Raw genomic sequence first — 56,023 nt, 5'->3', positions numbered from 1 at the left:
CCTGACCTCCCTGCTCGGCCTGCTGTCCGCCGCGCCCGCCCGGGCCGCCGACAACGGCAGCTGGTCCGTCTACCCCGTCTCCTCGGCCGTCGCCGCACGGCCGTACTTCTACGTGTCCGCCGACCCCGGGCAGACGATCGAGGACAAGGTCGTCGTCGCCAACAAGACGGCCCGGCCCCTGTCGTTCCGGCTGTACGCGGCCGACGCCTACAACACGGCGCGCGACGGCGGGTTCGCCGTGAAGTCGCTGGGCGAGCGGATGCGGGGCGTGGGCGCGTGGGCGAAGCTCCCGCGGGACCGGGTCACCGTCCCCGGCGGCGAAACCGTCACCGTGCCGTTCACCGTCGAGGTGCCCGAGGGCGCCGAACCCGGCGACCACCCGGGAGCGATCGTCGCCCTCGACGAACGGGTCGACGACGGCGGCGGCTCCCTGGCGCTCGGCGTGCAGCGCGCGGTCGGCGCCCGGGTCTACCTCCAGGTCGGCGGGCCCGCCCTGCCGGCCCTGGCCGTCGAGAACGTGCGGGTCGACCACCACCAGCCGGTGATCCCCGGCACCGGCGACAGCACGGCGACGATCTCCTACACGCTGCACAACACCGGGAACGTCACCCTGGAACCCGCGGTGCGGCTGACGGCGAGCGGCCTGTTCGGCCGCACCCTGCTCACCCGGGACCTGAAGAAGGTCCCCTCCCAGCTGCTCCCGGGCCAGCGCGTGCGCCTCACCGAACGCTGGACCGGCGCCCCCCAGCTCGACCGGGCGCACGTCACGCTGACGGCGAGCGCCACCAGGACGACGGAGTCGGCGACGGCGTCCTTCCTCGCGGTGCCGTGGGCGGCGCTGGGGACGGTGGCGGCGCTGCTCGCGGCAGCGGTGTGGCTCCTGGTCAGACGCCGGCGAGGCCGCCCCGAGGGGACGCGGGGAACCGCGCGTCCGGCCCCCGCGAGCCCGCGGCCGAACCTCAGCCGGACCGGCGGGGGCTAGAGCGCGTCCGGCCCGCGCTCGCCCGTGCGCACCCGCACGACCGTCTCGACCGGCACGGCCCACACCTTGCCGTCGCCGATCTTGCCGGTGTGCGCGGCGCGCACGATCGCGTCGATCACGGTCTCGGAGTCGGCGTCCTCGACGACCACCTCGATACGGACCTTGGGCACGAGGTCGACCCGGTACTCGGCCCCCCGGTACACCTCGGTGTGGCCGCGCTGGCGGCCGTAGCCGCTGGCCTCGGTCACGGTCAGGCCGTGCACGCCGAGCTCCTGCAGGGCCGTCTTGACCTCGTCGAGGCGGTAGGGCTTGACGATCGCGGTGATGAGCTTCATTCCTGTGGCTTGACCTTCTGGGCGGAGAGGAGGGAGTGCGCGGAGACCGGGGCGCCGTGGCCCAGGACGCCGTGATCGTATGCCGTCTCGGCGTGCACCGTAAGGTCCAGCCCGGTGTGCTCGTGGTCCTCGTCCGCCCGCAGTCCGATCACCGCGTCGAGCGCCTTGCCGATGCCGAACGTCACGGTGAAGGCGTATGTCCCGACGACGGCCACGGCGACCAGCTGCCTGCCGAGCTGGGCGAGGCCGCCGCCGTACAGCAGGCCGTGCGTGCCGCCGGTCATGGTGTCCACCGCGAAGACGCCGATGAGGAGCGTGCCGATGACGCCGCCCACCAGGTGCACGCCGACCACGTCGAGGGAGTCGTCGTAGTTCAGCTTGAACTTCCAGCTCACGGCGTACGAGCAGACGACGCCGGCGGCCAGGCCCACCGCCAGCGCGCCGAGCAGGGAGACCGAGCCGCACGAGGGCGTGATCGCCACCAGGCCCGCGACCGCGCCCGAGGCCGCGCCCAGCGTCGTCGGGTGGCCGTCGCGCTTCTGCTCGACGAACAGCCAGCCCAGCAGGCCGGTGCAGCCCGCGGCGAGGGTGTTGAGGAAGGCGGCCGCCGCCAGGCCGTTCGCGCCCAGGGCGGAGCCCGCGTTGAACCCGAACCAGCCGAACCAGAGCAGGCCCGCGCCCAGCATCACCATGGGCAGGTTGTGCGGCCGCATCGCGTCCTTCTTGAAGCCCAGGCGCGGGCCCAGGACCAGGCACAACGCCAGACCGGAGGCGCCCGAGGCGATCTCGACCGGAAGGCCGCCGGCGAAGTCCAGCGCGCCGAGCCGGTCCAGGATCCAGCCACCGGGGCCCCAGACCCAGTGCGCGACGGGAACGTATACGAGGAGCGTCCAGACCGGCACGAAGACCAGCCACGCCCCGAACTTCGCCCGGTCCGCGATCGCGCCGCTGATCAGCGCGGCCGTGACGATCGCGAAGGTGAGCTGGAAGGTGGCGAACAGGAGGGTGGGGACGGTGCCCTGGACGCTGTCCGGACCCAGCCCCGCCATGCCGGCGTGGTCCAGGCCGCCGATAAGTCCGCCCGCCACGTCGCCGCCGAAGGCGAGGGAGTAGCCGGCCGCCAGCCACACCACGGTGACGAGCGCGATCGACACGAAGCTCATCATGAGCATGTTGAGGACGCTCTTCGTGCGGACCATGCCGCCGTAGAAGAGCGCCAGACCCGGGGTCATCAGCAGGACGAGGGCGGTGGCGGCGAGCAGCCAGGCGGTGTCACCGGTGTTCGCGTGGGCGGCGGCCAGAGTCACGGGGTCTCCAACGGTGCGGGGGCTCGTCAGAGGTTCACCGCCCCGCGTTTCCGGCTGTGCACGGACATGTTTCCGTGACGTTTCGTTGCGTGGAGGTTTCCGGGAGCTCACCGGCGAGGGCCGTGCCGCTCGTGTGTACGGCGGGGCTTCGTGAATCAGGGAGAATGGGGGCCATGAGCGTTCGCAACCTGTCATCCGAGCAGTCGGCCGAGTCCGCCCACCGTGCCGGCTTCGCCTGCTTCGTGGGCCGCCCCAACGCCGGCAAGTCCACCCTCACGAACGCTCTGGTCGGGAAGAAGGTGGCGATCACCTCCAACCGTCCGCAGACCACCCGGCACACGGTCCGGGGCATCGTGCACCGCCCCGAGGCCCAGCTGATCCTGGTGGACACCCCGGGGCTGCACAAGCCGCGCACACTGCTGGGCGAGCGGCTGAACGACGTCGTGCGCACCACCTGGGCCGAGGTCGACGTCATCGGCTTCTGCCTGCCGGCCAACGAGAAGCTGGGCCCCGGCGACCGGTTCATCGCCAAGGAGCTCGCCGGGATCAAGCGCACCCCGAAGATCGCCGTCGTCACCAAGACCGACCTCGTGGACTCCAAGGCCCTCGCCGAGCAGCTCATCGCCATCGACCAGCTCGGCAAGGAGCTGGGCATCGAGTGGGCGCAGATCGTGCCGGTCTCGGCGGTCGCCGGGGCGCAGGTCGAACTGCTGGCCGACCTGCTCATCCCGATGCTGCCGGACAGCCCGCCGCTGTACCCCGAGGGCGACCTGACGGACGAGCCCGAGCAGGTGATGGTCGCCGAGCTGATCCGCGAGGCGGCCCTGGAGGGCGTCCGCGACGAGCTGCCGCACTCCATCGCGGTCGTCGTCGAGGAGATGCTCCCGCGCGAGGACCGGCCCGCCGACAAGCCGCTCCTCGACATCCACGCCAACATCTACATCGAGCGCCCCAGCCAGAAGGGCATCATCATCGGCCCCAAGGGCAAGCGCCTGAAGGACGTCGGCATCAAGTCCCGCAAGCAGATCGAGGCCCTCCTCGGCACGCCCGTCTTCCTGGACCTGCACGTGAAGGTCGCCAAGGACTGGCAGCGCGACCCGAAGCAGTTGCGCAAGCTGGGCTTCTAGACGCCCTGCGGGGACATGTCCTGGAGGCCCACCACGCGCAGCAGAGCGAGCCGCGCGTGGGCCTCGGTGCCCGGGCGGGCCGTGTGGATCACCAGGAGCTGGTGGTGCTCGTGGCTGAGCAGGACCTCGCAGTCCAGCTCCAGCAGGCCCACCACGGGATGCAGGAAGCGTTTCGTCGCCCGGTGGCGCAGGGACACCTCGTGCTCGTCCCACAGCCGGGCGAACTCCTCGCTCCCGGCGCGGAGTTCGGCCACCAGCGCGGCCGGTTCCGGGTCGCCGGGGCGCGCGGCGGTCACCGCGCGCAGGTTGGCCACATGGACGCGGGCGTGCTCCTCCCGGTCCTCCGGCGGGAACAGACCGCGGGCCTCGCGGTCCAGGAAGTAGCGGCGGAGCAGGTTGCGCTCGCGCCGGGGGCGGGACATCACGTCCAAGGTCAGCGCCCGGGCCATCGCGTTCTGCGCCAGGACCTCGCCGCAGTCGGTCACCACCTGCGCGGGTGTGTCGTCCAGCCGGTCCAGGATCAGCAGCAGCCCCGGCGCCACGTGCCGCGACGACCTCCCGTGGCGCGGCGGCTCCTCGCCGGCCAGGTGGAACAGGTGGTCGCGTTCGACGTCGGTGAGGCGCAGAGCGCGGGCCAGCGCCGCCAGCATCTGCCGCGACGGCCGCGGACCCCGGCACTGCTCCAGCCGCGTGTAGTAGTCCACCGACATGCCGGCCAGCTGCGCCACCTCCTCGCGCCGCAGCCCCGGCGTGCGGCGGCGGGCGCCCGGCACGAGACCCACGTCCGAGGGGGCCAGACGGGCGCGTTCGCGGCGCAGGAAGTCGGCGAGTTCGGTTCGGTTCACCTCTCCAGGCTGCGCCAGGCCGCCCCTGTTATCCAGGGACTGCCGGTCCCCTGATCGACGGGTCTCTCCCGGCCCGGCCCGCTCCGTCCGAGGCTGGGCGCACCGGACAAGAGGAGTGGACGACGATGCTGACACTGGTGACGGGCACGACGGGACAGGTCGGCCGGAGGTTCGTGCCGAGGCTGCTGGCGCAGGCACGGCCGGGGGAGCGGGTGCGGGTGCTGGTGCGGGACGCCGCCCGCGCGGAGCGCTTCGCCGAGCTCGGCGCCGAGATCGTCACCGGCGATCTGCGGGACGCGGAGGCGCTCGGCCGGGCGGTGGCCGGGGCGGACGCGGTGGTGAACGTCGCGGCGGCGTTCCGAGGCGTCCCCGACGACGAGGCGCGGGCCGTCAACCTGGACGCGGCCGTCGCACTCGGCCGCGCCGCGCTCGCCGGTGGCGTCCGGCGCTTCGTCCAGGTCAGCACGGGACTGGTGTACGGCCTGGGCCGGGGCCGCCCGCTGACCGAGGAGGACGAGACGCGGCCCGGCGGCGCGTGGTGGGGCGCCTACCCGGAGTCGAAGGCGCAGGCCGAGCGGCAGCTGCTCGCCATGGAGGGCCTGGACGTGCGCGTCGCCCGGCTCCCCTTCGTCTACGGCGAGGGGGACCCGCATCTCGCCCAGGCGCTGACCTGGGCCGGGCGGTGGGCGGCGGCCCAGCGGCTGCACATGGGCCACCACGCCGACGTGGCCCAGGGCCTGCTGCGCCTCCTGCACGCGCCGGGCATCGCCGGCCGGATCTACAACGTCGCCGACGACGCCCCCGTCACCGCGGTGGAACTGCACCGGCTGAACGGGGCCGCCGTCCCGGCCGAGCTGCACGAGCGCACCGACCCCGACCCGTTCTTCCAGGTGATGTCGACCGAGCGCATACGCCGTGAGCTCGGCTACCGCCCGCTCTATCCGAGCGTGTACGCGGCCCGCGCGGCCGGAGCCCTCTGACCGCCCGGGCCCGGGCGACCGCCCGCCGGACCCCGGGTCCCGGCGGGCGGGCACCCGCTAGTCCACGCCCCGGATCCGCCCCACCAGCACCGCGCCCGCGAGGCCGACGACGGCGGCCACCAGGTACAGCATCCGGTAGCCGCCCAGATAGGTGACGATGGGCGCGGCGAGGGCGGGAGCGGCGACCTGGGGGAGCGAGTTGGCCACGTTGATGATGCCGAGGTCCTTGCCGCGGTCCCCGGCCGCGGGCAGCACGTCCGTCATCAGCGCGAAGTCGACCGAGGTGAACACGCCGAAGCCGATGCCCAGCACCGCCGCCGCGACGATCGCGCCCGGCCAGGTCTGCCAGGCCGCCAGCGCGGCCGTCGCCACCGCCATCAGCACGCCGGACCAGATCACGAACGGCTTGCGCCGTCCCACCCGGTCCGACCAGACGCCGCCGACGACGACCGTGGCCAGCAGCGTCAGCCCGTTCACCGCCGTCAGGATCAGCACGCCCTGCTCGGGGTCGGCGTGGTGCAGGCGGTCGCGCAGGTAGTACAGGAGGTACAGCAGCACCAGCGCGTTGCTCAGGTTCATCAGGAAGCGGGTCAGCCAGGCCCACCCGAGGTCGGGGTGGCGGCGCGGGCTCAGCCAGAAGCCGGCCGCGAAACCCCGCCAGGACCAGGCCGGCCGGTCCGTGTGCGACAGCCGCAGGTCCTCGTACCGCACGACGTAGGGCAGGACGCCGGCCAGCGTGAACACCGCGCACGCCGCGTACCCCGCCCCGACGCCGCCGGCGACCGTCGCGAGCCCGGTGCCGCCGACCACGCCCAGGATCTGCGCGGCGCCCAGCCAGCCGCCCACCGCACCCCGCTGGAGCCGGGGCACCTGGTCGGGGACGGCCGCCGTCACCGCGGCGAAGGCCGCGTTCAGGGTCAGCTGGACCAGACACCAGCCCAGCGCCATCGTCCACAGGCCGTCCGCGCCCGCGAGCAGCAGCAGGGACAGCGCGCCGCCCGCCGTTCCGGCCATGATCCACGGCGTGCGCCGGCCCCGCCGCGACGTCGTCCGGTCCGACAGGGCGCCGAAGAGCGGGTTGGCGGCCAGCGAGACGACCGCGCCGATCCCCGTCACCCAGGCGAGCATCGTCTCCTTCGACATGCCCGACCCGGGTGCGAAGTCCTCGGCCTGGGAGGCCAGCAGGATCTGAAGCGGGCCGTACCAGCCCACCCAGATCGCCCCGTTGGCCAGGGACAGGGCCGACGTCCAGCCCCGGCCGACCCGTTCGACGGGCTCGGCCAGCGCGGCCGCCGGGACGCTGTCCGCCGTCGTCATCCCCGGGTCCGCGTTCTCTGCGCGCCCAGCACGTCCCGCAGCCAGGCGTACGACGCCTTCGGGGTCCGCTCCTGCGTCGCGAAGTCGACGTGGACCAGGCCGAAGCGGCGGGCGTACCCCTCCGCCCACTCGAAGTTGTCCAGGAGCGACCACACGAAGTAGCCGCGCACGTCGACGCCCGCCTCCAGCGCCCGGTGCAGGGCGCGCAGGTGGCCGTCCAGGTAGGCGATGCGGGCCTGGTCGTCGAGGCCCTCGTAGGAGCAGCCGTTCTCGGTGATGACGACCGGCGGAAGGCGGTCGCCGTAGCGGTCCCGGAAGGTCGTCAGCAGCTCGGTGAGGCCCTCGGGGACCACCGGCCAGCCGAAGTCCGTCACCGGCACGCCCTCGATCTCCTGGACGGAGAAGGGCAGTTCGGCCGGCATGGTGATCCCGCCGAACTCGATCTCCGTGCCCTGCGGCGCGCCCACCCGGGTGGGCGCGTAGTAGTTGATCCCGTACCAGTCGAGCGGTTCGGAGATCACCTTCAGGTCGGCCGCCACGTCGCCCGGCATCAGGTCGCCGAGCCCCTCGGGGTACTCGCCCAGCAGCAGCGGTTCGGCGAACAGGCGGTTCAGCAGCACGTCGTAGAACGCCGCCGCCTCCAGGTCGGCCGGCTCCTGGGACGCGGGCCAGGTCGGGCCGTGGGAGTTGGCGATGCCGATGTCGCCGGCGCCGGCCGCGCGCAGCGCCTGCACGGCCAGCCCGTGGGCCAGGAGCTGGTGGTGGGCGACCGGCAGCGCGTCGAAGAGCAGCTGTTTGCCGGGGGCGTGGGTGCCGAGCGCGTGGCCGAGCAGGGTGTGCTCGGCGGGCTCGTTGAGGGTGATCCACTTCTGGACGCGGTCGCCCAGGCGGCCCACGACCGTTGAGGAGTACTCCGCGAACCGGGACGCCGTGTCCCGTTCCAGCCAGTCCAGGTCCACCGGCAGGTCCCAGTGGAAGAGGGTGGGGACCGGGCGCACGCCCGCTGCCAGCAGCTCGTCGACCAGACGGTCGTAGAAGTCCAGCCCGCCGGGGGAGTTCACCCGCGGCCAGGAGACCGAGAAGCGGTACGCGTCCACGCCGAGCCCGGCCAGGAGCGCCACGTCCTCGGTGTGACGGTGGTAGTGGTCGCACGCCACGGCGGCCGTCGAGCCGTCCTTGACCCGCCCCGGCTCGGCGGTGAAGGCGTCCCAGACGGACGGCTCGCGCGCGTCGGCCGCGCCCTCGATCTGATGGGCGGAGGTGGACACGCCCCACAGGAAGCCTGCCGGGAACGGGGGGATCGGGTGGGCCGCGGCACGCGGATCGTTCGCCATGGCGGGATCATCCTTACCGCTGGGTAAGGAAGTCAACGCCCCAGCGTGAACCGGTAGTTCGGACGGCGCGTCAGGGGCCGCTCACGCCCCTTCCTTCAGTACGCGCGCGATCAGCGTCCGCTGCTCCGCGGTGAGCCGGGGATCGGCCGCGTAGACCCGCTCGCCGTCCACGGTGATCTCGTAGCTGAAGCCGTCCGGAACCACCGGCGGGGGTGCGCCCCGGCCGCCGGCCACCGCCTGCTCGGCCAGGGCGTGCCACTCGCCGGCGTCGGGCCGCCCCGCCGTGTCCACCTCGGCCCTGCGCTCGATGCCCGCGAACCCGCCCGTGCGCCTCACCTGAATACGCATGGGTCCCTGTGTAGTACGGAACTACAGGATCCGCACCCCGACCTGCTCCCAGGCCTTCTTCACGGCCTGCGACTCGTCGCCGCCGTCGCCGAAGCGCTCGCGCGCGGCCTTCACGGTGAGTCCCGCGAAGTCGGTGAAGAAGGCCTTCTCCTCGAGCTCGCCGCCGGTCAGCACGTCGTACCAGATCTGACCCGCCTTCTCCCAGGCGTGGCCGCCCAGGGCGGTGGCGACGAGGTAGAACGCGTGGTTGGGGATGCCGGAGTTGATGTGGACGCCGCCGTTGTCGCGGCCGGTGCGGACGTAGTCGTCCATCGTCGCGGGCTGCGGGTCCTTGCCGAGGACGTCGTCGTCGTACGCGGTCCCCGGGGCCTTCATCGAGCGCAGGGCGGCGCCGGTGACGCCCGGGGCGAGCAGGCCCGCGCCGATCAGCCAGTCGGCCTCGGCGGCGGTCTGGCCGAGCGAGTACTGCTTGATGAGCGAGCCGAACACGTCGGACATCGACTCGTTGAGCGCGCCCGGCTGGCCGTAGTAGGTCAGGTTCGCCGTGTACTGCGTGACGCCGTGGGTGAGCTCGTGCCCGATCACGTCGACGGAGTTGGTGAAGTCGACGAAGATCTCGCCGTCACCGTCGCCGAACACCATCTGCTCGCCGTTCCAGAAGGCGTTGTTGTAGCCCTCGTCGTAGTGGACGCTGGCGTCCAGGGGCAGGCCGTCGCCGTCGATGGAGTGGCGTCGGTAGGCCTTGAGGTAGAGGTCGAAGGTGGCGCCGAGACCGGAGTAGGCGCGGTTGACGGTCGCGTCGCGGCCCGGTTCCTGGCCCTCGGAGCGGACCTTGCCGCCGGGCAGGTCGGTGCCGTGCGCGCAGTCGTAGATCGTCCGCAGCGGCTGGTCCGACGGCGCTTTCGCCGCGGGCGCGGCGGCCAGGCGGAACTCGGTGGTCACCCGGCGGCGGGCGCGCAGCTCGCTGTCGCGCAGCAGGGTGCGCCGGGCGGGACCGGAGAGTGCGGGGTCGTCGTTGCGCGCCAGCCGGTCGAGGACGTGCGGCGGTACGACGGTGCAGAAGACGGGCTCGGAGCCCCCGTGAGTCGTCATGTCCCGCACCCTTGCACTGTGTTATCTCCCTGTCACTACAGGCAACCATGATCGGTGAAAAACGGTGACAAACGCGGCAGATCACCGACCGCGAGTGGTATGGCACACGTTTTGTCCCCTTTTCCATGATTTCCCTGTCTCTGTTCCCGCCGGTCCCGCATACTGATACGGACCCGCGCGACCTCGGCGGCTCGGCTAAAGTGCGGAGCACTATGCGTTTCGGGCTGCTTCTCCTTAGCTGCCGCGGCGAGGGCCTGTAGTCGAGGCCGACCCCCTCCCCGCGGTGCTTGGTGTTGCGCGTCGGCCGTCTTCCGTCCGGAGACACTCCGGTCACCACGAGGAGCCAACGCCCCATGGCGAACCGCCAGCAGCCCAGCCAGATGCCGGTCCACAAGTACGGCCGGTACGACCAGGTCGACATCCCCGACCGCACCTGGCCGAACAACCGGATCACCGCCGCCCCCCGCTGGCTCTCCACCGACCTGCGCGACGGCAACCAGGCCCTGATCGACCCCATGTCGCCCGAGCGCAAGCGCCGGATGTTCGACCAGCTGGTCAAGATGGGCTACAAGGAGATCGAGGTCGGCTTTCCCGCCTCGGGTCAGACCGACTTCGACTTCGTGCGCTCGATCATCGAGGAAGAGGGCGCGATCCCGGACGACGTCACGATCTCCGTACTGACCCAGGCCCGTGAGGACCTGATCGAGCGGACCGTGGAGTCCCTGAAGGGCGCCCGGCGCGCGACCGTCCACCTGTACAACGCCACGGCCCCCGTCTTCCGCCGTGTGGTCTTCCGCGGCTCCAAGGACGACATCAAGCAGATCGCCGTCGACGGCACCCGCCTGGTCGTCGAGTACGCCGAGAAACTGCTGGGCCCCGAGACCGAGTTCGGCTACCAGTACAGCCCCGAGATCTTCACCGACACCGAGCTGGACTTCGCCCTGGAGGTCTGCGAGGCGGTGATGGACGTCTACCAGCCCGGCCCGGGCCGCGAGATCATCCTGAACCTGCCGGCCACCGTCGAGCGCTCGACGCCCTCCACCCACGCCGACCGCTTCGAGTGGATGAGCCGCAACCTCTCCCGCCGCGAGCACGTCTGCGTCTCGGTCCACCCGCACAACGACCGCGGCACCGCCGTCGCCGCCGCCGAGCTGGCGCTGATGGCCGGCGCCGACCGCGTCGAGGGCTGCCTGTTCGGACAGGGCGAGCGCACCGGCAACGTCGACCTGGTCACCCTGGGCATGAACCTGTTCTCCCAGGGCGTCGACCCGCAGATCGACTTCTCCGACATCGACGAGATCCGTCGCACGTGGGAGTACTGCAACCAGATGGAGGTCCACCCGCGCCACCCGTACGTGGGCGACCTGGTCTACACGTCCTTCTCCGGCTCCCACCAGGACGCCATCAAGAAGGGCTTCGACGCCATGGAGGCCGACGCGGCCGCGAAGGGCGTCACCGTCGACGACATCGAGTGGGCGGTCCCGTACCTGCCGATCGACCCGAAGGACGTCGGCCGGTCCTACGAGGCCGTCATCCGCGTCAACTCGCAGTCCGGCAAGGGCGGCATCGCCTACGTCCTGAAGAACGACCACAAGCTGGACCTGCCGCGCCGGATGCAGATCGAGTTCTCGAAGATCATCCAGGCCAAGACGGACGCCGAGGGCGGCGAGGTCACCGGCGGCGCCATCTGGTCGGTCTTCCAGGACGAGTACCTGCCGAACCCCGAGAACCCCTGGGGCCGCATCCAGGTCAGGAACGGCCAGTCGACCACCGACACCGACGGCGTGGACACCCTCAAGGTCGAGGCCACCGTCGACGGCGAGGACACCGTGCTGACCGGCTCCGGCAATGGTCCGATCTCGGCCTTCTTCGACGCCCTGCAGTCCGTCGGCATCGACGTACGGCTGCTGGACTACCAGGAGCACACGATGAGCGAGGGCGCCTCCGCGCAGGCCGCCTCGTACATCGAGTGCGCGATCGGCGACAAGGTCCTGTGGGGCATCGGCATCGACGCGAACACGACACGTGCGTCGCTGAAGGCGGTCGTCTCGGCCGTCAACCGCGCGACGCGCTGACCACCCTGACCGGCGGTTTGCGGACCCCGCTCGTCGACACCGACGAGCGGGGTCCCGCCTTTTTCGGCCACCGCCGCGTGGAGGTCACGGAAAGGTCTCGTCCTGGGTGCTGACTACACCTCTCCCCTGTGGCTAACATCACGCAGACGTGGCGATGTTGCCACGGGGTTACGGAGGTGCGACGTGCTGCCAGAACGGGGACGAGACGGCCGTGTCACCAGGCTTGCCCACATCCTGGGCACCCGCACCGCGTGGACGCCCGTCGGCGACGGCGAGTTCTTCTGCCCGGGCTGCGGCGGAGACCGCAACTACCTGCGGCTGACCGGACAGCGCCGCTTCACCGTCCTCGGCGTGCCGCTCGTGCCGCGCGGCGAGACCGGCCCGGTCGTCGAGTGCGCCGCCTGCCGGGACCACTACGGCACCGACGTCCTCGACCACCCCACCACCGTGCGCTTCTCGGCGATGCTGCGCGACGCCGTCCACACCGTCGCCCTCGCGGTCCTGTCCGCCGGCGGCGCCTGTTCCCGCACGTCCCTGGAGACCGCGGCGGGCGCGGTGCGTGCGGCCGGCTTCACCGACTGCACCGAGGAACAGCTCTCCGCGCTCGTCGACGCCCTCGCCTCCGACACCGGACGCAACTACGGCGAGTCCTACGGTCCCGGTCTCGCCATAGAGCTCCACGAGGCCCTCGACCCGCTCGCCGCCCACCTCGCGCCGGCCGGCCGCGAATCGATCCTGCTGCAGGGCGCCCGCATCGCCCTGGCCGACGGCCCGTACACCCCGGCCGAACGGGAGGTCCTCACCACGGTCGGCGCGGCCCTGACGATCTGCGCGGACGACGTGAGCCGCCTGCTCGCCGCCGCGGGAACCCCGTCCTGACCCGCCCGCGGCGCGCTCGCACGGGCGGCGGGCGCCGCGGACCCCGCCAGGGCCGGAGCGCTCCCGGAGTGCCGTAGCGCTCCCAGGCCGCCGCAGGGGCTCAGGGGCTCAGGGGCGTAGGAGACCGCCCTACGGCAGGGTCCGCTGGTAGGTGCTGTCCGTGTCGGAGTCGTAGACGAGCTTGCCCGCCGCGTCGTAGCCCTTGATGTGCGGGGCCAGCGTGACCTGCCGGTTCAGCATGCCCGCGGCGACGAACCACGGCCCGTCCAGGACGGCCGTCGCGCGGCTGCCCCCGTAGGAGACGGTCACCTTGGCGACCGACGGCTCCACCGTGCCGATGACCCCCCAGCGGAAGGGCAGCTTCCAGTGCCCCTTGTCGATGAACGACTGCTGGTAGAGCTTGCCCCCGTTGACGTCGGGCAGCACCGGACCCGCGTCCGGCGGACCGGCGTCGCTCGAGCTGACGCTGATGCCGGAGGCCTCCCCGCCCTCCAGGGTGCACACCACCCGGAAGCCGGCCGGCTTCTCCTTCACCGCGACGACGTTGATGCCGTCGCCCGCGCTGTTGGAGTCCCCGGTCTTCTTGAGCGCCAGGACGATCCGGTAGTCCTTGGCCTTGCCCAGACCACGGGCGCTGCCGGGGGGCGCGCTCTCGGCGCGCAGACATGCCTTCAGCCCCTGCGCCGCCTGCTCGAAGGTGATGCCGTCGAGCAACTGCCCCTTCGTGGCGGGCCGCGCCGGGTCGTCCGGCGCCGAGGACGGCTTCGCCGCAGGGGCGTGCGGGGCGCTCACCGACGGGTTCGGCGCGGCGGTGTCGGCGCCCCGGCCCCCGCCCCCGCCGTTCACCGCGTAGGCGCCCACCGGCACCGCGGCCAGCGCCGCCAGCACCGCCCCGGTCACCGCCACGCGCCGCCGCCGCTCGGCCAGTCCCCGCCGCCGGATCGCCGGATAGGGCGCCGACGAGGGGTGAATCGTGTACGCGTCCTTCGCGAGGATCTCACGCATCCATTCCTCCAACTCTCCTTGTTCGTACGACTCGTTCATCCACGGACTCCTAGCGGCTGCGACTGCGGCTGCGACGGCGGCGACGGCGGCGGCTGGGTCCGGGGTCGCGGCCCCGGCCGCGCCCCGCCGTCGGGCGTCGCGCGGCCTGCGGCCAGCCCCGGATACGAGCGCAGCTTCGCCAGCCCCTTCGACGCCTGGCTCTTGACCGTGCCCTGCGAGCAGCCCAGCACCTCGGCCACCTCCGCCTCCGACAGGTCCTCCCAGTACCGCAGCACCACCACCGCCCTTTGCTTCGGCGGGAGTTGGGCCAGCCCGGCCATCAGGGAGCCCCGCTCCTCGATCCGCCCCGCGCCCTCGTCCCGGCCCGCGCGCTCGGGCGGCGCCGCGGTCAGCGCCTCGACGACCCTCCGCTTGCGGAACCGGTCGCTGTTGCAGCTGACGAGCATCCGCCGGACGTAGGCCTCCGGGTTGTCGCTGCGCGATATCCGCCGCCACGACCGGTACGCCTTCGCCAGCGCGGTCTGCGTCAGGTCCTCCGCGTGATGGACGTCGCCCGTGAGCAGATAGGCGGTCCGCACGAGCCGGGACCAACGGGCTCTGACGAACTCCTGGAACCGGTCCTCTTGTTCGGCCTGCATCAAGCACCCTCCTCGCCCTCCAGACCACCGGTCGGGCGGAATCGGTTGCCCGGCATCCGTCACGGGGTTCGAATGGAGTGATGGAGAACGATGCGTGGGCCTGGTGCGCCACCGACCCCGGAGTGCTGCGACTGCCGTCCGGCCGCCTGGTCCGCGGCCGCGGCCTGCGCCACCCCCTGGACCCCGCGGCGCCGTCCCCGGCCTACGGCCTCTACCTCCTCGGCGCGCGCCCCGAGCGGCCCGCCTGGGAGTCCCGCTGGGTCCGCTGGCCCGACTTCCGCCTCCCCGCCGACCGCCGGGACGCCCGCGCCGCCCTCACCGACGCGTGGCGCCGCGCGGCCGACGAACGCGTCGAGATCGCCTGCCACGGAGGCCGCGGCCGCACCGGCACGGCCCTGGCCTGCCTGGCGGTCCTGGACGGCGTGCCCCCCGAGAAGGCGGTGCGCTACGTCCGCGACCACTACCACCCACGCGCGGTGGAGACGCCTTGGCAGCGGGGGTATGTGCGGGGGTTCACAGCTCCAGGGTCATGAGGACGCGGTCCTCGCCGTTGCCGTAGTAGTCCTTGCGGGAAGCGCCGTCGTCCTGCACGAAGCCCAGGGACTTGTAGAGCGCGATCGCCCGGTGGTTGTCCGGCTTGACCGCCAGCCGGGCGGTACGCGCCCCCTCCGCCCTGAGTTTCCCCAGGGCTTCCTTCATCAGTTGCCGGGCCAGCCCCTGCCGGCGCACCCCGGGGGCGACGCCGAGGGTCAGGATCCAGCCCTGGCCCCCGGCCGGCGGAGTCGCCAGCACGTACCCGCACAGCCGCTCGTCGTCGTGGACCACGAACAGGTGGTCGGCGAGCGCGTCGAGGAACTGTCGCAGGACGAAGTGCGGATAGGGGAGGCCCGGGAACACCTCCTTGTCCAGGAGGGTGATGTCGTACATGTCCGTCTCGAGGGCGGTGCGTACCCGTAGGGACGGGCGAGTGGCTGGCATCGAACCAGAATTGCCCAGCGGTTCGGGCCGTTCAAGTACCGGCAGCGACGCTGTCGGACCGAGTGCTGCCGTGCGCCCCCGGTGCCTCTTCCGTCCGGCCGCAATCGGAATCGGCGCAGACCGGGGATCGAGCCTATTGATACCGTGGGGCATGTCTTTGGGATCATCGGGTAAACCAGGGCAGTTGAACGCAGAGGCACGATGGGACGCCTTCGACCCCGTGGCCTACGTCCGGAAGAACTACCGCACCCTGCTACCGGTCGACTCGGAGATCATGTCGATCGTCCGCGCCCACTTCAGTGATCATTTCCGTCGATCGCCGGGTGGTCGCCTGCGGGGCATCGACGTGGGCGCGGGGGCCAATCTCTATCCCACCTTCACGATGCTCCCGTGGTGCGACGAGATCACCTTGCTGGACCGGGCGACGCCGAACCTGCATTACCTGAAGCAGCAGTTCGACCGCCACGACCACGGCTGGGACGCCTTCTGGCGGGTGCTGTGCCAGGAAGACGCCTATGCCCAGATGGCGGACGGGCCCTGGAAGCGGTTCGGCGAAGTGGCCCAGGTCGAGCAGGGCGACATCTTCGCGCTGGTGGACCGGCCCGAGCAGTGGCAGATCGGAACCATGTTCTTCGTCGCCGAATCCCTTTCCACCTCCTACGAGGAGTTCCAGGAAGGCGTGGAGTGCTTTTTGCGCTCCCTCACTCCTGGCGCGCCCTTCGCGGCGGCGTTCATGGAACATTCCGAGGGCTACTGGGTGGGCGAAACCCCGTTCCCCGCCTGTGACGTGAGTGAATCCGACATCCGCGACAGCATCGACGGATATGCCGAGCGCCTGCGGATCTACCGCGTGGGCGAGCCGGGAGAGGTGCGCCCGGGATACACCTCCATGATCCTTGCTTGCGGATTCCGCCGAACGGGTAACTCCTGAACGGCCCTGCCGGCGGGGGCGAAGCGATCTGTGAGGGGACACAGAATGCAGATCAAGCCGCGTCAGCACCTGCTGGACATGTGGCAGGCCTTCGCCCGGCATTCCTTCGACGGCGGCGCATGGTCCTGGGGCGATCACGGCGGACACAGCAGCGTGGCGGACGCGGAGCGACTCCTCTGCCTCCTGTACCCCGCCACGGAGATCCCCGCGCTCCGGCTGGACGCCCCGGACACCACGGAGCCGGACGTCCTCAGGGCGCTCAGGAACGTGGGCGACTCCGGCGACATCCCCCTGCGGCTCCTGGAGATCCTCGGCGACTTCATGGACAGGCACCGGAGCGAGGACGGCCCCGGTTTCGCGGGCGGGGACTACTTCGCCCCGGAGGATCCCGACCGGGAACTGTCGCCCGAACAAAGAGGAGTCGACGTCGTCGACTCCTACTCCATGTCGGTGAGCCTGTGCCTGGCGACGCTCCACTTCTGCCGGGTGTTCAGGGGCAGAACCCGCCGGGCTTCCACCCTGGCCCGCATCGAGCGGCTCGTACAGGACGCGGGCGCCCGACTCACCGCGGCGATGGTGGGCCTGCTGCGCTCCTTCACCGTCGACGTCGTCGACATCTCCTCGGACCAGGGCCAGGCGCTCGCCCGGCTCCTGGGCCGGGGCAGACTGTCCGACCGTCAGGTCCTGCAACGCTTCCAGCGCCGGTTCACGTCACTGCGCGCACTGATCACCGAGAGCATCAGACTCGGCCTGGACGCCGACGTCCGGGACCAGTTGCGGGACGAGAACCGCCTGTTCGAGTGCGGATGGGCGTGGACCGTGGTGAAGGGCGCGCCCGAGATCGAACTGGATCCGGAGACCGCCGCTGCCGTCGGCGCACAGCCCCGGGGCCTCGCCCACCCCACCCCCTACCTCCATTTCACCGTCGTCGCCCTCGACGGCATCATCGACCTCTTCTCCGAGCGCACACTCGTCCTCGGACTGCTCACCGCCGAACAGCAGAAACTGAGCGACGCGCTGCGGCTGCGCTGGGAACTCACCCAGCAGTACTGGTCCGGCATCGCCCTCTTCGACGACGGCGTCTGGCCACTGGAGGACATCCCCTGGCGCACGACGCTCCAGCGGCTGGAGTCGGAGTACTTCTCCCTCACCGTCGTCTCCGTTCTCGTCCACGACCGGATGCGCCGTCCCTTCACCGACCACGACCTCCCTCGCGTCATCGGCGTCGTGGAACGCCTCGCCGAGCGCGGCGGGATCACCGGGGGCGCCGGTCGCGATCCGGCGCACAGCCTGCACAAGCCCGGCGTCACCATGCCGCTGCTCGGCAGCGAGGCCCTGGGACCGGCCATGACGTGGACGATGAACGACTTCTCCACGCAGCTGCTCAAGCGCACCGTTCAACTCTGCTGTCTCTCCCGGGACATCACCTCGACGGACCGGCTGCTCAGACTCGCCGAGGGCATCCTCGACCACGTGTGGGGGCGCCGCATCACGGAGGGGGAGGGCGTCGGACTCTGGGACCACGTGCCGCTCGCCCGGACCTCCCGCCCCGTCGGCCGGGGGCCGCTGTCCTGGGGCATCACCGAGCGCGTCGCCGAGTGCATGGTGGCCGCGCACCACCTGTACTCCCGGCTCCCGATCCCGAGTCCCAGACTCTCCGAGCAGGCACGGGACCTGATCAGCGAGGCGAGGCACCTCCTCGGCCGAGAGCAGGAGGGACATCCCCCGCCGGCCCCCAAGAGCCCCCAGGACGAGGAGATCAAGCGCATCGAGGCCGACCTGCGCCGCGCCCGGAACCTGGTCGAGGCCCAGCCGGGCACCGCCTGCGCACTGGCCGCGAGGGTCATGGAACGGCTCGACGCCCTCGCCCGAGCCCGGGGGGTGTGAGTCGTGCTCGTGTTCGCCGCCTCCGACAAGGGAGGCACCGGCCGCTCCGTCACCAGCGCCAACCTCGCCTACCACCGCGCACTGGACGGGGACGACGTCTGCTTCCTGGACTTCGACTTCGGATCCCCCACCGCCGCCGCCGTGTTCGACGTGCCCGACGCCTTCTCCGAGGCCGAGGGGCACGGCCTGCACACGTATCTGCGGGGCGGCGTCGGCGAACCGTCGCGGGTCGACGTCTGGAGCCGCACGGAACACCCCGACCTGCGCGACCGGTTCGGCCCAGTCGGCCGGCTCGTCCTCATCCCCGGCGACCGCACGGGCGGGGAATTCGTCACCGACGAGGAGAACCTCCACCGCTGCGTCGATCTCGTCCTGCGTCTCCAGCGCGAGTTCGACGTCATCGTCGTGGACCTGAGCGCAGGGCGCAGTTACGCCATGGAGCTGGTACTCGCCGCCACCTCGCCCCGCGGCGGTCTCGGCGGCCTGAGACACCGCTGGCTCGTCTACCACCGCTGGACCCGCCAGCACGTGAGGGCGGCAGCCGAACTGGTCCACGGGAGACAGGGCCTGGCGGCGGCCGGCACGGCGATGGGCCACGGATCCGACACGCTCACCGGCTCGATCCGTTTCGTCCGGGCGGCCGTGCCCGACCTGGATGCCCCCATGTGGTCGCAGGTCTCGCCCGCGCAGTACGCGTGGATGCGGCAGTGCGACAGGAGCCTTGAGGAACTGGCCGCGGCCTGCGGGGTCGGCCGGAGCAGGATGCTCGCGTCGATCCCGCTGGAGCCCGTCCTGCAGTGGCAGGAGCGGCTCATCACCGACGAGGACGTCCACGACCGCAGGATCGCGACCGTCGAGACCTGGCAGGCCATGGCACACCTCGCGCGGAAGGTGACCGACGACAGGTGCTGGGAGCCGTCGTGAACCGTGACCCCGTCTTCCGGGAGACCAGCGCCGACCCGCGTACGGAGTCCGTGCCCTACTCCCACCTCTCCCTCGAACTGGGCCACCTGTACATGGAGGACTTCGCCGAAGGAGGCCACCGGCTCCGCCGCCACTTCGAGACCGTGCGGCCCTGGGCGGACGCCGCCCGGGCCGGCGTCGGCCGGCTGTCCGGGGCCCGACAGCCCCGCGTCAGCACCTGCTTCCTGATCGACGACTACTTCTCCCGGCGCTCCACCCCCGCCGAGCTGATCCCACCCCTGCTGGAGGCGGCGGACGACGCGGGGCTGACCATCGACTACCTGGCCCGTGAGTCCGGCTGCGCCGCAGCAGCCCCCGGGCGAGGGGACGGCGCCGGACCCGCGGAATCCGTCCTGCACCGGCTGGTGGAGTCCCCGCCGCCCGGCAGCAACGGCTTCCGGCCGCCCGTCAGCCGCACCGGCTGGCTCGCCAACGGCCGGCGCGCCCCCGCGCGGCGCACCTCCGCCGCGCTCGACCCCGCCGGAGCCGTCTGGCAGCCGCCCGGCGAGACCGGCGCACGCGGTCACTCCGTCTTCGTGGACGTCGAACTGTGGAACGGCCACGAGGACGAACGCACCTGGTCCTGCGCCTTCCTCGCCTCGGTCTGGCAACTGGTCCGCCTGGGACTGCTGCGCGACCGGGGAAGGGCGGTGCTCACCCCCGCCCCCTGGGACGGCGAGGGGTTCCCCGCCGAGTGGGACGCGCTGCCGCCCGTCCTGCGCCTCGAGCCGCATGCCGCGCCCTTCGCGGCGTACGTCACCTGCAGCGTGCTCCCCGTGCGCTTCCTGCCCGTCGAGCACGCCGTGCGCGTGGTCCTCGACCAGGTCCATGTGGAGGCCGACGTGCTCGGGCAGGTCGCCGAGCGGTCCGCGCAGGAGGGCTTCGCCGTTCCCGAGGAAGTGGTGGAACGCGCCTCCTACGTCTTCCCGCCGGGGCTGTGACGTGGACGGCCTGGGCGATCCCGCCGGCCCGGTCCTCGTCTGCGGCGAGGTGCGCACCTGTCTGCTGTCCACCCGCGACGCGGTGGACGAGCGGGTCGCGGTGGCCCTGTTGCGGCTGCGCGCCGACGACAGCGTCCGGGTCTCGCGGCACCCCAACCGCCATACCGTCTCCCCGGACGTCCTCACCGGCGTCGACTGCCGGCTGCCCACCGCCACCGGCGTCCGCACCCGTGCCGTGGGCACCGTGACGGCCCGCGCGACGCTCACCGAGGGCCGCGTCCTGCAGTCCACGGCGTACTTCGGCGCGCCCGCCGCCGGTCCCGACCGCCGTCGGCCGTGGGGCTACTACCTCGTCCGGCCCGGGTCCGTCCTGCCGGTCGGGTCCTTGCCCGGGAAGGCGGCCGAAGGCTTCCTCGCGGGCGTCCGGCCCGGCGAGCTGGACGTCGGCGCCGTCGCCGGGGGACTGCTGGCGAGGATCTCCCGGAACCACCGGTTCCTCGACCACGACCCTCCGCTCACCACCGCCGACACCGTTCTGCGTTGGACGGCGGAGGCCGCCGACGGGCAGCGGACGGCCCTGCGGTTCACCAAGGCCGAGGCGGGCCTGCGCGTCGTCGAACTGCGGCTGCCCCGCGGTACGGCCCCCTCAGCGGCGGCCGGGCTGTGCGAGGACCTCGCCCTGCACGACTGGCTGCTGACGACCGTGGCCGACAAGCTCGACGGCCTGCGCGCCGGTTCGCAGGACGAGCGGACCCTGCTGAGGACCCTGCGTCCGCTCGTGGACCATCTGCTGCACCTGTGGATGCCGCGGGCCCGCACCGAGCGCGCCCTGCACCCGGTCTGGGAGGAACTGGACGAGAACTCCGGCTACAGCAGGCAGTGGAACGCACTGGCGCAACGCGTCCGCGACCAACTCGCCCTCAGGGCAATTGTGTTGCGGATTCAGGTGCCGGGGCCGCCGTGACCGGGAACCATCTACGCACACCTGGCGGGGAGGGGCGGGCATGGACGGAGAACCGGGCACACCGGGGCCGGGCACGAGGACCGGCGTGCAGATAGCGCCCGTGGTGCTCAAGACGCTGGTCACCGTGGTCGTGGGCACGGTCGCCTACATCGTCACCAACCTGATCGACCAGTCGCAGGACGAACTGTGGAAGCTCGCGATGTCCATCGTCATCGGGGGCTCGGCGCTGATCGTGCAGTACATGGTCGACTTCGAGAAGCGCCTGGGCGCGGTGGAGGCGGGCCAGCGCACCCAGACGCGAGAGCTGCACGACCACTACACCCGGCTCAGTGACGCCGCCGGGCTCCTCCAGGAGCTCGACGAGGTCGGCATGAGCACCGACGACGTCAAGCGGCTGGTCAAGGGCGCGACCCAGGTGGGCCTGCACGGCACGGACCTCGTGAAGGACTTCGCCCGCGCCGAGATCAAGAGCCTCGCCTCGGTCGTCACGGACCTCACCGGAAGGACCGCCCACTGGCAGCGGGACAACAACGAGTGGCTCATCGGCCTCACCAAGATCGCCCGACACACGATCGACGCCACGAGCAGCTCCGTCGACCGGCCGTTCTGGGACACCGACCCCGCGGGGCCCTACCTGGACGCGCAGATCGAGGCGATGCGACGCCGTCAGGTCACCATCCGCCGCCTCTTCATGATCAGGGCGTCCGAGGAGCGCGACGAACAGTTCATGGAGCGGTTCAGGGACCTCTGTCAGGAACAGCGGGACCTGGACATCAACGTGCGCTTCATGGTCCTCCCCGAGCAGCGGCGGCGCACGGGACCGGCGACGAGAGACGTCGTGATCTTCGACCACGCCCTCTGTCTCGAATACACCACGGACAACCAGGGCGGAAACGTCCGGACCCGGCTCGACGCGATCACGGACAGCGTGGGTGACGAGGTCAGTCGCTTCGACACGCTGTGGGCGGCGGCCAGGGAGCCGAGCCCCAGCCCCGCCCCGCCGGCGCCCCGACCGCACTGACCGCTCAGCCCAGCACCTCCGCCACCACCCCCGCCGTCTCGACGATCAGGGCGTGGTCGTAGGGGGCCGCCCGGTCGGGCTTGGTGAGTTGGACGGCCAGGACGACGGGGGCGCCGTCCGGGGTCCAGGCGATGCCGGCGTCGTTGTTCGCGCCGTAGGAGCCGCCGCCGGTCTTGTCGGCGATCGTCCAGGTCGGGGGCAGGCCGGCGCGGAAGCGGTTGGCGCTGGTGACCGTGCCGAGCATCCAGTCGGTCAGGCGGCGCCGGTCGGGGGCGCACAGGGCGTCGCCGAGGACCAGTCGGCCGTAGGTGCGCGCGATCGCGTACGGGCTCGTGGTGTCCGTCACCCGCCCGGGCTCGGCCGAGTTGAGGTCCGGCTCCCAGCGGTCGAGGCGGGTGACGCGGTCGCCGACGGAACGCGCGAAGCGGGTGACCGCCGCGGGGCCGCCCAGCTCACGCAGCAGCAGGTTGCCGGCCGTGTTGTCGCTGTGCTGGATGGCCGCGGCGGACAGCTCGGCGATCGTCATGCCGTCGGACACGTGGTCCTTGGTGATCTCCGAGTTCTCCACCACGTCGTCGGCCGTGTAGTGGACGCGGCGGTCCAGCGCGGACGCGGGCAGGTCCCGCAGCACGGCCGCCACCGCCAGCGTCTTGAACAGCGAACAGACCGGGAACAGCTCGTCGGCGCGGTGGCGGATCCGGCGGCGGGTGCGGACGTTGTAGGCGAAGACGCCGAGCCGGGCGCCGTGCCGGGACTCCAGGTCGCGCAGGCGCGCGGTGACGGGGTCGGCCGGGTCGGCGGCGGCCCGCGCGGGGCCGGCGGCCAGCAGGGCGGCGCCGGCGCCCGCGCCGGCGGTGAGCAGGGTGCGGCGGGTGGTCGAGGCTGAGATCGTTCTCTCCGTCCGTCGGGAACACAGAAGTCGTTTCCCTGTACACGGACGCCCGCGCCCGCGCCTCCGGTTGCGTGCGCCCGCCACGGGATCCCGGCGGGCGGACACACCACCCTCCCGGCGTAGGCGAGAATGGGGCCATGAGCCTGTTCCGCGACGACGGCATCGTGCTGCGCCCCCGAGAGCCGGGGGAGGCAGGGCGCGCCGTGCCGCGTCCGGCCGGCGCAGGGCGGTCCCGGCGGGCCCTGGGCGGCGGTGCGCGATGAGTCTCTTCCGGGACGACGGGATCGTCCTGCGGACCCAGAAGCTGGGCGAGGCGGACCGCATCATCACGCTGCTGACGCGCGGGCACGGGCGGGTGCGGGCCGTGGCGCGCGGGGTGCGGCGGACGAAGTCCAAGTTCGGGGCCCGCCTCGAACCGTTCTCCCACGTCGACGTGCAGTTCTTCGCCCGGGGCAGCAGCGAACTCGTCGGCCGGGGCCTGCCGCTGTGCACCCAGAGCGAGATCATCGCCCCCTACGGCGGCGGCATCGTGACCGACTACGCCCGCTACACGGCGGGCACGGCCATGCTGGAGACCGCCGAGCGGTTCACCGACCACGAGGGCGAACCGGCCGTGCAGCAGTACCTGCTGCTCGTGGGGGCGCTGCGGACCCTGGCCCGCGGTGAGCACGCCCCGCACCTGGTCCTGGACGCGTTCCTGCTGCGCTCGCTGGCCGTCAACGGGTACGCGCCCAGCTTCGGCGACTGCGCCAGGTGCGGGATGCCGGGGCCCAACCGGTTCTTCTCCGTCGCCGCCGGCGGCTCGGTCTGCGCCGACTGCCGGGTGGCCGGCAGCGTCGTGCCCTCGCCGCAGACCCTGGTCCTCCTCGGCGCGCTGCTCACGGGAGACTGGGAGACGGCGGACGCGTGCGAGCCGCGCCACGTCCGGGAGGGCAGCGGGCTGGTGTCCGCCTATCTGCACTGGCATCTGGAGCGCGGGCTGCGCTCCCTTCGGTATGTGGAAAAGTGAAGGAGACGAGAGGCACATGGTGGTACGCGGGTTCCTGGGGCGGCAGCGTCGGGAGTACAGGACTCCGGAGCCGCACCCGTCCGGTGCTCGCCCGCCCAAGCTCCCCGGCGAGCTGGTCCCCGAACACGTGGCGATCGTCATGGACGGCAACGGCCGCTGGGCCAAGGAGCGCGGGCTGCCGCGCACCGAGGGGCACAAGGTCGGCGCCGAGCAGGTCCTCGACGTGCTCCAGGGCGCGGTCGAGATGGGCGTGCGCAACATCTCGCTGTACGCCTTCTCCACCGAGAACTGGAAGCGCTCGCCCGACGAGGTCCGCTTCCTGATGAACTTCAACCGCGACTTCATCCGCAAGACCCGTGACACCCTCGACGAGCTGGGGATCCGGGTGCGCTGGGTGGGCCGGATGCCCAAGCTGTGGAAGTCGGTCGCCAAGGAGCTCCAGGTCGCGCAGGAGCAGACCAAGGACAACGACCGTCTCACGCTGTACTTCTGCATGAACTACGGCGGCCGCGCGGAGATCGCGGACGCCGCGCAGGCGCTGGCCGAGGACGTGAAGGCGGGCCGGCTCGACCCGTCCAAGGTCACCGAGAAGACCCTCGCCAAGTACCTGTACTACCCGGACATGCCGGACGTCGACCTGTTCCTGCGGCCGAGCGGCGAGCAGCGCACCTCCAACTACCTGATCTGGCAGAGCGCGTACGCGGAGATGGTCTTCCAGGACGTCCTGTGGCCGGACTTCGACCGCCGCGACCTGTGGCGGGCGTGCGTCGAGTTCGCCTCCCGGGACCGCCGTTTCGGCGGCGCCACCCCGAACGAGGTGCTGCTCTCCCTGGAGGGGAGCGGTTCGGGGCGCGCTGCGGAGCAGGACGCCGGTTCCTGAAGGCGTCCGGCCCGCGTGCCGGGCCGCCGCGCCCGGCCGTTACGATCACGCCTCGTCACCGTAGGACCGGGGAGGGGCCGTGGGCGGGGAACAGGCCGTCGGAGTACACGAGGACGAGGTGGTGCTGGAGTACGAGCACCGTCTCGCGGACATGGAGGACGCCGTCCGGCTGGTGTCCCGCAAGAACGGCCGGGCGGCTCTGATCCACCGGCCGCTCTTCCTGGTGTGCGTCGCACTGGCCGGGGCCGCGGCGTTCGCCCTGGGCGTGCGCGACGACGACGGGGCGGGGGTGTCGTTCGGCGTGATGTTCGTGGTGTGGCCGGTGCTGATGTACTTCGCGCCGCGACTGACGGCCGAGCGGCTGCTGAAGGCGAACCGCCACCACGGCCGGATCCGGGTGACCGTCGGCCCGGAGGGCGTGCGCACGGTGAGCGCGCACGCCGATCTGCGCATGGGCTGGGCCAACTACGGCAGCTACGCGGAGTCGGAGCGGATCTTCGCCCTGCGCAGCCCGGACAAGGCGGGCCACTGCGCGATCGTCCTGGTCAAGGGGGGCGTCCGCACCCCGGAAGACCTCGACCGACTGCGAGCGATCCTGGACGGCAGGCTGCGCCGCGTCTGACCCCGGGCCGGGCGCGCCCGGCCGCCGACTGCGTCCGTCCGGCCGGCCGGGCGGACGTGCTCGGCCGGGGGCGGGGCGGCGGGTCAGCTCGCGGCGGTCGCCGCGCAGTCCGCGCAGGTGCCGAAGATCTCCACGGTGTGGGCCACGTTCACGTAGCCGTGTTCGGCGGCGATGGCCTCGGCCCATGTCTCGACCGCCGGGCCCTCCACCTCCACGGCCTTGCCGCAGACGCGGCAGACGAGGTGGTGGTGGTGCTCGCCGGTGGAGCAGCGGCGGTACACGGACTCGCCGTCGGATGTGCGCAGGACGTCGACCTCGCCCGCGTCGGCGAGGGACTGAAGGGTGCGGTAGACGGTGGTCAGGCCGACCGAGTCGCCCTTGTGCTTGAGCATGTCGTGCAGATCCTGCGCGCTGCGGAACTCGTCCACCTCGTCGAGCGCCGCCGCCACGGCGGCGCGCTGCCGGGTGGCGCGGCCCTTCACGGGCGGTCCAGCGGTCGTCACCGTTGTCTCCTCACGTCTGCGGCTTGCCGGGCCATTGTGCCAGCCCGGCCTGTGCGCGGTCAGACGCCGACTTCGTCGCCGGGGGCTCGGGTGGCCGGAATCGCACACTCCGCGGGGTCGCCGGCCGGGTGCGCCGCCGCCAGCGCGCGGGCGCGGCGCCGGGCCAGCGGGGCGGCCAGCAGGCTCAGCGCGACGAACGCGGCGATGGTCAGCAGCACGATCGTCGCGCCGGGCGGGACGTCCTGGTAGTAGGAGGTGACGGTGCCGCCGATGGTCACCGTCACGCCGATGGCCACCGCGATCGCGAAGGTCGCGGCGAAGCTGCGGCTGAGCTGCTGGGCCGCGGCCACCGGGACGACCATCAGGGCCGAGACCAGCAGCAGGCCCACCACGCGCATCGCCACGGTCACCGTCACCGCCGCCGTGACGGCCGTCAGCAGGTTCAGGGCGCGCACCGGCAGGCCGGTCACCCGCGCGAACTCCTCGTCCTGGCTGACCGCGAACAACTGGCGGCGCAGGCCCAGGGTGACCAGGACCACGAACGCCGCGAGCAGGCAGATCGCCGTCACGTCGGATTCCGACACCGTCGACAGCGAGCCGAAGAGGTACGAGGTGAGGTTGGCGTTGGAGCCGCCCGGCGCGAGGTTGATGAACATCACGCCGCCGGCCATGCCGCCGTAGAAGAGCATGGCGAGCGCGATGTCGCCGCGGGTCTTGCCGTACCAGCGGATGAGTTCCATGATCACCGCGCCCAGGACGGAGACGGCCGTGGCCATCCAGACCGGGGACCAGGAGAGCAGGAAGCCGAGGCCGACGCCGGTCATGGCGACGTGGCCGATGCCGTCGCCCATGAGGGCCTGGCGGCGCTGGACGAGGTAGATGCCGACGGCGGGCGCGGTGATGCCGACCAGGACCGCGGCGAGCAGCGCCCGCTGCATGAAGGCGTAGTTCAGGAGGTCCATCAGCTCAGCAGTCCCGTGCGGATCGGTTCGGCGCCCGCGGGTGCGTGCGGGTGCACATGGTCGTGGCCGGGGAGGGCGTGCTGCCCGACGGCCCGCGGGGGCGGCCCGTCGTGCAGGACGCAGCCGTCGCGCAGGACGACCGCCCGGTCGATGAGGGGCTCCAGCGGGCCCAGTTCGTGCAGGACCAGCAGGACGGTCGTGCCGGCCGCGACCTGCTCGCGCAGGGTGTGCGCCAGCACCTCCTGGCTGGCCAGGTCGACGCCGGCCATCGGCTCGTCCATGATCAGCAGTTCGGGTGCGGCGGCGAGCGCGCGGGCGATCAGCACGCGCTGGTGCTGGCCGCCGGAGAGGGCGTCGACGCTGTCCTTGGCGCGGTCGGCCATGCCGACCAGCTCCAGGGCGTGGCGCACGGCCGCGTGGTCGGCCTTGCGGAAGACGCCGAAGCGGGTGCGCGAGAGGCGGCCCGAGGAGACGACCTCGGTCACCGTGGCCGGGACGCCGCCCGCGGCCGTGGTGCGCTGCGGGACGTATCCGACGCGCGCCCAGTCCCGGAACCGGCGGTGCGGGACGCCGAACAGCTCGATCTCGCCCGCGCCGATCGCCACCTGTCCGATGACGCTGCGCACGGCCGTGGACTTGCCGGAGCCGTTCGCGCCGAGCAGGGCGACGACCTCACCGCGCCGCACGGTGAGGTCGACGCCCCGCAGCACGGGGCGCGAACCCAGTTCCGCGCGGACGCCGCGCAGTGAGATGACGGACTCGGCCTTCGCGTCCATGACGCCCTCCGTAATGGTCACTTGGTTCCCAGGGCCGTCTGAAGCGCCTTGAGGTTGGCTCGCTGGACCGCGAAGTAGTCCGTGCCGCGGGACTTCTTCGTGATGCCCTCGATCGGGTCGAGGACGTCGGTCCTGAGGTGCGCGTCGGAGGCGATGGTCCTCGCGGTCTTGTCGCTGACGAGCGTCTCGTAGAACACGGTGGTGACGCCGTCCGCCTTCGTCATCTTCTCAAGTTCCCTGACCCGTGCGGCGCTGGGCTCCGACTCGGGGTCGAGGCCGTTGATGGCCTCCTCGGTCAGGCCGTAGCGCTCGGCGAGGTAGCCGAAGGCGGCGTGGGTGGTGACGAAGACCCTGGTCCTCGTGTGCGCGAGGCCCTTCTCGAACTCGGTGTTCAGATCGCCGAGTTGCTTCACCAGGGCCGCGGTGTTGGTCTTGTAGTCGGCCGCGTGGGCGGGGTCGGCCTTCTCGAAGGCCTTGCCGACGCCCTCGGCGACCTGGGCGTAGCGGACGGGGTCGAGCCAGATGTGCGGGTCGAGGCCGGACAGCTCCTCGTCCGCGTGGTCGTCGTGCTCGGCCGCGTGGCCGCCGACCTCGTTGCCGTGCTTCTCCAGCGTGGTGAGGGAGGCGGCGTCGATCTTGGTCTTGACCTCGGACTGGGCCACCGCGTCGTCGACGGAGGGTTGGAGGTTCTTCAGGTAGAGCGCCGCGTCGGACTCCTGGAGCGCGGCGGTCTGCCGGGCGCTGATCTCCAGGTCGTGCGGTTCCTGGCCGGGCTGGGTGAGGCTGGTGACGTGGACGTGGTCCCCGCCTATCCGCTCGGCGAGGAAGGCCATCGGGTAGAACGACGCGACGACGTCGAACTTGTCCGTGTTGCCCGCGGCCGCGCTGTCGGAGGAGCAGGCGGAGAGGGAGCCGAGGCCGAGGGCGGCGGCCGCCGCGACAGCCGTTCCGGATATGAGTCGTCGTGCGTTCATGACACTCATTTTCAACAAATATGGAAACCGTTGTCAACAAGCTGAGGGGCAAGGGAGGGGCAAGGGCCCGGTAAGCCCGAAGGGCTGCGGTATGGCCCCGGTGCTCGGGGGCCCGATTTGGTCGAGGGGGAGTCCCCGCCGGTACCCTGAAGTCTTCGCTGGAAGCACCTCGCTTCGTCGCCCGTCGTCGTTATGAAGAGAGCACCGTGGCCGCCGACAAGATCGACACCATCGTCAGCCTGAGCAAGCGCCGTGGCTTCGTATTCCCGTGCAGTGAGATCTACGGCGGCCAGAAGGCCGCCTGGGACTACGGACCGCTGGGTGTCGAGCTCAAGGAGAACCTGAAGCGCCAGTGGTGGCGCTACATGGTGACGTCGCGCGAGGACGTGGTCGGCATCGACTCGTCCGTCATCCTGGCCCCCGAGGTCTGGGTGGCCTCCGGTCACGTCGCCACCTTCTCCGACCCGCTGACCGAGTGCACCTCCTGCCACAAGCGGTTCCGCGCGGACCACCTGGAAGAGGCGTACGAGGCCAAGCACAACCGCCCGCCGGCCAACGGCCTGGCGGACGTGAACTGCCCCAACTGCGGCAACAAGGGCCAGTTCACCGAGCCCAAGCAGTTCTCGGGCCTGCTCTCCACCCACCTCGGTCCCACGCAGGACACCGGCTCCATCGCCTACCTGCGCCCCGAGACCGCCCAGGGCATCTTCACCAACTTCGCCCAGGTGCAGACCACTTCGCGCCGCAAGCCGCCGTTCGGCATCGCCCAGATGGGCAAGTCCTTCCGCAACGAGATCACGCCCGGCAACTTCATCTTCCGCACCCGCGAGTTCGAGCAGATGGAGATGGAGTTCTTCGTCAAGCCGGGCGAGGACGAGAAGTGGCAGGAGTACTGGATGGAGCAGCGCTGGAATTGGTACACCGGCCTGGGCCTGCGCGAGGAGAACATGCGGTGGTACGACCACCCGAAGGAGAAGCTCTCCCACTACTCCAAGCGCACCGCCGACATCGAGTACCGCTTCCAGTTCGGCGGGAACGAGTGGGGTGAGCTCGAGGGCGTCGCCAACCGCACCGACTACGACCTCTCCGCCCACGCCAAGGCCTCCGGCCAGGACCTCTCCTACTTCGACCAGGAGGCCGGCGAGCGCTGGACGCCGTACGTCATCGAGCCCGCGGCCGGTGTCGGCCGCGCGATGCTGGCGTTCCTCCTCGACGCCTACATCGAGGACGAGGCCCCCAACGCCAAGGGCAAGCTGGAGAAGCGCACGGTGCTGCGCCTCGACCACCGCCTCGCCCCGGTGAAGGTCGCGGTCCTGCCGCTCTCCCGCAACCCGGAGCTGTCGCCGAAGGCCAAGGGTCTCGCCGCCGCGCTGCGCCAGAACTGGAACATCGAGTTCGACGACGCCGGCGCCATCGGCCGCCGCTACCGCCGCCAGGACGAGATCGGCACGCCGTTCTGCGTCACGGTCGACTTCGACACCCTCGACGACAACGCGGTCACCGTCCGCGAGCGCGACTCGATGAAGCAGGAGCGCGTGTCGCTGGACCAGATCGAGGGCTACCTGGCCGCCCGCCTGATCGGCGCGTAGCCGCCCACGGCGCGCAGCGACAGACCGAGGCCGGCCCCGACGGAATCCCGTCGGGGCCGGCCTCGCGCCGTGCCTGGCGCTATCCCTCGGGATGCCGCTCCCGCAGATGCGCCCGGAGCAGGACGTCGGCGTCGGTCTCCGCGCTGTAGTCGTGCACCGCGCGCGCCTTCGCCCGGCACGACGCGAGCTCGGCGCACTCCGGACAGCCCTCGGCCGGCTGGGGCGGTCGGCGCAGGCCCAGCATGAACGGCCCGTCGGTGCGCGCCCGCGCGTTCGCCGCCCGCACTCCGGCGCGCAGCCGCTCGCGCTCGGTCGCCGGCCGCAGCCCGGCCGGATCGGCCTGCCACTCCCGGCCGCCGCCGACCGGGCGCAGCATCGCGTAGGGGCCGGAGCGGTCCTGGTACTCGCCGACCCGGTCCGTCGCCGGGTCGTAGAGCAGGGTGCCGGGTTCGTGCTCCATGTCGTCCGCTCCTTTTACCCAACTTCCTTACTCAATGTGAAGGTTGGGATACTCTGGGTGGTGGGGGGTTGAGGTCAGGATGCCTTCCGGGCGGGGCGGACATGCCGTCGACGAGGGCTTCGTAGGCGTTCGGCGGCGCAAATTCCACAAATGCGGAAGGGGCGGGACGGGATGCCGGCGAGGCGGGTGGTCACGGGGCGGAGCCAGGAACCCCGACGGCGGTTCGCGGAGGAGCTGCGCCTGCTGAGGGCGGCCAAGGGGGACAGTCTGCGGCAACTGGAGGAGGTACTGGGCTGGACGGCGTCCACCTTCGGCAAGATGGAGGGCGGCCAGAGCCTGGGCAGCCCCGAGGTCGTGGAGGCGCTGGACCAGCACTACGGGACGGGCTCGATGCTGCTCACGCTGTGGGAGCTGGCGGTCGCCGACCCTTCGCAGTTCAAGGAGCAGTATCGGCGGTACATGGCGCTGGAGGCGGAGGCGGTCGGTCTATGGCAGTACTCGGTGAGTGCGCCGCCGGGACTTCTCCAGGCAGACGGTTATGTGCGCGAGGCTCTCGTGGCGGGCGGCCTCAAGGGGGAGGAGTTGGAGCAGCAGATCGAGGCGCGCACTCGTCGGCGGAAGCTGCTTGAAGGGGAGGAGGCTCCACCGTTCCGGGCGATCCTCGCCGAGGCCGTGCTGCGTAACTCGCTACGTGAACTCCGCCAATGGCGAAGGCAGTTGGAGTTCCTGTTGGATGCTGCGGGGTGCAGCAACATCACGCTCCACGTGTTGCCGTTCGGCATCGGCCCGCACGGCCTGATGAACACGGACACGATGTTCCTGCGGCTGTTGGACGGCCGTACCGTGGCCTATGTCGAAAACGACGTACGCGGTGAACTGATCGAGGAATCGGGCAGGGTTGAGCGTCTGCACCGCACATATGATGCGGTACGTGACCTGGCGTTGGGCCCGGCCGAGTCGCAGTCGTTCATCTTGCGTATGTTGGAGGATTTGCCATGCGAGCCACCGATCTGAGCAGCGTGACATGGCGCAAGAGCAGCTACAGCAACACGGACGGCGGCAATTGCCTCGAAGTCGCCGACAATGCGATCTCCCTCGTCCCGGTCCGGGACAGCAAGGACCCGGACCGGGGTGTCCTGATGTTCGGGGCGCAGGCCTGGGGCCGGTTCGTCGGCGCCTACAGGTCGACGTCCATGTAGAGCGCCGCGTGGTCGGAGGCCGCGTCGAGAGGCGAGGTCACGGTGTCGAAGGACTTGATGCCGTCCGCGAAGATGCCGCGGGTCTCCAGGCCGACGTGCTGCACCTCCTGCCACACCTCCGGCGACATCAGCAGGTAGTCGATCTTGTCCCGCTCGCTCTGGCACGGCTTGAACGTGCCGGGCAGTCCCCGGTAGGAGCGGTGGCTCATCGCGTCCCGCAGTCCGGCTCCCTCCAGTGTCACGACCGAGTCGCTGCTGGGGAAGTCGTTGAGGTCTCCGGCGACGATGACGTGCGGGGTGCGCTCCAGTGCGGCCCGGTAGATCTCCGCGACGCGCCTGGCCTGGGCCAGCCGCAGTGCCGGATCGTCGTTGGACTTGCTCTTCAGGTGGTTGCCGAGGATCACCAGGGGGGTGCCGTTGAGCCGGATCTCGAACTCGGGACAGTCGCGGCTGAAGAGGCGCTCGTCGGGACGGTCCGGGTTGGTCTCGAAGATGTGGGTGCGCAGGGACGTGATCGGGTACCGGCTGAAGATCCCGACGTCGATGCCCCGGCTGTCGTTGCCGTCGATCAGCAGGGCGTAGGGGTAGGGCCGCCTGCCGAGCGCTCCGGCCAGCACCTGCGAGTTGAAGCGCTCCAGGGCGAGACGGTCCTCGACCTCGACGGTGAGCAGGACGTCGGCGTCGACCTCCGAGACCACCCGGCCGGTGTTGCGCACGGTGTCCAGGTCGAGGTCGTCCTGTCCCAGTTCGACCCAACCGGCCCAGGCGGAACGGCCCTTGGCGGTGACCTCGATGTGGGGGTGCCTGCCCCGCCCCGGAGGCTTGAACAGCCCGGAGTCCTTGCCCGGGCGTGACTGGTTCACGTAGATGGGCGGCGGGTCCTCCGGGTCGATCGCGTACGCCCGGTGCTTCTCGATGAGCCCGGCGATCTTCGTCTTGTCGTCGGCCGTGTATTCCGGCTTGTCGAGGAGGGCGCCGAGGGCGGCGAAGTCGTCGAGGATCTCCTTCCGCTTCACCGGGTCGGTGAGCCGGAAGGCCGTGGGTCGGCGGAAGAGGTTCTCCATGTTGAACGTGGCGATGCGGATGCTCATGACAGGCCTCCACGGCGGCGCGGAAGGCCGCTCGGTCGGCGGCAGGCGCCGCCGAGGTGACTGCGCACCGACATATTCCATTGTCCTCATCCTCGCGGGCGCGTCGACCGCGCGGGTGCGGAGCAGCGGCTATGGAATGACAGATATTGAAATCTGTCAGCTGTCATGGCAGTCTGGGGGCATGACGATGCGAACCCGTTCCCTCGGCACCACCGGCCCCCAGGTCTCCGCTCTCGGTCTCGGCTGCATGGGCATGTCCGCCCTGTACGGCGACGCGGACCGGGCCGAGGGGATCGCTACGATCCACGCCGCCCTGGAAGCCGGCGTCACCCTGCTCGACACCGGCGACTTCTACGGCATGGGCCACAACGAGCTGCTGATCGGCGAGGCCCTGCGCACCGCCCCGCCCGCGCTGCGCGAACAGGCGCTGACCAGCGTGAAGTTCGGCGCGCTGCGCGGGCCCGACGGCTCCTGGGCGGGCTACGACGGCCGGCCCGCCGCCGTGAAGAACTTCGCCTCCTACTCCCTCCAGCGTCTCGGCGTCGACCACATCGACGTCTACCGGATCGCCCGCGTCGACCCCGACGTGCCGATCGAGGAGACGGTCGGCGCGATCGCCGAACTGGTCGAGCAGGGGTACGTCCGGCACATCGGCCTCAGCGAGGCCGGCGCGCAGACGATCCGCAGGGCCGCCGCCACCGCGCCGATCGCCGACCTCCAGATCGAGTACGGCCTGATCACCCGCGGCGTCGAGGCGTCCATCCTGCCGACCACCCGTGAGCTGGGCATCTCGATCACCGCGTACGGAGTCCTCTCGCGCGGCCTGATCTCCGGGCACTTCTCCGCCGACCGCAAGCTCGGCGCGAACGACTTCCGGGCCCACTCGCCCCGCTTCCAGGGCGACAACCTCCAGCACAACCTGACCCTGGTGGAAGCGTTGCGGAAGATCGCCGAGGCCAAGGGCGTCTCCGTGGCCCAGCTCGCCATCGCCTGGGTGCTGGCCCAGGGCGAGGACATCGTCCCGCTGGTCGGCGCCCGCACCCGCGAGCGGCTCACGGAGTCGCTGGGCGCGCTGGACGTCGTCCTCGAAGCCGACGACCTCGCGGCGATCGAGGCGGCCGTGCCCGCCGACGCGGCGGCCGGCGAGCGGTACCCGGCCGCGGCCATGGAGCACCTCGACAGCGAGCGCTGAACGGCCCGCCGGGTACCGTCTCACCATGGCACCGCAGACCTCCGAGACCCTGACCGCCGAGCGCATCCTCGAGGCGACCGAGGAGGTGCTGCGCCGGCACGGCCCGGCCAAGGCGACCGTGGTGGACGTGGCCCGCGCGCTCGGCGTCAGCCACGGCAGCGTCTACCGCCACTTCCGCACGAAGGCGGCGCTGCGCGAGGCGGTCACGAAGCGATGGCTGGACTTCACGTCGCAGATCCTCTCCGCGATCACCGACGACGAGAGCCGTCCCCCGGAGGCCCGGCTGCGGGACTGGCTCACGGCGCTCTTCGAGGCCAAGCGGCGCAAGGCGGGCGACGACCCCGAGCTGTTCGCCACGTACATGGTGCTCACCGCGGACAGCGGCACGGCGGTCGGCGACCACCTCGCCGACCTCACCGGCCAGCTGACCTCGATCGTCGAGGCGGGCGTCGCGGCCGGGGCCTTCGCGACCGCCGACCCGGCGGCGTCCGCCCGCGCCGTCTTCCACGCCACGGGCCGCTTCCACGACCCGGGCTACTTCGAGGTCTGGAAGCGGCCGGGCGTCGAGGACGACTTCACGGCGGTCGTGGACCTGCTGCTGCGCGGGCTGCGCGCTCAGTCCGCGTCCTTCTGAGCGACGAGCTGCACCCTGATGTCGTCCCCGTAGGGCAGGACGACCGTCTGGTCCAGGCCCGCGTGCCAGTCGGGCGCCACCAGGAACAGCCGCCCGCCGGACGCCATCAGCATCCGGAAGTTGCGGTAGCGGTAGAGGTACGTCCGGCCGTCCTTCCCGGCCGGGCCCAGCCGGCTCGCGCTCACCCCGGCCGGTACGCCGTCCAGCGGCTCCCTGGTGTCGACGACGACCTCGGGACGCTTTCGCAGCCCGGCCGCGTCCTGCTCGCCCCGCCCTTTCCCGTACGCCCACGCCAGTTGCGTCGACCCCCAGAACAGCCCGAACACGCCCAGCGCGACCGCGCACATCACGCCGTTACGGGCCAGGCGCGTCGTCAGCACCGGACGCCCGCGCTGCCGTCCGTAGATCCAGACGCCGTACGCCAGCGCCGCCGGTCCGAAGGCCAGCGACAGCGGGGTGGAGCCGAACACCACGCTGACGTCCGAACTCTGCACGAAGATGCCGATCAACGCCCGGCCGATCAGCAGGACGCCGACGAGGACGAAGCCGTAGGCGAGGAAGGCGGCGGCGGAGGCCTCGTCCCCGGTGTTCGCGTCGCGGGAGAGGACCCCCAGGGTCACGGCGTGGATCGCGACGAGCAGCATGACGCCGAGGAAGATCATCGCCGCCGGCACGAAGACGACCTCCATGCCGTCCAGCATCAGGTCCTGGTTGGAGCGGCCGGTCATCTCCACGGGGACGCCGAAGTAGGCATACCGCGCGCGGGTGGCGATGTAGCCGAAGTAGAGCAGCAGCGCGGTCGCGAGGGTCGCGGGCCCCAGCGCCTCGGCGAGCCGCCGCAGCCGCGCGGGGACGGCCGACTCGTCGTCGGCGGGGGGTGCGGGGGGCTCGCGTCCCGGCGAAGGCTCGCCCGTCACCCCTCCTCCGAGGCGGAGGAGCCGTCGTCCGGCGAGTGGGACTCGGGGGAGACGTCCGGCGGTGACACCACGTCCGGCGGGGAGGGACTCCTGGAGGAGGGGGAGCCGTCGGGTGAGCTGCTCCTGGAGCCCGGGACGTCCATCGACGTCTCGAGGGAACCGGACTCACCCGTGACGAGCACGGGGTGCTGCGGTGTGGGCTTCGGTCCGCTCCAGTCCCGCACCCGTTTGCACGGGTCCTTGTCGACGTTGTCGCACAGGAAGGTGGCCGTGAGCGTCCCTCGCACCTCGTAGTGGCCGCCCTCGGCGTTCGACAAGGCGGCCACCCCCGCCACACATCCCCCCTCAAGGGCCTTCAGGCGAAGGCCGTCGCAGGGGTTGGCCTGCTGGTACAGCGTCTTGTGGCAGCGTGCGCCATTGTCCGACCGAAGCTTCGGTTTCTGCTTCCCGGGTGCTTCGGTCACCTTGAAGGAGACGCTTGTGACGGTCGCGGGGGTCTCCTCCATGTTCAGGACGATCGCACAACCGTTCCTTCCGGAGCCGTTGATGTTGACGCCGTTGGGGACGTGCGGTCCGACCCTGTGCTTTCCGCCCCCGCCCGGCGACCGGCTGCCGCCGCCGTTCGACGCCTCCCCGGCACGGGATCTTCCGCCGTCGGCTGTCACGTCCCCGCCGCCGTCCGCGTCGCCCGAGCCGTTCGACCGGACGTCGGCCGAGCCGCTCGCCGTGTCACCGGAGGCCGTGTTTCCGCTGTCCGTCGTCGCCGAGCGGACCAGCCACACCGCACCGAGGACCGCCACCAGAGCGAGGAGCGTCGCCATGACGGCGAGCCGGGCACGTGAAGGCTGCATATTCGGAGCGTAAAGGCGCGTTTCGCGGCTTTCCCGCCGGATTACTCCGCCTGCCCCGCCGTGCACCGCCAGAAGTCCCGCATCAGCGGGGTCGGCGTCGGGTCCGTCATCGCCGTCTGGGTGAGGAGGATCGTGACCGTGCCCGTCCGCGGGACGACGTGCGCCGTCGTCCCCGTGCCGCCGACCCAGCCGTAGCGGCCCGGTACGTTCCACGGCGCGAGCGGGTCGACGTCCACGCTGCCGCCGTAGCCCCAGCCCTGACCCTCCAGGAACAGGGCGCCGCCCTCGCGCTGGGCCGCCGACAGGTGGTTGGCGGTCATCCGGCTCACCGAGGTCGGCGACAGGACCCGGTGACCGTTCGCCTCGCCCCCGTTGAGCAGCATGCGGGCGAACGCCAGCCAGTCGTCCGCCGTGGACGCCAGGCCCCCGCCGCCCGACGGGAACCTCGGCAGGCCGCTCCACTCCCCGTCCGGGGCGTCGGCGAGCTCCAGCCCGCCCGCGCCGTCGGGGCGGTACGCGGTGGTGAAACGGTCCCGCTTCTCCTTCGGGACCTCGAACGCGGTGTCCCGCATGCCCAGCGGCTCGAAGATCCGCTCCGCCAGGAACGCGGGGAGCGTGCGGCCCGACGCCCGCGCGATCAGCACGCCCTGCACATCGGACGCCGTGCCGTACAGCCAGGCCTCGCCCGGCTGGTGCAGCAGAGGGACGCGGGCCAGGTCGGCCAGCCACACGTCCGGCTCGGGATACGCCTGTGGAGCGCGGCCGTCCTTCTGCACGCCGAAGAGGGCCTGGACGGCGGGGAGCGCGAAGTCCGACGGGAAGCCCCAGCCGGGCCGCGAGCTCAGCAGGTCCTCGACCGTGATCGGGCGGGCCGCCGGGACCACGTCGTCCACGGGCGCGGACGGCGTGCGGACCACCATCGGCTCCGCCAGCTCGGGCAGCCACTCGGCGACCGGGGCGTCGAGGCCGACCGTGCCCTCCTCGACCAGGGTCAGCAGCGCCGCCGCCGTGACCGGCTTGGTGATCGAGGCGATCCGGAACAGGGAGTCCCGGGTCATCGGGGCCGTTCCGTCGGCGTCCCGCGAGCCGACGCTCACCGCCTCCACCTCGTCGCCGCGGGCCACCAGGCCCACCGCGCCGGGCACGGCGCCGTCGTCGACGTGTCGCTGAAGGGTCTCGCGCAGCGCGCTCATGGGGCCGGCCTTCCGGTGGGGGTCCGCTTCTCTCTGCACCGATACGACCCCCCGGAGGCGGCGAAGTCATCGGCGGCGAAGTCAGCGGCGGCGAAGTCGTCGGCGGTGACGTCGTCGCGGCGCGCGGCCGTCGTCCGGGCCGGCCCCGCGCTCACCCCACGTTCCGCGGCAGTCGCAGGCTGAGCAGGCCCGTCAGGACCACCCCGGCCAACTGCACGACCAGCGTGACGACGAGGGCGTCCCGCATGCCCGAACCCGGGACCAGGGAGAGGAAGAGGGTGCCGAGCGTGGCCACGCCCAGGGCCAGCGAGGCCTGCTGGGTGGTCACCATCACGCCGCTGCCGACGCCCGCGCGGTCCGGCGGCACCTCGGACATCACGATCCGCATGACGACGGGCAGTTGGAGCGCCTGGCCCGCACCGGCGACCGCCGTGCCGGGCAGCAGCTCGACGAAGCCGACGTCCGGCCAGTCGGCGCGCACCGCCAGCACGATGAGCAGGACGCCCACGCCCTGGAGGACCGCGCCGGCGGTCACCACGCGCGCCCCGAACCGGGTCACCAGCCGCGGCCCGGCCAGCGAGGCGAGGAAGAACATCAGGGCCATCGGCGCGAGAGCGAGACCGGCCCGCACCGGACCCAGTCCCGCCCCGCTCTGGAGGGCCACGGCGATGACGAACATGAACCCGCTGAAGCCGACCGCGAGCGGCCCCATGATCGTCAGCCCGCGCCGCAGGGTGGTCAGCGCGAACAGGCTCGGCGGCACCAGCGGTGTACGGCCCTGCCGGTCGGCCCGCCGCTCCACCGCGTAGAACGCGCCCGTGAGCAGCGGGAACGCGGCCAGCGACAGCCAGGTCCACAGCGGCCATCCCGCGGCCCGGCCCTCGGTGAGAGGGGCGAGCAGGGCCAGCAGCGCGGCGGCCAGCAGCACGGTGCCGGGGCCGTCCACGGGCTCCGGGCGCCGGGAGCGGGTCTCCGGGACGGTGCGCACGGCCAGGAGCAGTCCGACGATCACGAAGGGGACGTTGACCAGGAACACGGACCGCCAGCCGCTGCCGGCGATGTCCGCGGCGACGAGCACGCCGCCCAGGATCTGGCCCGCCACCATGGACAGTCCGGCGGTCGCGCCGTACAGGCTCATCGCCTTGGCGCGGCGCGCGCCCGCCGTGGCGGACTGGATGGTGGCCAGCACCTGCGGGACCATCGCGGCGGCCGACGCGCCCTGCGCGACCCGGGCCGCCACCAGCGACCAGGCGTCCGGAGCGAGCCCGCAGGCCAGCGAGGTCAGGCCGAAGGCCGCCATCCCGCCCAGGAAGAGCCGGCGGCGGCCGAACAGGTCCCCGAGCCGCCCGCCGAGGACGAGGAGCACGGCGTACGCCAGCCCGTACCCGGCCACGACGAGTTCGAGGACGGACTCGCTCGCGGCGAGGTCGCGGCCCATCGTGGGCAGGGCGACGTTGACGATGAAGAAGTCGATGAGGGGCAGCGCCGCGCCGAGCAGCACGGTGAACAGGCCCAGCGGGCCGAGGGAGTGGGACGGCCGCGCGGCGCGGTCGCCGCCGGCCTGGGGAGCCGAGGTCGTGGTGGTCGTGGCGGTGGTCGTGGTTGTGTGGGTCACGCTGCCGAGCCTGCGCCGCCCCTCAGACGGGTACCAGAGTCTCCTTATCCTGGTAGAAGGAGTACCTGGCAACAGGATCCGCCGGGCGGCAGGCTGGAGGCATGACGACGATGGCTCAGCGGACGCCGCCTGTCGCGACGGCCCCGACGACCGCGACGACTCCGACGACCGCGACGACGGGCGGCTCGGAGACCCGGCGGCACGAGCTGGCCGCCTTCCTGCGCAGCCGCCGCGAGCGCATCACGCCCGAGCAGGTGGGACTCCCGCGCGGAGCGCGCCGCCGCACGCCGGGACTGCGCCGCGAGGAGGTCGCCCACCTCTCCGCCGTCGGCGTCACCTGGTACACCTGGCTCGAACAGTCCCGGGACATCCATGTCTCGGTGCAGGTCCTGGACGCCCTGGCCCGCACCCTGCTGCTCGACCCGAGCGAGCGTGCCCACCTCTTCCAGCTGGCCGGCGCGACCGACCCGACCCCCGCCTCCTCCTGCACCGGCATCACCGACGCCGTACGCGCGATGCTCGACCAGCTCGACCCGCTCCCCGCCTGCGTCCAGAACAGCCGCTACGACATCCTGGCCTACAACCGCACGTACGCCCACCTGCTGTGCGACCTCGACGCGATCCCGCCCGAGGACCGCAACTGCATGGTGCTCATCCACACCCATCCGCAGTGGCGCGAGTCGGTCGTCCACCTCGACGAGTCGATGCGCCTGATGGCCGCCAAGCTGCGCGCCTCCATGGCCGGTCACCTCACCGAGCCCGCCTGGAAGATGCTGGTACGGCGACTACAGACGGAGTCGCCGGAGTTCCGGGAGAACTGGGAGCGCTACGAGGTCGTCGTCGGCCGCAGCAAGGTCAAGGAGTTCCGCAACCCGCACGTCGGCCTCCTCACGCTCACCCACACCGACCTGTGGCTGAGCCCGGACCACGGGGCCCGCATGGTGACCTACGCGCCCCAGGACGCGACGAGCCGCGAGCGTCTGGAGAAGCTGCACGCGTACGCGCTGGGCGTGGCCGGCCCGGTCGGGCCTACGATGACGCGGTGAACTTCGTCATGGTGCCCGGTGGTTGGCAAGGCGGATGGGTCTTCGACTCGGTGGCCGCGCAGCTGCGCCGGGACGGTCACCACGTCGAGGCGGTGACCCTGTCGGGGCTGGAGCCGGACGGACCGGCCGACGCCGACCGCCCGCCGAACCTCGACACCCACATCGACCAGGTGGCCGAGATCGTCGAGCGCGGCGACGGCGCCCCTGTCGCCCTGTGCGGGCACAGCTACGGCGGGATGGTGATCGCCGGCGTCGCGGACCGCCTCGGCGACCGCCTGGACCAGCTGGTCTTCATCGACGCCTACGTGCCGGACGACGGAGACTCGTGCTGGTCCCTGACCAGCGACGCCTTCCGGGAGCTGTTCCTGGCCGGCGCCCGCGCCGACGGCCGGTGGGTGGCGGTCCCCGAAGGCCTCGACCCGCGGGCGCGCCCGCATCCGCTGGCGAGCTTCGTCCAGTCGATCACGCTGAAGGGCGGCCCCCGGCCGGAGTTCGGCCGGACGTTCATCAGCGGCGGCGCGTGGCCGGGCAGCCCGTTCACGGACCTGAGCGAGCGGTTGCGCGACGACTCGGGCTGGCAGGTCCTCGACATCCCCGTCGGCCACAACATCGCCCGTCGCGACCCGCACCGCCTCGCGGCCGCTCTCGGCGCGCTGCGGCCCGGCTCCGTCTGACGCGCGGCCGCCGCTCGCGCGCTCCCGCGCGGGTGCGCGGCTCAGGCGCCGACGCCCGCCGCCTCGCGGACGTCCGGCGCCTCCAGCCGCTCGGCGGTGCGCTGCGCCGTGCGCCTGGCCCACGAGCCGGTGGTCACGGCCCCCAGGGCGAGGACGGCCAGGCCGCAGCCGGTGAGGATCCACCAGCCGGGCACGGCGGCGGTGGCGAAGGAGTCGCGGTACGACGAGGCGTCCACGCCCGCCGCCAGGACCGCGCCGATCACCGCGACGCCCAGCGTCTGGCCCAGCTGGCGGCTGGTGGAGGCGACCGCCGCCGCCACCCCGGCCTGACTGCGCGGCATGCCCGACACCGCGGTGTTGGTGATCGGAGCGTTCACGAACCCGAAGCCCACCCCGAACAGCGCGTACCCGAGGAACAGCGTGGCGTCGGACGTCTCGGCGTCGAACGCGGCGAACAGCACCCCGCTCGTCGTCATGGCCACACCGGCGATCAGCAGCGGCAGTCGCGGGCCCCGGCTGCCCACGAGCCGTCCGGACAGCGGCGCGCACAGGAACGTCGGCACGGCCATCGGCAGCATCCACAGTCCGGCGTGCAGGGCGTCCAGGCCGCGTACGTTCTGTAGGTACAGGGTCGACAGGAAGAGGAAGCCGCCCAGCGCCGCGAACGCGCTGACGGCCACCACCGTCGCCCCGCTGAACGGCGCCGAGCGGAAGAACCGCAGGTCGATGAGGGGTTCGTCGCGCCGGGGCTCGTACCACAGCAGGCCCGACAGCGCGGCCAGCGCGACGGCGGCGAAGGGACCGCTGGTCGCCGCGCCCGCCTCCGGCGCCTCGATGATGGCGTAGGTGAGCGAGCCGAACAGGGTGATGACCAGCAGCTGGCCGACCGGGTCGGGACGCCGTGCCCTGGGCGCGCGGGACTCGGGGACGAAGCGCAGGGTCGCCAGCAGGGCCACCAGGCCGACGGGCAGGTTGAGCCAGAAGATCGAGCGCCAGCCCACCGACTCCACGAGCAGCCCGCCCAGCAGCGGCCCGGCGGCCATCGATATGCCCACGACCGCGCCCCACACCCCGATCGCCCTGGCCCGCTCGCGCGGGTCGGTGAAGGTGTTGGTGATGATCGACATGGCGACCGGGTTCAGCATCGAGCCGCCCACCGCCTGGACCATGCGGGCCGCGATGAGCAGGTCCAGGCTCGGGGCGAGGGAGCAGAGCAGGGAGCCGGCCGCGAAGACGACCAGGCCGGACATGAAGACCTTTTTGCGGCCGATCCGGTCCGCGGTCGAGCCCGCGAGCATCAGCAGCGAGGCCAGGACCAGCGTGTAGGCGTCGATCGTCCACTGGAGGCCGGAGGTCGACGCGTGCAGGTCGCTCTGCATCGACGGCAGGGCGACGTTGAGGACGGTGACGTCGAGGCTCACGATCAGCAGGCTCATGCAGCAGATCGCGAGCACCAGCAGACGCCGGCGAGGGCTGAGCTCGGGCATGGGTTTCATCGTACGCCGACATCAATAGTGCGTCTAACTAATGAGTGATGCATGATCCCGGAGATCCCCTGACATCCCCCGAGATCCCCCCTCGGGGATCGCCCCGGGGTGCGGCGGCACGCGGTCGAGCGCCCCGGCGCCCGTGCGACGGCCGAGTACCCCCGCGTATACGCGACAATGGAGCAATGTCCACGCCCGTGAACCCCTTGCAGATCGGTCCCCACACCGTCCGCCCGCCCGTCGTCCTGGCCCCCATGGCCGGGATCACGAACGCCCCCTTCCGCACCCTGTGCAGGGAGTTCAGCGGCGGCAAGGGTCTCTTCGTCAGCGAGATGATCACGACCCGGGCGCTGGTCGAGCGCAACGAGAAGACCATGCAGCTGATCCGCTTCGACGCGAGTGAGAAGCCGCGCTCGATCCAGCTGTACGGCGTCGACCCGGCCACTGTCGGCAAGGCCGTCCGCATGATCGCGGAGGAGGGCCTCGCCGACCACATCGACCTCAACTTCGGCTGCCCCGTCCCCAAGGTGACGCGCAAGGGCGGCGGCTCCGCCCTGCCCTACAAGCGCAACCTGCTGCGCGCCATCCTGCGCGAGGCGGTGAGCGGCGCCGGCGACCTCCCGGTGACGATGAAGATGCGCAAGGGCATCGACGACGACCACATCACCTACCTCGACGCCGGCCGCATCGCCGTCGAGGAGGGCGTGACGTCCATCGCCCTGCACGGCCGCACCGCCGCCCAGCACTACGGCGGCACCGCCGACTGGGAGGCGATCGCCCGCCTCAAGGAGCACGTCCCGGAGATCCCGGTCCTCGGCAACGGCGACATCTGGTCGGCCCGGGACGCGCTGCGGATGGTGCGCGAGACCGGCTGCGACGGCGTCGTCGTCGGCCGCGGCTGCCTCGGCCGGCCGTGGCTGTTCGCCGATCTCGTCGCCGCCTTCGAGGGCCGCCCCGACGAGATCGCGCAGCCCTCCCTGCGCGAGGTCGCCGACGTCATGGTCCGCCACGCCACCCTCCTCGGCGAGTGGATCGGCGACGAGTCCAAGGGCGTCGTCGACTTCCGCAAGCACGTCGCCTGGTACCTCAAGGGCTTCGCGGTCGGCAGCGAGATGCGCAAGCGCCTCGCGATCACGTCCTCCCTGGCCGAACTCCGCGCCGGCCTCGACGAGCTGGACCTCGACCAGCCCTGGCCCGTCGGTGCCGACGGCCCTCGGGGCCGCACCTCCGGCAACAACCGGGTCGTCCTGCCCGACGGCTGGCTCAAGGACCCCTACGACTGCGCGGGCATCGACGAGGAAGCCGAGCAGGACACCTCCGGCGGCTGAGCGGCGCCCCCCCGCCGGCGCGGGCCGACGGGGGAACCGTGCGGGTGCGGGGCGTCAGCCCTTCGACGGGTGCGGGGTCGAGCCGTACGCGGTGAGGAACCTGTCGCGGAACGAACTCATCTTCCACACCGGCGCGTTGTGCGCGGGCTTCAGACCGTCGGTCCACTTCCACGAAGAGATCTTGTCGAGCACCTTCGGGTCCTTGGCGACGATCGAGATCGGCACGTCCCGGCTGGCGTTGTCGCCGCTGACCCGGGCGATGGGCTGGTGGTCGCCCAGGAAGACCAGGACGGTGTCGTCGGTGCCGTAGCGCTCCAGCCACTCGGTGAGCGCCGTCACCGAGTACGCGATGGACTTGCCGTACTCCTGCTTGGACGCGGAACCGTCGGCGATGACCTCGGACGCCTTCCTGCCCGCCGCCTGGATGCCCTTGAAGACCGAGCCGTCGCCGAGGTCGTCCCAGCCGACCATCTTCGGGATCGGCGCCCACGGCTGATGGCTGGAGGTCAGGATGATCTCCGACATCAGCGGCTTGTCGCGTCCCGTGCGACCGTGCTCCAGCCGCTGGAACGCTTCGAGGGCGTACTGGTCGGGCATGGTCGACCAGCTGAACTTCGGCCCCCGGTAGCCCATCTGGAAGGCGTTGTAGACCTTGTCGAGCCCGTAGAACCGCGCCTCCGGCCAGCCCTTCTGCACCCCCGGCATGACGCCGACCGTGTCCCACGCGCCGGTCTTGCCGAACGCCTTGGTCAGGGACAGGTGGTCGCTCGCCATCACCGTGCTGTAGCGCTGCTGGTTGTCGACCCACAGCCCCGACAGGGTGGTGGAATGGCCGAGCCAGCTGCTGCCGCCGTAGGTCGCCGAGGTCAGCCAGCCGCTCTTGGCGTGGAAGCCCGCCTTCGCCAGGGCCTGCGTCCTGGTGGCGAGGGTCGCGTCGACGCCCGGCGCCATGATCGGGTCCTCCACCGCGCTGCGGCCGTAGCTCTCGATGAAGGTGAAGATCATGTCCTTGCCGCGCAGGTCCGGCACCAGCTGGTCGGGCGGCGTGGCCCCGAACGTGTCGTAGCGGGCCTCCTTGCCGAACGCGGCCTCGTCCGCCAGGGTCTGCCGCACCTGCCGCCCCTTGTTGATCAGCGCGTCCCCGGCCCGGTAGGAGGCGACGGGCACCCCGGCGTTCTGTAGACCCACCACGGAGCACGTCACCCACACGGTGGCCGCGAGCAGCGTGACGCGGGTCGACCGCTGGCTGTCCAGCATCAGCAGATTGCTCAGCCGCACCGTCGCCAGGGCCATCACCGTGAACAGCGCGACGATCAGCACGACGAGGCCGATCGCCGCCCCCACGGCCGTCGCCCGGCCGAACGAGTCCGCGACGTAGGACTGCGCGTCGTCCAGCAGCCCCCAGTCCAGGACGAGGTTGAAGTCCCGTCCCAGATACTCCACGAAGCCCATGTCGAGCAGGTCGATCACGGTCAGCGCCCCGAGGAGCATCCCGCCCAGCACCGCGGCGACGATCCGCGGCCGCCGGGGCAGCGCCAGCAGCACCGACGCGCCCAGGACGGCCTCGACGGGCAGCCGCGTGAACCGGTTGACGTGCAGTCCGTTCAGCCGGTTCGGCAACAGCAGCGCCCCGAGCACGAGGACCAGCGACAGCACCGTCGCCGTCCACCACAGCGCCCGCGCGGTCCGCGGATGCCTGCCCCGCCAGGCCCGCAGATGCGCGACGCGGGCCCGCAGCCCCCGGGGCCCGGTTTCGGCCTCGGCATCGGAGACGGCGCCGGTTTCGGAGACGGTGCCGGTTTCGGCCTCGGGCTCGGATTCGGTGCCGGCCCCGGCCCCGGCCCCGGCCCCGGCCCCGGCCTCGGCCTCGGATTCGGTGCCGGTTTCGGGTTCGTGCTCGGAGGCGTCCTCGGCATCCGCCCCGTCCCTTGCGCCGGCCCCCGCCCCGGTCCTGGCCTCGGAGGCGGCCGTGGTCCCGGTCCCGGCCACGCCCTCCGCCTCGGTCGGGGAGGCGGACGCGGCGGTGGCCTCGTCGGCTGCCGCTTCAGCCGCTTCAGCCGTCTCAGCCGTCTCGCCCGCTTCTGCCGTCTGAGCGGATCCGGCCGCCTCGGCGGTGTCCGCCGTGGGCCCGGTGGCCCGCCCCTCCGCCCCGGACGCCGCGGGCTCGACGGCCTCCTCCGCAGCCGCCTCGGCGGTGTCCCCGTGCGGCGACTTCGCGGGTTCCGCGGTGTTCACGGTGTCGTCCTCGGGGTCCTTCGATTCGGCCTGCTGGGATGAGCGCGTGGTGACTGGCACCCGAGGGTCCTTCCGTACGAAGCCCGGCGGTTCGGCGGATCCGGTGCGGGCCGGATCCGCCATGGTCTCGTACGGCCTGCTCCCGGCCCGCGTTCAGCCCCCCGGGCCAGTGGTCGGCAAACACCGCGCAAACGTCGCGCCAAACCGCTCCCCGGGCGCCCGGGCGGGCGCACCGGCTACGCGCCCCCGACCGCCGTGAGCAGCGCCAACGGCGCCGCCGCCGAGCGCGATTCCCGTACGCAAGCGTGCGGGTACGGCACCGGCTGCCCGTGGGTGTCACGGCCGTAGCCCGCGAGGACCTCCGGCAGGCGGTGACCGGTCGCGGCCGCCGCGTCGACGAGACCCCGGGCCACCGTGCGCGCCTCGTCGTGCAGCCCGTAGCGCGCGAGGCCCAGCGCGATCAGCGCGTTGTCGTGCGGCCAGACCGAGCCGCGGTGATAGGAGAGCGGGTGGTACGCGGGCTGTCCGGCCGCCAGCGTGCGCACGCCCCAGCCGGAGAAGAAGTCCGCCTCCAGCAGCCGGCGGCCGACGGTCTCCCCGTACTCCTTGTCCAGCAGACCGGACCACAGCAGGTGACCGGCGTCCGAGGCGAGCGCGTCGACCTGCCGGCCCTCGCCGTCCAGCGCGAGCGCGGGGAAGGCGCGGTCCGGCATCCAGAAGTCGCGCTGGAAGCGGTCGCGCAGATCGGCGGCGGCCTGTTCGAGCAGGGCCGCGTACTTCTCGTCCTCCCACACCGTGCGCGCCGTCCACGCCGTGCGGCGCAGCGCGTCGTACGCGTACCCCTGCGCGCCCGCCGCCATCACCGCCCCCGTCGGGCGGGCGCCGTCCGCGGAGCAGATGGCGCCGGGGGAGTCCTTCCAGTTCTGGTTGGCCAGCCCGCCCCGGTCGGCCCGGTAGACCAGATAGCCGCGCGAGGTGAGCCCGCCGTGGTCCAGCATCCAGCCGACGGCCGCCCTCGCGTGCGGCTCCAGCCGGCGGGCCAGCGCCACGTCGCCGGTCTGCTCGACGTACGCGCCGAGGACGACGAGGAACAGCGGGGTCGCGTCCACCGAGCCGTAGTAGCGCCCGTACGGGACCTGCCCGAAGTGGGCGAGCTCGCCGTGGCGCACCTCGTGCACGATCTTGCCGGGCTGGGCCACCGTCAGCGGGTCCGCCTCGGTCGCCTGGGCCGCGGCCAGCGCGAGGAGCGTCGCGGCGGCCGGACGGGGGCGGTAGGGCAGCGCGAACAGCGAGGCGAGCAGCGCGTCGCGACCCAGCAGGGTGAGGAACCAGGGCGCGCCCGCCGCCGGCACGCGCAGGTCCTCCCCGTCCGGGCCGCTCGCCGGGACCTGCAACGCGGCCAGGTCCGACAGACCGCGCGCACAGGCCGCCGTCAGCTCGGGCCAGCCGGCCGGCAGCGCCACGCCCTCCGCGAACTCGGCCTCCCGCTCCCGGAGCCGCCCGGTGACCGACGCAGGGGAGCGGGGCACCCGCAGCGTCCGCCGCTCGCCGTGCGGCCGGGCCGTCACCCGCAGGGTGAGCTCGGCCGCGCCGTGCGGCTCCAGTTCCAGCCGCCACACCAGACGGCGGGCGCCGGTGCCGGTCTCCTCGACGGCGTCCGGCGCGGGCTCGGCCGTCACCGTCGTACGGGACGTCCACTCGCCGCGCCGGTAGGTGAACTCCACGCCGTCGTCGAGGATCTCGCGGCGGCGGACGACCCCGGACTTGGCGTAGGTGCGGTGGTCGGCGCGCAGTTCGAACTGGTCGGCGAAGTCGGCGTCGGCGGTGAGCGCGAGACGGACCGTCGTCGGCACCGGGCGGTTGCACACGATCCGCAGCGACTCCACGAACGCGCTGTCGCCCACGGCCTGTTCACGGAAGAGCGTGCAGGACGGCGGCTCGTTGCGGCCACCGCGCGGCACGAGCACACAGCGCGTGACGTCCCCGTCCGCGACCGGCGACAGCGCCTCCGGGACCGCGCCGTCGACGGTCAGCTGCCAGCGGCTGAGATGGCGGGCGTCCCGCACGAACAGCCCCTCCGGCGACCCGGAGGCCGCTCCCGGCCCCCGCACGCCGCTGATGTCCCCGTTCTCGCCCACGGCCGCGAACGTCCCGCCGAACACGAGCAGATGATGCCGGTCCGTCATCCCAGGTCCCCTCCCTCGGTACCGCTGCCTGACATGTCCTGGTGGATGAGGTCGAGCGTGAGCGCGGCCGTCCAGCTGAACCCCGTCGCGCCGCAGGCCGCCCCGGAGTACGGATCGACGTACTCCGCGAAATCCGAGCCGCCCGCGAGGTCCAGCACGGCCCGGCGCAGCGCCCCCGCCTCGGCCCGGCGGCCGTGCAGCCGCAGACCCCGCTCGAGCAGCCAGCTCGTGTTGAACCAGGCCGGTCCGCGCCAGTAGCGGTGCGGGTCGAAGGCCTCGCCGAGCAGGTCGTAGCTGGGAACCAGCCGGGTCACGCCGCCCACGCCGAAGTGCGGGCCGCGCAGCGTCCCCACGAGCGCGTCCACCGCCTCGCCCGGCAGGCCGGGCAGCAGCAGCGGCACCAGACCGGACACCCCCCGCTCGGGCACCGGGCCCTGGCCGCGCAGGTCCCGGCAGAAGAACATGCCCTCGGCCGGGTCCCACAGGCGCTCCACGAGTGCCGCCGTGAGTCGTTCGGCACGGGCATGGCGTGCCGTGCCCGGTGCGCCCAGCTCCTGCGCGATGTGCGCGAGCGCGTGCTCGGAGGCGATGAGCAGCGCGTTGAACGACGGGTCCTCGACGGCGAACTGCCCGCCCCCGTCGGCGTAGCCGCCGTCGCGGTACTCCGTCGCCAGCCGCACGTACCGCCCGTAGTCCAGGTCCGTCGGCCGGTCCTCGGCCGACCCGTGGTCGAGGTCGGCGCGGCGGAAGGAACGGGCCGGGGCGGGGGCGATCCGGGCCAGGGGGTCGTCCCAGCTGGGCGCGTTGTCCATGCCCTGCTCCCACGGATGGACGACGGACACCAGCCCGCCGCCGCCCAGGTCCCGCCGGTGCAGCAGATAGCGGTGCCAGGCGGCCAGCCGGGGATACACCCGGGCCAGGAAGCCGCGGGCGCGGGACAGCTCCGGGTCGGCGCGGTGCACCAGCCAGGCCGCGAGCGCGTGCACCGGTGGCTGCACGATGCCGGAGGTCTGTACGGTGCGCGGGGCGCCCGCAGCGCGCCCCGCGGTCGAGGAGCGCCAGAAGTCGGGGCTCGGGAAGTACGCGTCGAGCGGCACGGAGGGGTTGAACACGATGTGCGGGACGCGTCCGTCGCCCCACTGGGCGGCCAGCAGCGTCTCCAGCTCCGTCTGCGCCCGGTGCGGCGCGACGTGCCGCAGACCGACGGCGACGAAGGCCGAGTCCCAGGACCACTGGTGCGGGTACAGACCGCGCGAGGGGACCGTGGACGTGCCCGTCCAGTTGGCCTCCAGCACCGCGACCGCCCTGGCGCGCAGCGTCTCGGCGTGCGCCGGACGCACCGGGTGCGGTGGGCACGTGGGGTGTGCGGGGTGCGTGGAGCGCGCGGGGTGCGCCGTGTGCGGGGAGTGGGGACGCGAGGCCCGGACGGGCGCCGGCGCCGGTGGCGCCGCCGGATCGTGTGCGACGGTCCCGGCGACCTCCGCGGCACGGGCGCTGAGCTGGGCGGTGCGATCCACTCGGGGCTCCCCGAAGACGACGTGGCCGCCTGGTTCGGCAGCGACTACCGTAGAGTTACGTCTATTTAACACGCAGAACTCAATATGTAATGCAGAGTGGGGAAACACAAGGGGGTGCGCATGACGGGACGAGGTCAGGCCGGCGCCGGTGATCTGCTCGCACTGGTGCGCACGGGCCGTGCGACGACACGCGGCGCCCTCCAGCAGGCCACGGGCCTCTCCCGCGCGACCGTGGGCCAACGCCTGGACCGCCTCTTCCGGGCCGGCTGGCTGCGCGAGGGCGCCGGCGGACCGGTCGACTCGCCGCTGGGCGGACGCCCCTCGATCACCCTGGAGTTCGACGACGCCCACGCCGTCGTCCTGGCGGCGGACCTGGACACCCGGCACGCGCGCGCGGCCGTGCTCACGCTGACCGGCGAGATCCTGGCCGAGCACGGCGGCCCGCTGGCCGTAGAGGACGGCCCGGACGTCGTCCTCGGTGAACTGGGGGGCTGGTTCGCCGAACTGCTGGTGAAGGCGGGGCACCGGCCGGACGAGGTCTGCGGCATAGGGCTCGCCGTCCCCGGACCGGTCGACACCGAGACGGGCCTGGTCGTCCAGCCGCCGATCATGCCCGGCTGGGACGGCTACGACATAAGAGGACGCCTCGCGCGCGCGTTCAGGGAACGCGCCGACACGGGGGCGTGCGCCGGGACGGAGGCAGGGGCGGGCGCCGCTCGGGCGGAGGTCCCCGTCCTGGTGGACAACGACGCGAACCTCATGGCGTACGGCGAGCAGCGCACCGGTTACCCCGACTGCTCCGCGTTCGTGCTGGTCAAGGTGTCCACCGGCATCGGCGCCGGAGTGGTCGTCGGCGGCTCGGTCTACCGGGGCGTCGACGGCGGGGCCGGCGACATCGGGCACATCCGGGTGGGCGCGGACGCGCCGTGCCGCTGCGGTTCGCACGGCTGCCTGGCGGCCGTCGCCAGCGGCGGGGCCGTGGCGCGCCGGCTGGCGGAGTCGGGCGTTCCCGCCGCCTCCGGCTCGGACGTGCGCGACCTGCTCGCCGCCGGGCACCCCGAGGCGGCCGCACTGGCCCGCGAGGCGGGGCGCAAGGTCGGCGACGTCCTGGCGACGGTCGTCACGCTGCTCAATCCCGGGGTCCTGATGATCGCGGGAGATCTGGCCGGAACCGCCTTCCTCACCGGCGTGCGCGAACTGCTCTACCAGCGTGCGCTGCCCCGCTCCACGGCCGGCCTCGAGGTCGTGACCTCGCGGCTGGGCGAGCGGGCGGGGCTGGTGGGGGCGGGGGCGATGGTCGTGGAGCACCTGTACGCGCCCGAGCGGGTCGAGGAGCGGTTGCTGGCGCTCGGGGTCTGAGGGACGCTCGGGGGAGGGACGGCCGTGCGCGCACGCGTGTGACAGGCGGGTTTCCGTTGCGCGGGTGCGTCCGCGGGCGCGTCCGCATCGTGAACTCGGACCGCGTGCGAGAGCGTGATTCTCGCCACCCCTGAGGGGGGTAGTGCTCAGATGAGCGGATCAAGGACGGCTGCACTTCTCCAAGGGGTGGCACTCAGTGCCACGCCTTGATCGTTCATCGATCGAAATCAACCGTGCCACGCAACGCTCATACGAGCGTGAACGAGGCTCCTGGAGCGTCCTTCCGTTCAACAAGTGAAAACATCGACGGCCCCGCACTTGCCAAGCCTTGACTTTCGATCCGCTGGCGGACGACGGGTTACGGGCGTATGACGCGCAAGTGGACGTACCCAGGAGCCTTCGATCTGGGTATGTTCCTGGCCGTCAGGGCAGCCACCGCGTCCTCGAGGAGTCGAGACCCGTGTCGGAAAACAAAGATCTCCGTGCAGCCGAGTCGGCCACGAGCGTTGAGGGCGTGAAGTTCGTCTACGACTTCACCGAGGGCAACAAGGACCTCAAGGACCTCCTCGGCGGCAAGGGCGCGAACCTCGCCGAGATGACCAACCTCGGCCTTCCCGTCCCTCCCGGCTTCACCATCACCACCGAGGCCTGCAAGGTCTACCTCGACAGCGGCGAGGAGCCGGCGGCACTGCGTGACGAGGTGAGTGCGCACCTCGTCGCCCTGGAAGAGCGCATGGGCAAGAAGCTCGGCCAGCCGGACAACCCCCTCCTCGTGTCCGTCCGCTCGGGCGCGAAGTTCTCCATGCCCGGCATGATGGACACCGTCCTGAACATCGGCCTCTCCGACAAGTCGGTCCAGGGCCTCGCCAAGCAGGCCGGCGACGACCGCTTCGCGTGGGACTCCTACCGCCGCCTGATCCAGATGTTCGGCAAGACCGTCCTCGGCGTCGACGGCGAGCTCTTCGAGGACGCGCTGGAGTCGGCCAAGACCGCGAAGAAGGTCACGGTCGACACCGAGCTGGAGGCCGCCGACCTGAAGAAGCTGGTCACCCGCTTCAAGAAGATCGTCAAGACCGAGGCGGGCCGCGACTTCCCGCAGGACCCGCGCGAGCAGATGGACCTCGCCATCAAGGCCGTCTTCGACTCCTGGAACGGCGAGCGCGCCAAGCTCTACCGCCGCCAGGAGCGCATCCCCGGCGACCTCGGCACCGCCGTCAACGTCTGCTCGATGGTCTTCGGCAACCTCGGCCCCGACTCGGGCACCGGCGTCGCCTTCACCCGCGACCCCGCCTCCGGCCACCAGGGCGTGTACGGCGACTACCTCCAGAACGCCCAGGGCGAGGACGTCGTCGCCGGCATCCGCAACACCGTCCCGCTCGCCGAGCTGGAGCAGATCGACAAGAAGTCCTACGACCAGCTGATGCAGATCATGGAGACGCTGGAGAACCACTACAAGGACCTCTGCGACATCGAGTTCACCATCGAGCGCGGCCAGCTGTGGATGCTCCAGACCCGCGTCGGCAAGCGCACGGCGGGCGCGGCCTTCCGCATCGCCACCCAGCTCGTCGACCAGGGCCTCATCGACGAGACCGAGGCGCTCCAGCGCGTCACCGGAGCCCAGCTCGCCCAGCTGATGTTCCCCCGCTTCGACGAGGACGCGAAGGTCGAGAAGGTCGGCCGGGGCATCGCGGCCTCGCCCGGCGCGGCCGTCGGCAAGGCGGTCTTCGACTCCTACACCGCCGTCAAGTGGTCCCGCTCGGGCGAGAAGGTCATCCTCGTCCGCCGCGAGACCAACCCCGACGACCTCGACGGCATGATCGCCGCCGAGGGCATCCTGACCAGCCGCGGCGGCAAGACCTCCCACGCCGCCGTGGTCGCCCGCGGCATGGGCAAGACCTGCGTCTGCGGCGCGGAGGAGCTCGAGGTCGACACCAAGCGCCGTCGGATGACCGTCCCCGGCGGCCACGTGGTGGAGGAAGGCGACGTCATCTCCATCGACGGCTCCTCCGGCAAGGTCTACCTCGGCGAGGTACCCGTCGTACCCTCCCCGGTCGTCGAGTACTTCGAGGGCCGCATGCACGCGGGCGCGGACGACGCGGACGAGCTCGTCGAGGCCGTCCACCGCATCATGGCCTTCGCCGACCGCAAGCGCCGCCTGCGCGTGCGCGCCAACGCCGACAACGCCGAGGACGCGCTGCGCGCCCGCCGCTTCGGCGCGCAGGGCATCGGACTGTGCCGCACCGAGCACATGTTCCTCGGCGACCGCCGCGAGCAGGTGGAACGCCTGATCCTGGCGGACACCGACGAAGAGCGCGAGGAGTCGCTGAAGCAGCTGCTCCCGCTCCAGAAGAAGGACTTCGTCGAGCTCTTCGAGGCCATGGACGGCCTCCCGGTGACGATCCGTCTCCTCGACCCCCCGCTGCACGAGTTCCTGCCCGACATCACCGAACTGTCGGTGCGCGTGGCGCTCGCGGAGTCCCGCCAGGAGTCCCACGAGAACGAACTGCGCCTGCTCCAGGCCGTGCACCGTCTGCACGAGCAGAACCCGATGCTGGGTCTGCGCGGTGTGCGCCTCGGGCTGGTCATCCCCGGCCTGTTCACCATGCAGGTCCGCGCCATCGCCGAGGCGGCGGCCGAGCGCCGCAACGCCAAGGGCGACCCGCGCGCCGAGATCATGATCCCGCTGGTCGGCACCGTGCAGGAGCTGGAGATCGTCCGCGAGGAGGCCGACCAGGTCATCGCCGAGGTCGAGGCGGCCACCGGCGTCGAGCTGAAGCTCGCCATCGGCACGATGATCGAGCTTCCGCGGGCGGCCCTCACCGCCGGCCAGATCGCCGAGGCGGCGGAGTTCTTCTCCTTCGGCACGAACGACCTCACCCAGACGGTGTGGGGCTTCAGCCGGGACGACGTGGAGGCCTCCTTCTTCACCGCGTACCTGGAGAAGGGCATCTTCGGCGTCAGCCCCTTCGAGACCATCGACCGCGACGGCGTCGGCTCCCTGGTCAAGTCCGCGGCCGAGGCCGGCCGCCGCACCCGCCCCGACCTCAAGCTCGGCGTGTGCGGCGAGCACGGCGGCGACCCGGAGTCGGTGCACTTCTTCCACGAGGTGGGCCTGGACTACGTCTCCTGCTCCCCGTTCCGCATCCCGGTCGCCCGCCTGGAAGCGGGCCGGGCGGCGACCCAGTCCACGGGCAGCGACCACCGCTGAGCCCTGAGGCCCGAGGCGTCGGGCCACCGCGCGGCCGGAAGTGCACCCGGCCGCACGCAGAACCCCGGAGCCGCCGCCGGTCCCCGACCCTCACCGATCGGCGACGGCCCCGGCCCACGAAGAGACGGCACCCTGTGCGGGGGTGCCGTCTTCTTTTTGTTGGGGTGGCTGGAAGTCGATCACCTGATGTGGTGGATATGGGCTGCTAGATCGTTTCTGTCAACTTTCGCACCGCTACAGTCCGTTACTCATGGCGATGACGGCGTCGCCATCGGTTACGGAGGTATGTGTGAAGAGAGCGCTGATGGCGGCGGTGGCGGCTGGCTTGTTCTGCCTGGGGGCGGGGACGGCACTGGCCACACAGTCGGGCAGCATCGAGAAGCTTCACTCGGGTGGAGTGGAGTTCCTGGAAGGGGAATTCAGGTTCAATCCGCCCGGCACCAACCACGGGGCCTTCGAGTGGTCTGGAGTGCTCCACGATAACGCTGCCGACGATGGCCACAACGTCTACATGCAGGTGCGGGTCGAAGGTCACGGATGGGTTCGGTACAACGGAAAACAGCGTCATTCAGTGAGCATGCATCACTTTAATTGGGATGGCGCACAGCGGTACACCAGTTCTGCGAAGCTCCGGGCTTGTCGAGATCGCGGAAGCCTGCACCCCGACAATTGCTCGAAGACCAAGAGTGTGTCGCACCACCGCGACTGACCGAGATCGTTTGGAGCCCAGGTGGTCTTCCCTGGGCTCCCGCTCTTAAGGGGGCAACATGAGTACGCAAGAAGTCCTCTGTGGTACGGGCATCGACCTCTTTTATGGTGAGACGCCCGCTGTGAGGGCTGCTGGCATCAGTGTGTGCCGCGGCGAAGTCGCGGCGATTACTGGGCAAAGTGGCTCAGGTAAATCATCGCTGCTGTATTGCCTTGCTGGAGTACTGCCCGTTGCTCGCGGTGAAATCCGTTTCGAGGGGCGAGTTTTGGGTGACCTCGATGACGAGGAACTCAGTACGCTGCGCCGTGAACGCTTCGGATTTGTTTTCCAGTACGGTGAACTGCTGCCTGAGTTGACTGTTGAGGAGAACGCGGCGCTGCCTCTACGCCTGGCCGGCCAGCGTAAAGCCCCTGCACTCGCTGCTGCCGGCGAGGTCTTGGAGCGACTGGGGCTGGCCAACCTGCGCGACCGTAGGCCATCGCAGGTTTCCGGAGGGCAGAGTCAACGAATTGCGGTTGCGCGTGCTTTGGTGCACAGGCCTGCCGTGATTTTCGCGGATGAGCCCACAGGGTCTCTTGACAGTTCCAACGCGGCATCTGTGTTGGACGAGTTCCTAGCTCTCGCCCGCTCTCAGGGTACGGCCGTGCTCCTGGTGACTCACGATCACCAAGTGGCAGCGCGGGCCGACAGTCGCTACACCATGTGTGACGGCTTGCTCACTCCTCAAGTCAGGGAGGTTTCGTGAGGGAACTCATGCTCGGCCTGAGATTGCTTTCAGGGAGTGGCCGAGGGAACCGGCTACGTTTCCTGCTCATGGTGGCGGGTAGCGCGATCGGCGTCTGTTGTCTCGCTGTTGTTTTGGCAATCCCAGGGATTCTAGCTGCGCAGGACGGCCGGATGGCGGCGCGTAATCCGGACTGCGACAGGGTGGATTACAACGGCTACTGTATTGGAGCCCGTGGCGAT

The 56,023-nt window shown here is 71.7% G+C and carries 52 protein-coding genes and 1 pseudogene (2 of these 53 only partly in view); 28 read left to right on the top strand and 25 right to left on the bottom strand.

The annotated features are described in order from the left end of the window. Positions 1 to 982, top strand: the 3' portion of a protein-coding gene (locus KMS84_RS07435) for a WxL protein peptidoglycan domain-containing protein (protein ID WP_256915268.1). It extends 50 nt beyond the left edge of the window; only the last 982 of its 1,032 coding nucleotides appear in the window; its start codon lies beyond the left edge, outside the window; the stop codon is at positions 980 to 982. Here KMS84_RS07435 and KMS84_RS07430 read toward each other — a convergent pair. After that, a complete protein-coding gene (locus tag KMS84_RS07430) occupies positions 979 to 1,317 on the bottom strand; it encodes a P-II family nitrogen regulator (protein ID WP_256915267.1) in 339 nt (112 codons plus the stop codon). The two genes, KMS84_RS07435 and KMS84_RS07430, sit on opposite strands and share 4 nt — an antisense overlap. Beyond that, positions 1,314 to 2,624 carry an ammonium transporter gene (locus tag KMS84_RS07425; protein ID WP_256915266.1) on the bottom strand — a complete coding sequence of 437 codons (1,311 nt, stop codon included), beginning with the start codon at positions 2,622 to 2,624 and terminating at the stop codon, positions 1,314 to 1,316. Before KMS84_RS07425 ends, KMS84_RS07430 begins: the two co-directional genes overlap by 4 nt. A gap of 173 nt (positions 2,625 to 2,797) precedes the next feature. On the opposite strand from KMS84_RS07425, the gene era reads away from it, so the two are divergent. Beyond that, entirely contained in the window at positions 2,798 to 3,751 is a 954-nt protein-coding gene (era, locus tag KMS84_RS07420) for a GTPase Era (RefSeq protein WP_256915265.1), read from the top strand. On the opposite strand, the gene KMS84_RS07415 is transcribed toward era, so the two are convergent. Further along, positions 3,748 to 4,596, bottom strand: a complete 849-nt coding sequence (locus KMS84_RS07415) for a helix-turn-helix transcriptional regulator (protein WP_256915264.1) — start codon at positions 4,594 to 4,596, stop codon at positions 3,748 to 3,750. The genes era and KMS84_RS07415 overlap by 4 nt on opposite strands. A gap of 125 nt (positions 4,597 to 4,721) precedes the next feature. Here KMS84_RS07415 and KMS84_RS07410 point away from each other — a divergent pair, with 125 nt between their 5' ends. Then, on the top strand, positions 4,722 to 5,576 hold the full coding sequence (locus KMS84_RS07410) for an NAD-dependent epimerase/dehydratase family protein (RefSeq protein ID WP_256915263.1): 855 nt from the start codon (positions 4,722 to 4,724) through the stop codon (positions 5,574 to 5,576). A 57-nt stretch (positions 5,577 to 5,633) separates the two neighbouring features. Here KMS84_RS07410 and KMS84_RS07405 read toward each other — a convergent pair whose 3' ends face one another. From KMS84_RS07405 to KMS84_RS07390, 4 genes are all read right to left on the bottom strand, one after another. Then, positions 5,634 to 6,893 carry an MFS transporter gene (locus tag KMS84_RS07405; protein ID WP_256915262.1) on the bottom strand — a complete coding sequence of 420 codons (1,260 nt, stop codon included), beginning with the start codon at positions 6,891 to 6,893 and terminating at the stop codon, positions 5,634 to 5,636. Continuing rightward, positions 6,890 to 8,227 (bottom strand): GH1 family beta-glucosidase, encoded by a 1,338-nt coding sequence (locus KMS84_RS07400; protein WP_256915261.1) that lies wholly within the window; start codon positions 8,225 to 8,227, stop codon positions 6,890 to 6,892. Before KMS84_RS07400 ends, KMS84_RS07405 begins: the two co-directional genes overlap by 4 nt. 81 nt (positions 8,228 to 8,308) lie before the next feature. Further along, entirely contained in the window at positions 8,309 to 8,575 is a 267-nt protein-coding gene (locus KMS84_RS07395; protein ID WP_256915260.1) for a protealysin inhibitor emfourin, read from the bottom strand. A gap of 21 nt (positions 8,576 to 8,596) precedes the next feature. Continuing rightward, on the bottom strand, positions 8,597 to 9,667 hold the full coding sequence (locus KMS84_RS07390; RefSeq protein ID WP_256915259.1) for a M4 family metallopeptidase: 1,071 nt from the start codon (positions 9,665 to 9,667) through the stop codon (positions 8,597 to 8,599). 353 nt (positions 9,668 to 10,020) lie between these two features. Here KMS84_RS07390 and leuA point away from each other — a divergent pair, with 353 nt between their 5' ends. Then, on the top strand, positions 10,021 to 11,742 hold the full coding sequence (leuA, locus tag KMS84_RS07385) for a 2-isopropylmalate synthase (protein ID WP_256915258.1): 1,722 nt from the start codon (positions 10,021 to 10,023) through the stop codon (positions 11,740 to 11,742). 183 nt (positions 11,743 to 11,925) lie between these two features. Continuing rightward, positions 11,926 to 12,621, top strand: a complete 696-nt coding sequence (locus KMS84_RS07380; RefSeq protein ID WP_256915257.1) for a tellurite resistance TerB family protein — start codon at positions 11,926 to 11,928, stop codon at positions 12,619 to 12,621. 129 nt (positions 12,622 to 12,750) lie between these two features. On the opposite strand, the gene KMS84_RS07375 is transcribed toward KMS84_RS07380, so the two are convergent. Together KMS84_RS07375 and KMS84_RS07370 are read right to left on the bottom strand one after the other, a co-directional pair. Beyond that, positions 12,751 to 13,665 carry a hypothetical protein gene (locus KMS84_RS07375; RefSeq protein WP_256915256.1) on the bottom strand — a complete coding sequence of 305 codons (915 nt, stop codon included), beginning with the start codon at positions 13,663 to 13,665 and terminating at the stop codon, positions 12,751 to 12,753. Beyond that, on the bottom strand, positions 13,662 to 14,264 hold the full coding sequence (locus KMS84_RS07370) for a SigE family RNA polymerase sigma factor (protein ID WP_256915255.1): 603 nt from the start codon (positions 14,262 to 14,264) through the stop codon (positions 13,662 to 13,664). The genes KMS84_RS07375 and KMS84_RS07370 overlap by 4 nt, the downstream gene beginning before the upstream one ends. An 80-nt stretch (positions 14,265 to 14,344) precedes the next feature. Between KMS84_RS07370 and KMS84_RS07365 the strand changes: the two genes are divergently transcribed. Next, a complete protein-coding gene (locus tag KMS84_RS07365; protein ID WP_256915254.1) occupies positions 14,345 to 14,797 on the top strand; it encodes a protein-tyrosine phosphatase family protein in 453 nt (150 codons plus the stop codon). Here KMS84_RS07365 and KMS84_RS07360 read toward each other — a convergent pair. Continuing rightward, a complete protein-coding gene (locus KMS84_RS07360) occupies positions 14,778 to 15,242 on the bottom strand; it encodes a GNAT family N-acetyltransferase (RefSeq protein ID WP_256915253.1) in 465 nt (154 codons plus the stop codon). The genes KMS84_RS07365 and KMS84_RS07360 overlap by 20 nt on opposite strands. A 184-nt stretch (positions 15,243 to 15,426) precedes the next feature. Here KMS84_RS07360 and KMS84_RS07355 point away from each other — a divergent pair, with 184 nt between their 5' ends. From KMS84_RS07355 to KMS84_RS07330, 6 genes are read left to right on the top strand one after another with little or no spacing between them, the layout of a single operon-like run. Next, positions 15,427 to 16,173 (top strand): SCO2525 family SAM-dependent methyltransferase, encoded by a 747-nt coding sequence (locus KMS84_RS07355; RefSeq protein WP_256915252.1) that lies wholly within the window; start codon positions 15,427 to 15,429, stop codon positions 16,171 to 16,173. 45 nt (positions 16,174 to 16,218) lie between these two features. Beyond that, on the top strand, positions 16,219 to 18,060 hold the full coding sequence (locus KMS84_RS07350; protein WP_256915251.1) for an SCO2524 family protein: 1,842 nt from the start codon (positions 16,219 to 16,221) through the stop codon (positions 18,058 to 18,060). Positions 18,061 to 18,063: 3 nt separating this feature from the next. Continuing rightward, positions 18,064 to 18,984 (top strand): SCO2523 family variant P-loop protein, encoded by a 921-nt coding sequence (locus tag KMS84_RS07345; RefSeq protein ID WP_256915250.1) that lies wholly within the window; start codon positions 18,064 to 18,066, stop codon positions 18,982 to 18,984. After that, positions 18,981 to 19,964, top strand: coding sequence for an SCO2522 family protein (locus tag KMS84_RS07340; RefSeq protein WP_256915249.1), 984 nt, complete (start codon positions 18,981 to 18,983; stop codon positions 19,962 to 19,964). The genes KMS84_RS07345 and KMS84_RS07340 overlap by 4 nt, the downstream gene beginning before the upstream one ends. Position 19,965: 1 nt before the next feature. Then, positions 19,966 to 20,928, top strand: a complete 963-nt coding sequence (locus KMS84_RS07335; RefSeq protein WP_256915248.1) for an SCO2521 family protein — start codon at positions 19,966 to 19,968, stop codon at positions 20,926 to 20,928. Positions 20,929 to 20,968: 40 nt separating this feature from the next. Beyond that, positions 20,969 to 21,949, top strand: coding sequence for a hypothetical protein (locus KMS84_RS07330; RefSeq protein ID WP_256915247.1), 981 nt, complete (start codon positions 20,969 to 20,971; stop codon positions 21,947 to 21,949). A gap of 4 nt (positions 21,950 to 21,953) precedes the next feature. On the opposite strand, the gene bla is transcribed toward KMS84_RS07330, so the two are convergent. Further along, the gene (gene bla / locus KMS84_RS07325) at positions 21,954 to 22,865 is read right to left on the bottom strand and encodes a class A beta-lactamase (RefSeq protein ID WP_438818909.1); all 912 of its coding nucleotides are present in this window, start codon (positions 22,863 to 22,865) and stop codon (positions 21,954 to 21,956) included. Between the two features lie 235 nt (positions 22,866 to 23,100). Here bla and recO point away from each other — a divergent pair, with 235 nt between their 5' ends. The 3 genes from recO (at position 23,101) to KMS84_RS07310 (ending at position 25,352) form a co-directional block, all read left to right on the top strand. Then, entirely contained in the window at positions 23,101 to 23,850 is a 750-nt protein-coding gene (gene recO / locus KMS84_RS07320) for a DNA repair protein RecO (protein ID WP_057574747.1), read from the top strand. Between the two features lie 16 nt (positions 23,851 to 23,866). Further along, a complete protein-coding gene (locus KMS84_RS07315) occupies positions 23,867 to 24,730 on the top strand; it encodes an isoprenyl transferase (RefSeq protein WP_256915246.1) in 864 nt (287 codons plus the stop codon). A gap of 79 nt (positions 24,731 to 24,809) precedes the next feature. After that, a complete protein-coding gene (locus KMS84_RS07310) occupies positions 24,810 to 25,352 on the top strand; it encodes a hypothetical protein (protein WP_256915245.1) in 543 nt (180 codons plus the stop codon). An 83-nt stretch (positions 25,353 to 25,435) separates the two neighbouring features. On the opposite strand, the gene KMS84_RS07305 is transcribed toward KMS84_RS07310, so the two are convergent. The 4 genes from KMS84_RS07305 to KMS84_RS07290 are packed head-to-tail and all read right to left on the bottom strand — an operon-like array spanning position 25,436 to position 28,567. Next, complete coding sequence (locus KMS84_RS07305) at positions 25,436 to 25,855, bottom strand: Fur family transcriptional regulator (RefSeq protein ID WP_256915244.1); 420 nt, start codon at positions 25,853 to 25,855, stop codon at positions 25,436 to 25,438. Positions 25,856 to 25,914: 59 nt separating this feature from the next. Next, positions 25,915 to 26,817, bottom strand: coding sequence for a metal ABC transporter permease (locus KMS84_RS07300; RefSeq protein WP_256915243.1), 903 nt, complete (start codon positions 26,815 to 26,817; stop codon positions 25,915 to 25,917). Beyond that, positions 26,817 to 27,593 carry a metal ABC transporter ATP-binding protein gene (locus KMS84_RS07295; protein ID WP_256915242.1) on the bottom strand — a complete coding sequence of 259 codons (777 nt, stop codon included), beginning with the start codon at positions 27,591 to 27,593 and terminating at the stop codon, positions 26,817 to 26,819. Before KMS84_RS07295 ends, KMS84_RS07300 begins: the two co-directional genes overlap by 1 nt. Before the next feature lie 17 nt (positions 27,594 to 27,610). After that, complete coding sequence (locus tag KMS84_RS07290; protein ID WP_256915241.1) at positions 27,611 to 28,567, bottom strand: metal ABC transporter substrate-binding protein; 957 nt, start codon at positions 28,565 to 28,567, stop codon at positions 27,611 to 27,613. Between the two features lie 206 nt (positions 28,568 to 28,773). Here KMS84_RS07290 and KMS84_RS07285 point away from each other — a divergent pair, with 206 nt between their 5' ends. Further along, the gene (locus KMS84_RS07285) at positions 28,774 to 30,156 is read left to right on the top strand and encodes a glycine--tRNA ligase (RefSeq protein WP_256915240.1); all 1,383 of its coding nucleotides are present in this window, start codon (positions 28,774 to 28,776) and stop codon (positions 30,154 to 30,156) included. A gap of 79 nt (positions 30,157 to 30,235) precedes the next feature. Here KMS84_RS07285 and KMS84_RS07280 read toward each other — a convergent pair whose 3' ends face one another. After that, positions 30,236 to 30,616, bottom strand: a complete 381-nt coding sequence (locus KMS84_RS07280; RefSeq protein WP_256915239.1) for a hypothetical protein — start codon at positions 30,614 to 30,616, stop codon at positions 30,236 to 30,238. Positions 30,617 to 30,787: 171 nt separating this feature from the next. Here KMS84_RS07280 and KMS84_RS07275 point away from each other — a divergent pair, with 171 nt between their 5' ends. After that, a complete protein-coding gene (locus tag KMS84_RS07275) occupies positions 30,788 to 31,630 on the top strand; it encodes a helix-turn-helix domain-containing protein (protein WP_256915238.1) in 843 nt (280 codons plus the stop codon). Then, entirely contained in the window at positions 31,612 to 31,815 is a 204-nt protein-coding gene (locus KMS84_RS07270) for a DUF397 domain-containing protein (protein WP_256915237.1), read from the top strand. The genes KMS84_RS07275 and KMS84_RS07270 overlap by 19 nt, the downstream gene beginning before the upstream one ends. Here the strand turns inward: KMS84_RS07270 and KMS84_RS07265 are convergent. Next, a complete protein-coding gene (locus KMS84_RS07265; RefSeq protein ID WP_079141608.1) occupies positions 31,794 to 32,906 on the bottom strand; it encodes an endonuclease/exonuclease/phosphatase family protein in 1,113 nt (370 codons plus the stop codon). The two genes, KMS84_RS07270 and KMS84_RS07265, sit on opposite strands and share 22 nt — an antisense overlap. A 181-nt stretch (positions 32,907 to 33,087) precedes the next feature. On the opposite strand from KMS84_RS07265, the gene KMS84_RS07260 reads away from it, so the two are divergent. Next, the gene (locus tag KMS84_RS07260; protein ID WP_256915236.1) at positions 33,088 to 34,098 is read left to right on the top strand and encodes an aldo/keto reductase; all 1,011 of its coding nucleotides are present in this window, start codon (positions 33,088 to 33,090) and stop codon (positions 34,096 to 34,098) included. 25 nt (positions 34,099 to 34,123) lie between these two features. Next, positions 34,124 to 34,732, top strand: coding sequence for a TetR/AcrR family transcriptional regulator (locus KMS84_RS07255; protein WP_256915235.1), 609 nt, complete (start codon positions 34,124 to 34,126; stop codon positions 34,730 to 34,732). Here the strand turns inward: KMS84_RS07255 and KMS84_RS07250 are convergent. The 4 genes from KMS84_RS07250 to KMS84_RS07235 form a co-directional block, all read right to left on the bottom strand. Beyond that, positions 34,714 to 35,649, bottom strand: a complete 936-nt coding sequence (locus KMS84_RS07250) for a hypothetical protein (RefSeq protein WP_256915234.1) — start codon at positions 35,647 to 35,649, stop codon at positions 34,714 to 34,716. The two genes, KMS84_RS07255 and KMS84_RS07250, sit on opposite strands and share 19 nt — an antisense overlap. Beyond that, positions 35,646 to 36,500 (bottom strand): hypothetical protein, encoded by an 855-nt coding sequence (locus tag KMS84_RS07245; protein ID WP_256915233.1) that lies wholly within the window; start codon positions 36,498 to 36,500, stop codon positions 35,646 to 35,648. The genes KMS84_RS07250 and KMS84_RS07245 overlap by 4 nt, the downstream gene beginning before the upstream one ends. Before the next feature lie 41 nt (positions 36,501 to 36,541). Then, positions 36,542 to 37,693 carry a serine hydrolase domain-containing protein gene (locus KMS84_RS07240; protein ID WP_256915232.1) on the bottom strand — a complete coding sequence of 384 codons (1,152 nt, stop codon included), beginning with the start codon at positions 37,691 to 37,693 and terminating at the stop codon, positions 36,542 to 36,544. Between the two features lie 151 nt (positions 37,694 to 37,844). Then, positions 37,845 to 39,308 carry an MFS transporter gene (locus KMS84_RS07235; RefSeq protein WP_438818908.1) on the bottom strand — a complete coding sequence of 488 codons (1,464 nt, stop codon included), beginning with the start codon at positions 39,306 to 39,308 and terminating at the stop codon, positions 37,845 to 37,847. A gap of 101 nt (positions 39,309 to 39,409) precedes the next feature. Here KMS84_RS07235 and KMS84_RS07230 point away from each other — a divergent pair, with 101 nt between their 5' ends. Together KMS84_RS07230 and KMS84_RS07225 are read left to right on the top strand one after the other, a co-directional pair. Next, entirely contained in the window at positions 39,410 to 40,354 is a 945-nt protein-coding gene (locus tag KMS84_RS07230) for a helix-turn-helix transcriptional regulator (protein ID WP_256915231.1), read from the top strand. After that, complete coding sequence (locus KMS84_RS07225) at positions 40,351 to 41,028, top strand: alpha/beta fold hydrolase (RefSeq protein ID WP_256915230.1); 678 nt, start codon at positions 40,351 to 40,353, stop codon at positions 41,026 to 41,028. Before KMS84_RS07230 ends, KMS84_RS07225 begins: the two co-directional genes overlap by 4 nt. 41 nt (positions 41,029 to 41,069) lie before the next feature. On the opposite strand, the gene KMS84_RS07220 is transcribed toward KMS84_RS07225, so the two are convergent. Then, a complete protein-coding gene (locus KMS84_RS07220; protein WP_256915229.1) occupies positions 41,070 to 42,515 on the bottom strand; it encodes an MFS transporter in 1,446 nt (481 codons plus the stop codon). 185 nt (positions 42,516 to 42,700) lie between these two features. Between KMS84_RS07220 and dusB the strand changes: the two genes are divergently transcribed. Next, positions 42,701 to 43,843 (top strand): tRNA dihydrouridine synthase DusB, encoded by a 1,143-nt coding sequence (gene dusB / locus KMS84_RS07215; protein ID WP_256915228.1) that lies wholly within the window; start codon positions 42,701 to 42,703, stop codon positions 43,841 to 43,843. Positions 43,844 to 43,897: 54 nt separating this feature from the next. Here dusB and KMS84_RS07210 read toward each other — a convergent pair whose 3' ends face one another. The 3 genes from KMS84_RS07210 to KMS84_RS07200 all read right to left on the bottom strand — a co-directional run bounded on the left by KMS84_RS07210 (position 43,898) and on the right by KMS84_RS07200 (position 49,781). Beyond that, positions 43,898 to 45,580 carry an LTA synthase family protein gene (locus KMS84_RS07210; protein ID WP_256915296.1) on the bottom strand — a complete coding sequence of 561 codons (1,683 nt, stop codon included), beginning with the start codon at positions 45,578 to 45,580 and terminating at the stop codon, positions 43,898 to 43,900. A 734-nt stretch (positions 45,581 to 46,314) separates the two neighbouring features. Then, complete coding sequence (locus KMS84_RS07205; protein WP_256915227.1) at positions 46,315 to 48,264, bottom strand: amylo-alpha-1,6-glucosidase; 1,950 nt, start codon at positions 48,262 to 48,264, stop codon at positions 46,315 to 46,317. Further along, complete coding sequence (locus tag KMS84_RS07200) at positions 48,261 to 49,781, bottom strand: MGH1-like glycoside hydrolase domain-containing protein (protein WP_438818907.1); 1,521 nt, start codon at positions 49,779 to 49,781, stop codon at positions 48,261 to 48,263. Before KMS84_RS07200 ends, KMS84_RS07205 begins: the two co-directional genes overlap by 4 nt. A 120-nt stretch (positions 49,782 to 49,901) precedes the next feature. On the opposite strand from KMS84_RS07200, the gene KMS84_RS07195 reads away from it, so the two are divergent. From KMS84_RS07195 to KMS84_RS41220, 5 genes and pseudogenes are all read left to right on the top strand, one after another. Further along, positions 49,902 to 51,140 carry an ROK family protein gene (locus tag KMS84_RS07195; RefSeq protein WP_256915226.1) on the top strand — a complete coding sequence of 413 codons (1,239 nt, stop codon included), beginning with the start codon at positions 49,902 to 49,904 and terminating at the stop codon, positions 51,138 to 51,140. A gap of 460 nt (positions 51,141 to 51,600) precedes the next feature. Further along, positions 51,601 to 54,348 carry a pyruvate, phosphate dikinase gene (ppdK, locus tag KMS84_RS07190; protein ID WP_256915225.1) on the top strand — a complete coding sequence of 916 codons (2,748 nt, stop codon included), beginning with the start codon at positions 51,601 to 51,603 and terminating at the stop codon, positions 54,346 to 54,348. Positions 54,349 to 54,637: 289 nt separating this feature from the next. After that, positions 54,638 to 55,057 carry a hypothetical protein gene (locus KMS84_RS07185; protein WP_256915224.1) on the top strand — a complete coding sequence of 140 codons (420 nt, stop codon included), beginning with the start codon at positions 54,638 to 54,640 and terminating at the stop codon, positions 55,055 to 55,057. A 58-nt stretch (positions 55,058 to 55,115) separates the two neighbouring features. After that, positions 55,116 to 55,802, top strand: coding sequence for an ABC transporter ATP-binding protein (locus tag KMS84_RS07180; protein WP_256915223.1), 687 nt, complete (start codon positions 55,116 to 55,118; stop codon positions 55,800 to 55,802). A gap of 8 nt (positions 55,803 to 55,810) precedes the next feature. Further along, positions 55,811 to 56,023: pseudogene (locus tag KMS84_RS41220) on the top strand (FtsX-like permease family protein); its annotated part runs 696 nt beyond the window's last position; the annotation flags it as partial.

Origin of the sequence: Streptomyces hilarionis (assembly GCF_024539675.1) — a bacterium.
In the GTDB taxonomy this organism is placed as follows: Bacteria; Actinomycetota; Actinomycetes; order Streptomycetales; family Streptomycetaceae; genus Streptomyces; species Streptomyces hilarionis.
Note: the sequence above shows the minus strand (reverse complement) of the source record. Positions and strands in the feature narration are given on the sequence as shown.

What these genes read in the sequence shown, in the direction of transcription:
- KMS84_RS07230 (WP_256915231.1), top strand. Translation starts at nt 39,410, where the DNA reads ATGACGACGATGGCTCAGCGGACGCCGCCTGTCGCGACGGCCCCGACG.
- KMS84_RS07400 (WP_256915261.1), bottom strand. Translation starts at nt 8,227, where the DNA reads ATGGCGAACGATCCGCGTGCCGCGGCCCACCCGATCCCCCCGTTCCCG.
- KMS84_RS07240 (WP_256915232.1), bottom strand. Translation starts at nt 37,693, where the DNA reads ATGAGCGCGCTGCGCGAGACCCTTCAGCGACACGTCGACGACGGCGCC.
- KMS84_RS07430 (WP_256915267.1), bottom strand. Translation starts at nt 1,317, where the DNA reads ATGAAGCTCATCACCGCGATCGTCAAGCCCTACCGCCTCGACGAGGTC.
- KMS84_RS07395 (WP_256915260.1), bottom strand. Translation starts at nt 8,575, where the DNA reads ATGCGTATTCAGGTGAGGCGCACGGGCGGGTTCGCGGGCATCGAGCGC.
- dusB (WP_256915228.1), top strand. Translation starts at nt 42,701, where the DNA reads ATGTCCACGCCCGTGAACCCCTTGCAGATCGGTCCCCACACCGTCCGC.
- KMS84_RS07365 (WP_256915254.1), top strand. Translation starts at nt 14,345, where the DNA reads ATGGAGAACGATGCGTGGGCCTGGTGCGCCACCGACCCCGGAGTGCTG.
- KMS84_RS07265 (WP_079141608.1), bottom strand. Translation starts at nt 32,906, where the DNA reads ATGAGCATCCGCATCGCCACGTTCAACATGGAGAACCTCTTCCGCCGA.
- KMS84_RS07275 (WP_256915238.1), top strand. Translation starts at nt 30,788, where the DNA reads ATGCCGGCGAGGCGGGTGGTCACGGGGCGGAGCCAGGAACCCCGACGG.
- KMS84_RS07350 (WP_256915251.1), top strand. Translation starts at nt 16,219, where the DNA reads ATGCAGATCAAGCCGCGTCAGCACCTGCTGGACATGTGGCAGGCCTTC.
- KMS84_RS07375 (WP_256915256.1), bottom strand. Translation starts at nt 13,665, where the DNA reads ATGAACGAGTCGTACGAACAAGGAGAGTTGGAGGAATGGATGCGTGAG.
- KMS84_RS07300 (WP_256915243.1), bottom strand. Translation starts at nt 26,817, where the DNA reads ATGGACCTCCTGAACTACGCCTTCATGCAGCGGGCGCTGCTCGCCGCG.
- KMS84_RS07360 (WP_256915253.1), bottom strand. Translation starts at nt 15,242, where the DNA reads ATGCCAGCCACTCGCCCGTCCCTACGGGTACGCACCGCCCTCGAGACG.
- KMS84_RS07295 (WP_256915242.1), bottom strand. Translation starts at nt 27,593, where the DNA reads ATGGACGCGAAGGCCGAGTCCGTCATCTCACTGCGCGGCGTCCGCGCG.
- KMS84_RS07330 (WP_256915247.1), top strand. Translation starts at nt 20,969, where the DNA reads ATGGACGGAGAACCGGGCACACCGGGGCCGGGCACGAGGACCGGCGTG.
- KMS84_RS07260 (WP_256915236.1), top strand. Translation starts at nt 33,088, where the DNA reads ATGACGATGCGAACCCGTTCCCTCGGCACCACCGGCCCCCAGGTCTCC.
- KMS84_RS07195 (WP_256915226.1), top strand. Translation starts at nt 49,902, where the DNA reads ATGACGGGACGAGGTCAGGCCGGCGCCGGTGATCTGCTCGCACTGGTG.
- era (WP_256915265.1), top strand. Translation starts at nt 2,798, where the DNA reads ATGAGCGTTCGCAACCTGTCATCCGAGCAGTCGGCCGAGTCCGCCCAC.
- KMS84_RS07405 (WP_256915262.1), bottom strand. Translation starts at nt 6,893, where the DNA reads ATGACGACGGCGGACAGCGTCCCGGCGGCCGCGCTGGCCGAGCCCGTC.
- leuA (WP_256915258.1), top strand. Translation starts at nt 10,021, where the DNA reads ATGGCGAACCGCCAGCAGCCCAGCCAGATGCCGGTCCACAAGTACGGC.
- KMS84_RS07255 (WP_256915235.1), top strand. Translation starts at nt 34,124, where the DNA reads ATGGCACCGCAGACCTCCGAGACCCTGACCGCCGAGCGCATCCTCGAG.
- KMS84_RS07290 (WP_256915241.1), bottom strand. Translation starts at nt 28,567, where the DNA reads ATGAACGCACGACGACTCATATCCGGAACGGCTGTCGCGGCGGCCGCC.
- KMS84_RS07390 (WP_256915259.1), bottom strand. Translation starts at nt 9,667, where the DNA reads ATGACGACTCACGGGGGCTCCGAGCCCGTCTTCTGCACCGTCGTACCG.
- KMS84_RS07220 (WP_256915229.1), bottom strand. Translation starts at nt 42,515, where the DNA reads ATGCCCGAGCTCAGCCCTCGCCGGCGTCTGCTGGTGCTCGCGATCTGC.
- KMS84_RS07280 (WP_256915239.1), bottom strand. Translation starts at nt 30,616, where the DNA reads ATGGAGCACGAACCCGGCACCCTGCTCTACGACCCGGCGACGGACCGG.
- KMS84_RS07270 (WP_256915237.1), top strand. Translation starts at nt 31,612, where the DNA reads ATGCGAGCCACCGATCTGAGCAGCGTGACATGGCGCAAGAGCAGCTAC.
- KMS84_RS07410 (WP_256915263.1), top strand. Translation starts at nt 4,722, where the DNA reads ATGCTGACACTGGTGACGGGCACGACGGGACAGGTCGGCCGGAGGTTC.
- KMS84_RS07245 (WP_256915233.1), bottom strand. Translation starts at nt 36,500, where the DNA reads ATGCAGCCTTCACGTGCCCGGCTCGCCGTCATGGCGACGCTCCTCGCT.
- KMS84_RS07315 (WP_256915246.1), top strand. Translation starts at nt 23,867, where the DNA reads ATGGTGGTACGCGGGTTCCTGGGGCGGCAGCGTCGGGAGTACAGGACT.
- KMS84_RS07370 (WP_256915255.1), bottom strand. Translation starts at nt 14,264, where the DNA reads ATGCAGGCCGAACAAGAGGACCGGTTCCAGGAGTTCGTCAGAGCCCGT.
- KMS84_RS07205 (WP_256915227.1), bottom strand. Translation starts at nt 48,264, where the DNA reads ATGACGGACCGGCATCATCTGCTCGTGTTCGGCGGGACGTTCGCGGCC.
- recO (WP_057574747.1), top strand. Translation starts at nt 23,101, where the DNA reads ATGAGTCTCTTCCGGGACGACGGGATCGTCCTGCGGACCCAGAAGCTG.
- KMS84_RS07180 (WP_256915223.1), top strand. Translation starts at nt 55,116, where the DNA reads ATGAGTACGCAAGAAGTCCTCTGTGGTACGGGCATCGACCTCTTTTAT.